Origin of the sequence: uncultured Cyclobacterium sp., from assembly GCF_963977555.1 — a bacterium.
In the GTDB taxonomy this organism is placed as follows: Bacteria; Bacteroidota; Bacteroidia; order Cytophagales; family Cyclobacteriaceae; genus Cyclobacterium.
In genome coordinates this window covers 1-49,059 of the sequence record NZ_CAXBPD010000029.1, presented here as the reverse complement: position 1 = coordinate 49,059, position 49,059 = coordinate 1, and the positions used below count along the sequence as shown (strand labels likewise).

Here is a 49,059-nt window from a genome sequence, read left to right as displayed (position 1 = left end):
ATAAAACAGTAATCTTAGAATATTAACATTTATCAAATCTAAAGGTTGGGGCTTGGGAGTTCGGGATGATCCAACTCCATTTATTTATGGGGATTTCTGTATTTGATAAAAGGGTTAGATGGAATGATGCAATAGGATTTTTCGATTATTCTCGAAATATTGCACTCGCAAGAAAACCAGGCAATTTTCAATTTCAGCATTCAATTGATTACTATTTCTGGTTTTAGCAACTAAAAGCAAGGCCAGAGAAATTATCCACCCAATTTGGACAAGATAAAAGATGTAACAAGCTACGAATATCATGAAAAGGACCTCCAATCTGTGGGAATTGAACAAGCTTCAGACTTCTCACAATATCATTGATTACATTTCTCTTGGGCATAATACTTCAAAAAACGAGGCTGAAATTGTGCGGCTTCACTTTAGGCTCCAAGGAGCTTATGATTTCAAATTTACCCAACTGAACGCTTCCTATCAACTTTCAGGCCTATACAAAAGCCGATAAAATTTTAAGAGATAAAAATGATCAGAGAGGACGAGAAATACCATCACTTTCGAATAGAAGTGCCGCCGGACTTCAAAGAAGTTTTTTCTCATTTTTATTTTGCCGAAAATACAAGTGCCGAACCTGTCACCAAAACCCTCCTCCCTTCTTTCCAAACCATTTTGGTTTTTAATTTTGGTACAAATACAATACTTTATTCACAAGTACAAACATCTATCGAAATAGCCAAACACCTTGTTTTAGGCCCTATAAAACGAGCTTTTGATTATACTTTACCTGCTAAAGCTGAAATTTTGGTTGCCAATTTCAAGGAAGATGCCTTCTACCGTTTTTTCGGAAGTGTTGCACTATCCGAAAACCACTCCCTTAATCCTGATGATCTGACAGATGGAAATTGCTTTAGCCTACTGTGGTCTGAACTTGACAAAATAAGGAATGTAAACCATCGGATAGGATACATTCTTGATTTTTGTAAGCCCTACCTGAAAGAAAGGAATGTGATTGTCCAACAATTGGCAAAAATCAAGAATGGAGCACTTCATACCATAAAAACCATTGCAAGCCAACAAAAACAAAGCGAAAGAAACATCCAACTCCAATATAAAAAACAGTTTGGGTATTCGGCTAAAGAAATGAATCGCTTTCAACGCTTTTTGAAAGCGATGGAACAACTGCAAAATATCGCTGCCAAATCGTCCAAAATCGATTGGTTTGAAATCATTGAAGAATGTGGCTTTTACGACCAAAGCCAACTTATCCATGATTTCAAACATTATATCCATCTTAGCCCCACGCAATACCTGAAGTTCCAACAAGACATTTGCACGGTAAAACCCTAGTTTCGTTTTCTTACAATTTTCTCAAACCTCCTAGCCCTACTTTTGGTTCAATAACCAAAAAAAGGACAATGAAACATTTAATAATATATGCCCACCCCAATCCTCAAAGTTTGAATGGCTATTTCAAAAACCATTTGCAAGCGTATCTGCTGAAGAATGAAAATGAAATTGTGACACGGGATTTGTACCAGATAAATTTCAATCCAGTTCTTTCCTATGAGGACATGGCTGAGCAACGGAATGGACAGGTATCCGAAGATGTGAAATTTGAACAAGAACAGATCAATTGGGCAGAATGCATTACGTTTATCCACCCAATTTGGTGGACAGGTTTACCAGCTATGCTTAAGGGATATATCGACAGGGTCTTCAGCTATGGTTTTGCCTATCGATATGATCAAGGCATACAAAAAGGGCTTCTAGTGGATAAGCAGGTAATAATTATCAATACTCAGGGTAAATCAAAAGACGAATACAAGGCCATTGGAATGGATAAAGCTATATCATTAACTTCCGATAATGGAATATATCGCTATTGCGGGCTTACTGTCAAAGCACATTTGTATTTTGAAAACGCCGATAGAATGACCAAAAAAATTGCAGAAGAAGGGCAACGGAAAATCAATGCATTGTATTCCACCAAATAGATCAAGCTCTAAAGCATTGGAATTATCTAAAAAAAATCTAAACACTTAACTCCCACATGATCCTCTTATTTTCTACTTGTCTTACTTCATGACCTCTTCCGATCCCAAAATGGCTTATGTAGCGTTGGAACGGTCAACTTTTTACGCTATATTCACCTTTCCAAACCTTCTTATTATTAGGCATTTAAAACACTTAGGAAATTAAATAATGAACGTAAATTTAAGCTATAAATTAACACTATTGGTCACCCTATTTTTGACTTTTACTTTTATTATTGGGTTCAATTTTAAGGAAAATTCAAACACGCTACCTAAACAACTCATAGAGGCTGAAGGAGAAGTTGAATTGCATGAACAGAAGCTAAGCAACTTTACCCTTGGTGATGGTGAAGAATACAAATTGGTAAATTCTTCTATTAAGCAATTTTACACCATCGCTTTTAGTGGGAATATTGTAAAATTTGACACCCTTACCATTGGTAAAGGTAGTGGCAGGTACCTGACGAGTAACCTGATCATCACTCCCGACAGTATCATAGCCAACAGGGTCACTAATGTTACCGCTAGAACCGCATTCAAGCACCAGCTAAAATTAAAAAATGACATAAGCATTGAAATTGAAAGAGGCCTGAGTTCTAGCACCGTCACAATAATCAACGAAAAGGACACTTTAACCTTCTCCTCTGATTTTATAGGAATGAACCAACCCTTTATTCATTCATCAGGCACGGTGATAAACGTGAACAGTTTTGAATTTATTTGCGAGGATTACATGTCTGATGTATTTGTTTTTGGAGACAGCTATGTGAACAGTGCCAGTTCTTCCAGGTGGCCCTATTATATCCATGATGCGGGCTATCAATTTTTATGTGATGGATTGCCAGGGGGTAAATCCAAAGATTCCTACGATTTTATCAATGCTGCTTTTTCTGTTAACAAACCAAAATATGCTGTTTGGTGCCTAGGAATGAACGACACTAGCGATACCGATAGGATCGCCAATGAGGAATGGAAAAGCTATGTAAAAAAGGTAATGGATCTCTGTGAAAAGCACAATGTAACCTTAATCCTTTCGACAGTGCCTACAGTAGAAATTAAAAACAATAGAGGCAAGAATGATTTTGTAAGGGCATCAGGATATCGATACATCGATTTTGATGAAGCTGTATCCGATGGTGAAGGAAACTGGAAAGCAGGCATGCTGGCAAAGGATGGTGTGCACCCAGCAGAAATTGGCGCAAAAGCCATGGCAGATAGGTTTATATCAGACTTTCCAGAAATCAAGGATTACATAAGGTAATGTACTCCTCCGGTATCAAATATTATTGGAAATAAAAAACAGGAAACAATGGGAAATAAATACCTTTTTCATTTATTCTTATTAGTCTTCACTTCAATTACGATTGCCCATGGTCAAAGGATAGCTGAGGAGAAATATGTCAGCATAGGTGGGATTGAACAATGGGTTACGATAAAAGGAGAGGATGCCAGTAAGCCAATAGTTCTTTTTATTCACGGAGGTCCTGGAAGCACGCAAAGTCAATTTGAACAAAATATGTATGCCAATTGGACTAAGGATTTTATTCTGGTCCATTGGGACCAAAGAGGCGCAGGGAGAACTTACGGCCGAAACGCACCGAAAGAACTTGATGAAGCATTTTTAATCAATCATCCCTTGTCAGTGGAAACAATGACCAATGATGGAATAGCACTCACTCAATACCTTCTAAATCACCTAAACAAGAAGAAAGTAATCCTTATTGGCTCTTCGTGGGGATCGGTTTTGGCTACAAAAATGGCTTTGAATAAACCAGCCCTATTCCACGCTTATGTAGGGCATGCCCAAATCGTTAATTTTTCAAAAAATATTCAGGATGCTTACGAAACTGTTTTTGAATTGGCCAGAGATCATAAGGACAAAGAGACTAAAGAAATGCTGGATTTATTTGGAAGACCACCTTATGAGGAGGCCAAAAATTATGGCAAACTCCTGAGAATTATAAAAAAATACGAGGCAGAAAGGGAAACCCCAGCCCCTGCTTCTTGGTTTCAATTGGCATCAGGATATGACAATGAAAAAGACAGCGAAGACCGTTTTAATGGAGATGATTATTCCTTTGTCAACCTCGTTGGGCAAGAAAGTTTAGGCATAATTTCTATGGTTTCTGGCATTGATTTTGGCGAAGATGCTTTGCACTTTAAATTACCCATCCTTTTGATTCAAGGAGAGGGAGATATATTGACATCCATGAAGTTAAACAAGGCCTATTTTGATAAAATATCTGCGCCAAATAAAGCCTACTTTCTTTTACCAAATGCTGCCCATGGTTTTAACCAATCTGTAATAGACAAGCAGTACGAGGTTATAACAAAGTACTTATCCATTGAATAATGGAAAGGCAATGAAAAGTTCAAGTTCGAAAACACTCTGAACTAACTAAATACCACCTTGAGGTATTTATTGAAATTAACCAGATACTAATCAAAAGAAAAAATGGGGAAATATCTAGAGCCTACAACAGAAACTGGAATCCGCTTTTACAAAAATTTTAATGACAAAGGAAAAGTGGTAATGATGAACCTGCTGAAGTTTAAAGCAGTGGCTGACTACACCAATCTGGAAGTTTTGAAAACTAGCGATCCGATTTCAGGAGCGCAAGCCTATCAACGCTATATGGACAAGACCCTTCCCCATTTGGAAAAGGCTGGAAGTCGCATTCTCTTTTATGGAGAATGCAATAATTTTATAATTGGACCGGAAGCTGAGAAGTGGGGCGCCATTTTATTGGTTGAACACCAATCAGCTAGCGCTTTCATATCCTTTTCTCAAAAGAAAGAATTTTTGAAATATGCAGGACACAGGACTGCTGCATTGGAAGATTCGAGATTACTTCCTATTTCCGAAAAAGAGAAATACACCTAAACTAATCCACTTTCTATCCCTATTAAGCTTTTACAAAAGTTATATAGTACTTACTTGAGCTTGACGAATACACTGCCCACTTGGGCAAAACTCATTATTCTTGTTGAAATCCCTCTGTCCTCTTCCCTACCTTAGATTTGAACTACTCTCTATTCATGCCCTTTCCAGGCTGGACAATTGATTGCCAATGCAAAAACCTAAGAATCAATTTAAAACCCTAATTCATACAAATCACCCTTGATACAAGTTCCCAGATCTTGAGCGGAGCTGAAGGGGTAGGTATTGCGTATTCGTTACCCTTTGGCTTCGGCTCCGCTCAGCCGCTGGGCTTGCAATTTGATTTAAACCTCTCATAAAAAATCCCCTGTATTTAATGAATTAGGAAAATATTTAAAATAAAATGAACGTTCATTCATTATTTTCCGTTGAGTAAGTATTCCAACAAGGTAAAAATGAACGGTAGTATTAAAATTAGGAATAAAAGAGAGGCATTGGTAAAAGCGACAATTCAACTTGTCAACAACAATGGTTTTCATGCTACGCCAATGTCGAAGATTGCAAAGATGGCTGGAGTATCCCCTGGGACAATTTACCTATACTTTGAAAACAAACAGGACTTAGTAAATCAGGTATACATTGAGGTCAAGGCTTCCTTCACGCAATTTGCTTTTAAAGATTATAAGGAGGACGCTTCAATAGCAATTGGCTTTGAAAAAATATGGAAGAACATAGCCAAGTTCAAGCTGAATGAAATAGAAGAGTCCCTGTTTTTATCTCAATGTGACAATACCCCGATGATCGATGAGCCCAGCAGAAAGGAAGGATTGAAGCATTTAAGCCCCCTGCTGAAGCTTTGGGGACGGGGACAAGCAGAAGGAGTCATAAAACAAGTTTCTCCTTATTTGCTTTATGCATTTAGCATCTACCCGATTTCCTTTCTATTACAACAACGGGATCGGTTAGAAATCAAGCCGAAAAACATTAACGAAGCCTATGAAATGGCTTGGAACAGTATTAAAATTTAAATAAAAAAACATGACTACTACAAAAACGATTAATTTAAAAAGCAGACCACATGGAGCTCCTGCCTTATCAGATTTTGAATTTACTACTTCTGAAAACCCAGACTTGCAAGATGGAGAAGTTTTGTTAGCTACAAAATATGTTTCTGTAGACCCTTATTTAAGGGGAAGGATGAGTGATGCCCCATCATACATCCCTCCTTTCAAACTTAATGAACCAATTTCTTCAGGGATAATTGCTGAAGTTTTGGAATCAAAAAGTACAAAATTCACCAAAGGAGACAATGTAATTGGTTCCTTACAATGGAAGGAAACACAGGTAGCCAAAGAAGATGCACTTAGACAGGTTGACCCTGAAAAGGCACCCCTTTCTGCCTACTTGGGAATCATTGGCATGACTGGACTTACTGCTTTTCTTGGATTGAGAGAGATAGGTAAACCCAAAAAAGGTGAAACTCTTCTCGTATCTGGAGCAGCCGGAGCAGTAGGATCTGTAGTAGGCCAAATTGGTAAAATACTAGGGCTACGTGTAGTGGGAATAGCTGGTACTGATGAAAAAGTGAAAATGCTTACTTCTGAATTCGGATTTGATGAAGGTATCAATTATAACACCACTGAAAACATGGTGGAGGCAATAAAAAGTGCTTGTCCTGATGGTGTTGATGTTTATTTTGACAATGTCGGTGGTGAGATATCAGATGCAGTTCTGCTCAATATCAATAAGTTCTCGAGAACTATAATCTGTGGCGCGATATCTGTTTATAATAAAACTGAGAAGCCTAAAAGCTTAAGCGTGCAACCTTTCCTAGTAAAGAAAAGTGCTTTAATGCAGGGATTCGTCGTTTCTGATTATGCAGACAAACATGTTGAAGGTGGCCAGCAGTTGGCAGAATGGTTGCAACAAGGAAAATTGCACGCAACTGAAACAATCCAAGAAGGATTTGACAACATACCACAGGCCTTTTTAGACCTTTTCGAAGGAAAAAACAAAGGAAAAATGATAGTGAAAATTTAGGCTATAAAGCAATAATCAAAACGTAACCACTTGTTTCCGATGATTTTATAGTATCGTATTGCTATAAAAATCATCGGTTTCAAGAATGATAAGTATACAATTCCCTTGACACAAGCTTCAGTAGCTTTTTTAGAAAGCCTGAAGTACAGTAGGGGAGCAATTAAAAACGAAAAAAATGAAAGTATTATTTGTATTGACTTCCCATGACAAATTGGGAAAAACTGGAGAAAAAACTGGTTTTTGGATTGAAGAATTCGCAGCTCCTTTTTATTTACTTAAAGACAATGGCATTTCAATTACCTTGGCTTCCCCTAAAGGCGGACAACCTCCTATAGACCCCAAGAGCGAGGAACCTGACTTCCAAACTGAATCGACAAAAAGGTTCAATGAAGATAAAGAAACAAAAGCTATCCTGTCCTCCACTGTGAAATTAGACAAGGTAAATCAAGGAGATTATGATGCGGTGTTCTTTCCAGGTGGTCACGGGCCCTTATGGGACTTAGCAGAAGACAAAAACGCAATCACCCTGATAGAAGATTTTATAAAAAACAACAAACCTGTAGCTGCTGTATGCCATGCGCCAGCCATTTTTAAACACACAAAAAATGCAGACGGCACACCTTTAGTTAGCGGTAAAAAAGTAACTGGTTTCACCAATGGCGAAGAAGAAGGTGTTCAATTAACGGACATTGTGCCTTTCTTGGTAGAAGACATGTTAAAAGCAAATGGTGGAGTCTATTCCAAAGGCGATGACTGGGCCTCCTATGCAGTGGAAGATGGCTTATTGATCACTGGTCAAAATCCGGCTTCTTCGGAATTGGCCGCTGAACTTTTATTAAAAAGACTAAGTTAATAAAGCTTAGGAATAGAAAGGAAAGCCTTAGGATTATACCTATGGCCTTCCTTTTTCATTGTTTCTTTTCATTCTCAAGCGATGGCGAAATATTAATTAAATTGCCTTAATCAAACCCTAAATATTATTTAAATGTTTAGACACCAAGGCAAAAGCAGAACCTTCAAGCACAATTTGCAAATTGCTACTTTTTTGTCTTTTGTAGCTGGCATTGTTAATGTTACCGGATTTTTATCCATAAAGCAGTTGACCACAAATGTGACTGGTCACTTTGCCTTGTTTATAAATGACCTATCCAATTTTGAATTTTGGAAGGGTACCATCTATTTCCTTTATATTTTTGCCTTCCTCTTCGGTTCCTTTTTATCAAGCTTTTTAATTGAAAATTATAGGGGAAACAAAAAATTGAATGTCTTTGTATTGCCCACAATAATCGAATGCATTATTTTATTATCCATTGCCTTGATGAGTAATTTTGTGGTTATAACTCACCCAGATGTAATTGCCTGCTTGCTTCTTTTTGCAATGGGTATACAAAACTCATTTGTTACCAAAATTTCAAATGCCGTTGTAAGAACCACCCATTTGACCGGGCTTTTTACGGATCTAGGCATAGAATTGTCCCAATTGTTATTTCCAAAACAACACCCCAACAGAGAAAAGATTAAAGCCACGATTAAACTCCGTATTTTCATTATACTTTTCTTTTTTGCTGGTGGACTTATAGGAGGATTTCTTTACTCAAGAATTGGTCTTGAATTAAACACTTTAATTTTTGGTGCAATAATTTTATTAAGTGGTCTATTTTACGATGATTTTAGGTACCGCGTTATTAAAACAAAGAGAAAATATAACCAGAAAAAAATCAATAATTTAGTTACCTAATTTTGCACCTCCCACCTTCAATCTACAGCCATGAAACTAGAAAATAAAGTAATCATAATAACAGGATCATCCAGAGGAATTGGAAAAGAAATCGCGCTACTTTTAGCTGAAAATGGCGCAAAAGTTATCGTAAATTCTTCCAATAGCATGCCTGAAGCACAAAAAGTAGTTGACACGATAGTTAAAAACGGTGGTCAGGCTTTAGCCATTAAAGCAGATGTAAGCAAAAAAGAAGAAGTCACTCAGTTATTTAACGAAACGATAAAAGCTTTCGGAAAGGTGGATGTGCTGGTAAACAATGCAGGTGTTATGATCACAAAAAAACTAAAAGACTTTACACAGGAGGACTTTAGTTGGCAATTTGATATCAATGTTAGGGGCGTTTTCAATACCTTGCAAGAGGCTGACAGCAAACTCGCAGACAATGGAAAAATAATCAACTTCTCTTCCAGTACTGTGAAATTGATGTTCCCCACTTATGCGCTGTATTCGGCCTCTAAAGCTGCCGTGGAACAGATGACTAGGGTTTTCTCCAAAGAGATAGGTCGAGGAATATCCGTAAATGCAATAGCTCCTGGGCCAACAGAAACTGAGTTGTTTTTAAAAGGCAAAACTCCTGAAATTATAGAAAAGCTAAGCGCCATGAATGCCTTTAACAGATTGGCAACACCAATGGACATTGCCAAAGTCGTGTTGTTTATGGCAAGCGATGACTCAAAATGGGTGTCCGGACAAGTATTAGGCGCAAATGGTGCAATGATATAACCCTAACAATTAATAGATACAAAATGAAACTAAATTTAATTGCGCTGACAATAATAAACGCTTTTCTCATTTCTTGCAATGGGAAAGAACAATCCACTGAAATTGAAACCTCTTTTCAAAACAAGGGCCATGAGCTGGTTTATGAAATGGTGCAAAGAGTGGGTGATTACAATACCCTTGCGAACCACAAAGATGTTGTATATTCTTATAAATACCAGACCCCTGATGGAAAAGCGGATATCTCCACAGAAAAGTATGTCTTCGATGGAGAACTCTCCTATGGGGCATATCAGCCTCACGAGCGAACTTTAGCCAATCTTGAAGGGCCGATTGAGCAGGGTTATGATGGCAAAGAGTATTGGCTAAAGCACAAAGGAAAAATCATCACAGACACGACCTCATTGAAAAGAGTCGCTTTCAACAGGCCTACCAATTTCTATTGGTTTACCATGTTTCAGAAATTATTGGATCCTGGTCTTAATTATGAATACATCGGAGAAAAAACGGTAAATGACAATGCCTATGACATTGTCAAAATCACTTTTGAATCAGCAGAAGACAGGGCCACTGATATTTATCAAATATACATCAACAAAGACACAAAGTTGGTAGACCAGTTTCTTTTTACGGTAGTAGATGCAGGAGTAATAGATACGCCAATGTTAATGGAGCTCGAATACGAGCAAATAGAAGATTTACTCATACCGACCAAGCGACGCTACAAAAAATCCACTTGGGAAGCAGAAGTATCCGATGAACCTTGGATAACGGTAGACTGGTCCAATATAAAATTCAACAATGATCTAAGCAGGGAGCTTTTTAAGAAATAGTATTTAGAACCTAAGTTTTTAAGGGCCTATTAAGTATGACAATTACTAAATAGGCTTTTTTTTCGATTCGTCCATGAAAGCAGAAGGCAAGACTATTTTTAGTTGGGAATGTTTCCAGATCAATTTTCCGTAACCCGCATCACTCCCTTCATCATTCTCCAATGCCCTGGAAAGGAACAAATAAATGGATAATCACCTGGCTTGTCAGGGGCAGTAAAGTCCAGTTGAAACACCTGATTGGAGTTAATTAAAGGGGTAAAAAACAATACTTCCTTCAAATCCGGCACAAAGTTCTTTTCATACCCATCTTCCAAACTGGCCATATTGTCTGCAGCTGTTCCCACTTTTTCAGACGTTCCCGGTTCAAGGATCAAAACGTTGTGTGGCATTTGATCTTTGTTATCAAAAAGGATGGAAACCGTTTTTCCTGCTGTCACTTCAAAGCTCTCTTTATCAAAAAGCATTTTCCCTGGAAGTGTCCTTAGGTTAATTACAATTTCACCTTTTTTATTATCAGCAGTCTTTTGTAAAACCCGTGATTCCTCTCCTGGATACAAGAGGTCCAAATGACTTTGTTTAAAGTTCGTTACTGCGGTCACTCCTTCCAAATCTTGAAAGTCCTGCTCTGAAAGTGCTGCCACTCCATATTGTGGGTACTTGGGGTCGTCCGTAATAAAACCAGGCACTTTCAATTCTGCTTTAGAAGCCAAAGGCCTGAGTAATCTTGCCGCTTTTTCAGGTTCATCCGCTAAAAAAGTTATGTCTCTCCTGAACATTTCCATCCATACTGGTTTCAGGTGCTTAAAAGATTCCTTCAAAGCATAATCCAAGTAATCATCCGTTGGTAAAGCTGAAACCTCCAATAAGGTATTCACCGTGGCCTCATTTTCAAAATGGCTCAATGCTATAACAGCTTCCAAACGAACGCGAGGGGAAGTATCTTTGGATAGAATTTTAAATTTTCGTTGCACATCATCAACTTCATCCTTCCAATAATGCAAGACCCTGGTTGCAGCCGCTCTTATTGGGGCTTCAGGGCTATCCAATAATTCCTCTAATAAGGAGAGGTTAGAGCGGTTAAATTGCTGATAAACCCATAAGGCTTCCATTCTCAAATGTTCCGAATTTGGATCTTTTTGATCCAATTGATCAACCCAAGTTTTAAGTACAGGAAAAACCTGCTCCCATTCATATTCCCTCAGCTGCGTTCTGGCCCTATACCTTTCCCTGTCCTCATATACCTTAAGCTGATCGAGTAGTCCACTGACATCCAATTTCGTCATGTCTATTGGCTTTAGGGTATCCTTGTCTTTGTGGCTAATTCTCCAAATTCTGCCTTTGCTGGAATCCCTTAAAGAATCACGGAAATTTTGCTCCCCGTGTTGGACAATGGCATCGTACCAATCCACCACATACAATGCGCCATCGGGACCGAATTTCAAATCAACAGGGCGAAAATTTGGATCCTTGGACTGGAGAAGTGGAATCGTTTCATCTGCTTGAAAGCCACTACCCTCCTCCCTAACTACATGCTGTTTCACTCCTTGAAAACCTATAAAGGTGTTGAACAAAACATTACCTTGGGCATTTTCAGGAAATGCGCTGCTCGATATGATTTCTATCCCACAGGTTTTGGGTTTTATTGGGGAATTCAGAAAGTCTTTCATCACCATGTGCTTTTTGGGATATTCAATGTCCACGGTAAGTGGTGGAGCAAAATAATTCATCCCTGTAGAAACATCTGCCACTAGGTGTGTTCCATCACGCATAAATACATTGCCCCAGGGATTGGCATAAGGATAAGAGATATTGGGCTCCAACTTCATGGTATAAGGTTCATACCTCCAGGTAGTCCCATAAGCACCCCTTCGCGGACCATAGGGCGTTTCAATTTGCGAGTGCAAGAAAGTACCCATATGGAAATACAATGCTCCGTCCTGCCCCCAGGTGAAAGCACTTAAGCTATGATGGGAATCTTCTGTCCCCAAACCACTAAATAATATCTTTCTGGAATCAGCTTTTCCATCACCATTCGTATCCATCAAATGGACCAAATCAGGTGCCTGGGTCACATACACTCCCCCATCACCCAGTTCAAATCCCAGTGGTAGGTACAGACTGTCTGCAAAAATGGAATGTTTGTCGGCTTTGCCATCCTGATTGGTGTCTTCAAGAATTATGAGTTTATCCAAAGGCATATCCCCAGGCGTGTATTGTGGATAAGAAGGCATACTGGACACCCACATTCTCCCTTTTGGGTCAAAAGTTATTGCAACGGCATTGGCGATGGGGAAATCCAGTTCAGAAGCAAACAGTTCAATTTCATACCCTTCTTGAAGCACAAACTGGGACTTGGCTTTTTCAAGTTCTTCCTGAGTAGTCGGCTGAGATTCTGGCTTTTTCATGCCCTGATTAAAGCTTATTATTCTTTTGGCCTTCTCGATATCTGCCAGGGAATTGGCTGCACTTCCATTCCATACCACACTGTCCAGTCGCTCAATAATGGTATCAATCAACTTGTTTTCCTCCTTCAATTTCTCTCCTCCTGACCAATCCTTTCGGCGACCATAGATGTATTCACCATTTTGCGCCTTAAAACGGTAAAAAAAATGTTGGTTTTTCTTGGCTACTGCTTCCCTAAGAAATTCAAAAGAAGGATCATTTTCCCAAGAAGCAACTGGAAAGCCCAATGCTTTAGCCATGAACTCACTAACCATTAAATACCCTTTGTCGGTAAGGTGAATTCCATTGGATGTTAGTGGCGCTGATGCACCCATCCAGTCCTTAGTAGGACGATACAAATCAATAAAAGGAATGTTTAAACTTGCTGCAACCTTTCGCATCTCTTTCGTGTACATGGAGAGGTTTTGATTGTTTAGCGTGGGGTCGGGTAAAAAGCCTCCTTTATCTTCCTGAGCAATGGGTGAAACCAATACAATTTGAGGGCTATTTTTACCATTGAATTGCTGTTGCTGTAAGTGGGAAAGAAAATCTTGTAGGTCTTTGCTGAAATCGGACAGGCCTTCTTGCCCTTTGAAAGCTTCATTTAAACCAAAACAGGCAAAAATCAAATCTGCTTCCTGCTGTTGTAGGTGATCATCTAATGTGCCAAAACCTAAAGACCTGGGCCTAAGGTTCACTTCATCGGCATTCCAGGCCAGGTTCCTTACTTTAAGGTTTCTGTCTGGAAAACTCTTGTACAAAAGCGTTTCAAAATAATTGTTGTTCTGAAGCCTGTCAGCAAAGGTGTTTCCTATAAAAACGATATTGCTATTGTCTTTAGGATCGAAATGGTACACCAGCTCTTTGCTTTCGCAAGCAAATAAAACAGAAATGGCCAAGGTTGAAATAGCCAAAAGGAACCGTGATTTAAGAGGTTTAATTGGGTTTACATTAATCATTGGATGTTGTTTAAAACCTAGCAGTGTTCAATCCCATGCTGTAGATTGGGTTTTTCATGTGAATAATTCATTCAATGAACAAAACCTAAAACCTCCAAAATTTAATGTTTTTATCCTAGTAAACCGCTCCGTTCATAACCTATTGCCGATTTATTTCATTTGATGAAGCAGGATTTGAAAATTGCTCAAAACTACAAGACGTCAGGATAGCTAGTGATTTGCCTTTTCAATATGCACTTCAAGTAGCTTTTTAAGTTTCTCTTTTCTGTCATGGTATAAGGGGACTTTAGCGAGGTTAATCATCTCACCCGGATCTTTTTCAAGATCAATCAACAGCTCATCTCCATTGTCATAGAGCGTGTATTTTAGGTTATTACCCCTTATCATAAAACCCAATTCATTTTCCATAAACAAGTATTCCCTTGGACTGTAATTGAATTTTTGGCCATTTATTAAGGCCGCAAATGAAACACCCGGCAGATTTTCAGGAGTGGAAATCCCCGCCAAGTCACAGAGTGTAGGGAATAGGTCTAAGCCATTGGAAATAATGTTTTCATTATCCAATGAATTAGCATTGACCATGTCTCTGTACCAAACAACCAAGGGGATATTTGAAGACTCCTCATAAAAGACTGTTTTGTGTTCCAACCTATGGGAAGCACTCATTTCACCATGATCTGAGGTAAAAACCACGATGGTGTTTTCTGCAAATTCAGACGATTCCAAAGCATCCAATACCGTCCCTATCTGTACATCTACGTTTTCGGTCAATCTATGGTAGGCATACCTGTGCATGCGCCAATCTCTTTCCGTCCAGTTTTCCCGCGCATCAATAGTAAAAGAATGCAGTGCTTTCAAATCATATATGGCGGATGGTTCGGGTGAAGTTGGTTCAAAATTAGCCGGCAGAGGAGGCACATATTTGGCTATAAAATCATTTTCGCTAATTGAATCTGGAATCGAAATGGCTTCCAATAAAGGCACCGGAACATCAGCAGGAGGTCTGTTGTTCGGAGGGAATTGTCTGATGGCCTCGTAACAGATGTCATGAGGATTGATAAAATTCAAAGCCATCATGAAAGGTTTATCTGAATTTCTATCTAGCAATAAAGCTGCACTTTCTTTTGCCAAATCGTCTCTTTCATCCTTAGAGATAAAGGTATTAAAGCCATAAATGGACACCTCATTTTTTGCCCCGGGTAGGTGAGATTTGCCACCATAGAAAGTTTCATAGCCAGCCTTTGCAAAAGTGTGGCCCATTGCATTGGGAATTATTCTCTGAAGTGTGGGAATATCTAGTTTACTCCCATTGTGCCGCATGTCAATTGCAGTTGGATAATGTCCAGTAAAAATACTAAACCTGGAAGGAGAACAAACCGGGTTGGTTACGTAGGCTTTTTCAAACCGCATGCCTTTCATGGCCAGTTTATCCATATTTGGCGTTTCCAACCACTCATTGCCAGCAGCACTCATCATCTTGGCATTTTGCTGGTCCGTAATGATAATCAGAATGTTTGGCTTTTTGTTTTGAGCCAGCAAAGGGGTGTTGATCAAACACAGAACAAGCAATACTATACTTTTTTTCATATGCGATTATACTTAATAAAATGCTAGCCTTAGAAGAAAAATCGGAAATTAATCTTCAAATGGCAAGAAAACACTATCAAAGACTCAAATCCTTACCTACAAAAACCCCTCCTTCTAATTTTAGAATTAGTATTGCTATTAATAAACGGGCTACAGGCCGTTCCTATTGAGGGAGTTAGATGAAGCTTGGATATAATGTATTCCAAACTCGATCGATTAAATCCCCCAATATCAATAACTCCATCTATAGCTGGGAGGGGGTCGAAAGAAATAGGATATTTAAGGGCTTTGGCCCAAAATTCCCAAAAGAAGATTAAAATAGAGCAATTAATCCATAAACCAAGATTAATACAATATGCTATAGGCACCCAACCACTTCAAATTTTTGCTTAAGTAAAAAATCAATGACCTAAAAAATGTAAGATCAATATTACTGACCTCAAAAAAAGGGACCGCTTTATAAACCGCCCCTTTTATCAAAAAATTATCACCCTAAATAATACCTTTTCCTTTTTCAATACCTATCTCCATCGAGTTTCCTTAAAAAAAACAGCCTCCTCTCGGACATACTTTCCTTGATTCCCCAATGAATCACTTATTTCAAAAGATAAATCATAGAAATAGGTCGGCTTTCCGGAAATTCTTGCACTATAAATCCCATCTCCTTTTACAGCATCTTGTCCTAAACCATCATCTTTTAATTCGATGGAAAAAGTAGAAGGTACCAAGTCCCAGTTAACATGTTTCAAAGTTGACTTTTCCTCATTAGGAGATAAAGTAAGCATGACTTTATTCACTGATGTACCATCATAAATTCTTGCTTCTATCAATTCATCGTTTAGCACCTGAACCCATTGCACCACCGGGGCAGTCTTGTCTTCACCTTTCACGGTTATATTAATTTTACCTTTGTGAATGATATGCTGCCCACTTATATCCCCCGGTGTCCAGTATTCCACATAAAAAGGAATCTTCTCACCTTCTGGAATTTCTCCGCTTAACACCGGCATTGTGTATTTTACTGTCCCTCCAATATGGTCATATTCTTGCCAAGGATCGGCAATCCGAATGCTCACATTATCTGGATTGATGTATTCATTGATAGTATAAGCATCTGTTCGCAAATACTTCCCCTGTTCTTTGGCCAGTATAACAATGGTTTCTCCGGGATTTGCAATACCATCTCCATTTCCGGCACCCACAACCATAGTCACCGAGTCCACTGCTTCTTTCACGATGGTGAATTCTTTTCCATCAGCTATCACAAAATCGGTAATTTCATCTACTGGATCTTTGAATAGTATCTCAAACTCCTCCTTCCATGTATTGCCTTTGTCATCAGCATAATCAGCTTGAAACTTCGCAATATCATAACCCATTCGATTGTTTCTGACCTTAAAGATTCCATTTACTTTTTCTTCTTCTTGGGGTTCCAAGTCCTTAATCTTGCCTTGACCGGACACTATATCTAGCCCCTCACTTATGGGATTTATTTCTGCTATGACATTTTCAGCTGTTGCAAATCCTTTGTTCAGCACATTCATAGAGAATTCTACTACTTGGCCACTTTCTGCCCAGTCCATATTCTCTATTTTGATATTGGACATCGAAAGGTTTGGCATGCTAGGAGAAAGGCCGATCCCAATCTGATGTTCACTCCCATTTAAAGTCAATTTCAACCTGCCTGAAGCATCGCTTTTTATGACATATTGTTCACTTTCCATCGTGCGGACATCTATGTCAGTCACTTTATATTCAGTATTCTTTTTATAAATTGGAGCAGTTAAAACCTGCACCTTTACATTGGGCATCAATTCACCCTCGTGCAGAAAATTTCGGACAGCTAGGTAGAAACCAGCTTTATTGACATCTCTTAAAATGGTGTAGCCGGAGCGATTTCTAGATGTTTCTATCTTATAATCCCATATTTCAAAATAGGGATAGATATCTATATAATCCCATTTCTCAGGTAATGGCAAAGGAGATTCAAAAGCATCTTTCAGAAAATGAAACATATCCCCCATCCCACAGGTCACATGTGAGGCTTCATACTGCTTGAACTGATAATGGGGAACGGCATTCAACAAATAACGATTCATGTCTTCATGATAAAACCGCAACCGATCACTGTCTCCATTGTGCATCCGCAAACTGATCGTTTTGAAGTTATCATACATATCGCTATGCGCATACCTCACTGGAAAATCAAGAAGGCCTGCTGAAAATTCAGTTGACCCACAAAAATTCCCTGCAGCACTTACCCAATCGGGTAATTTTGCTGCTAGCCAAAAAGTCATAAAGCCCCCCATCGAGAGTCCCGATACCGCCCTGTGGGTTCTATCGGGAACTGTACGGTAATGACTGTCAATGTATCCAATAAGCTCCTTGAAATATTCAGGAAATTGACGAAAGGTAGAAACAAGGCTTACATTGTAAGGGCTTAAATTAATAGGTTCAACCTTGAACTGATTCAAACCATCCACCTTTAATACAATGACATCATTTTCGGAAACAAATTTCTCAATATTGTCTCCATCATTCTCATCCCCAAAATCATAATTTGAATAGCCTTCGCCCATTGAACCAAAATACCGCTGTGCCCAACCATGAAAAAAATAAATCACAGGATAATTTTTTTCAGTGGTTTCACGGTAGTTTGGTGGCAAAAAAATGCGATAGCTTCTATTGCTTGAGAATGCCTTGCTATAGTGATAACTGTCAATTACTTCCACGCCGGAATCCAGAACATCACCCTGACTTTGTGACCATCCTATATTGGATTGCATCAAGAGTATTCCAATTACTAATACTTTTAGTAGCTTCATAGATTATTTGTTTGGATAAACCAAAAAAATCGATTTATTTCAATTGCTTGAAATGCTTGATTAGCTCGGCCGTGATCTTATCCGAAGCATCTTTTTGAACCCTATTGGTTGTTAGCCAAGACTCATAACCACCCAATTTATGTTGAGCAGGAGTTGGTAAATAACCGTAAGAACCATTGGCCAATTCTATGGTAAAGGTATTTTTAAAGGGACTTTGCTCCTTGATATCCAATCCAATTTGGGTAAAAACCTCAAAGGGAATGGAAGCGATTCCAATATCGTTGATGGCAAAAGATTGCAGAACGATTTGTACAGAATCAGGGTAGGATGATTCCATATTAAAGACACGACTAGCATAGGTTTTTTCCAATCTATGAAACATAGGCTCTGAACCATTATAATCTCTAACCAGGGCTATATTTTTAAGAATTTCAGGAGAGGCCCGTCTCACAGTAAGGGTCATTTCTGAAAGCGCTGAGCCTAGTTTAACTTCTGACTGAAAATCCAACTCTTTGTATTTTTGATGTACTTTATCGGCAACATCATTGGCTACATAATGCATCTTTTCATAAGGAGGTAACGATTCCCCACGAGGTTTGGAATAGTCGTTGTTATTGACATCTCCTGATGTACCGTTGGTCATGATCCCTACAAAAGCCGGAATACCAGACCCTGTTTCCAATAGTTCACCCACTCGATTCCCAAAAGCAGCAAAGTAATCTGCGGAAATATGCCCTTTAGGCACTCCACCCACATAATGTAATGAATAGTTGGCCAACAAGGCTATGGGAGTACCTTCCTGAGATTCTACTGCAATAAATGCCACCTCAGGATCTACCGGACCTGCAGGCCGAAGTAAAGCATTGCTATGTCCAGGGTTCATTTTAGCTATTTCCAATTGTCCCAGGGGATTCAGCACTGAATCCTTCATGATCCACCTTCTATTAAATACATGCTCCGGAACATCTACACTTCCGAAGGCAATTTTTGCTAACGCTTTGTTTTCTCTGGCAATCTTTACTCCATCTACCATTCTTTTGACAACAAAGTTCTGGTATTCATCAAGAGCAACTCCTATTTCGGGAGATATGCTTTTTAACCCTTCTCCATTAAGGCTTATCCCTGAATGGGTATGTGTTGAGGCCATCATTACATCTTTTGTCGGAATATTTAAATCTCGATCTAGCATTGCTTTAGCAGCATCAAAAACCTCCCGATTAATATGAACATTATCCACAATCACAAATACCAATTCCTTCACACCATCATCCAGGACAAGGGTTCTAACACTTAGAGGGTCATGAATATAGGTTGCAGGAGGAGAGTTGTAATTCCCAACAATAGGATGTCCCAGATGCGGAGTAATATCAGTAATTGAAGCTCCGGCTTTAAATTGCTGGGCCAAGACTTCATTATTTTGGGCAAAAAACAGCATGCTTAATAGAAGCAATCCTCCCGTTATTTTTTTTATTACTTTCATAATCAATTTTCTTTAAGGTATAATATTGCAATCAGGTTTTTGGTCTAGCAGGTAATTTTTTAAGGCGCTTTTCGATTGCTCAAGTCCATCGGCAAACAGTCCCGAAACTGCACAAGCACCTTGTTTGCTTAAATGGGTATTGTCTTCCATTCCTTCCGGCAACTTCTCAAAAACCCCCGGATCTATATGTAAAAACCATTCCTTGGACTCTTCAGGCCCTAATTGATTTAAATAATCCGTGGTCATTTGATTTAAATCTATCATTGGAACACCTGCTTCTTTAGCCGCTTCGCGAGAGGCCAATACATAGTCACCGTGCGTATCTACGAGCTGATCTTCTGCATTAAATTTCCTGCGCGCTATAGAGGTAGCTATAACAGGAAAAGCACCATGCTCTTCCGCTTCCTTTGCATACCGAATTAAGTTGTCTTTAAACGCTCCAAAAGCTTCAGTATATCTTGTGGTATCTTCTTCTTTTTCATCATTGTGTCCAAATTGGATGATAACAAAATCCCCTTCCTGAATCTCCTCCAATACTTTATCCCAATAACCTTGAGCCCTAAAATTCTTGGAACTTCTGCCACTTACCGCCATATTTCTTACTTCCGCATTGTCATTCAAGTATGCCGAAAGCGCCATGGCCCATCCTCTTCTCGGAAAATCGGGGCCTCCATAGCTCTCCTCCATCTTTTTTAGGTCATAATGACTCATTGTGGAGTCTCCAATACAAAAAACCTTAACCTCTTTTTGGACACAACTGCCTAAAAAGAGAATCAGGCCGTAAAACAGGGCTTTAATTGGTAGAAATTTCAAAAGAGTAATCCGGGCCAATAAGCCCGGATTTTCTCTATTTTTCATTTGATCCATATATCGAATTTACTGTGTCAAAAAAATTGAATTTATTCTCCCGTGTAGAAACAAATCTTACCAACCTGGATTTTGATCCAGGTTAGGATTTAATGTCAATTCTGTTTGAGGAACACTTTCAAGATAATTCCTATTGGGATTAAAATTATAGCCGTTTGGCAATTCAATTTGCAATGGATCAACGAGTCCATTTTCGTCCAATATTGGATTTTCAGTTGGGAATTCTGCGCTATTAAAAGGATATCCTTTAGGGCGCATGTTTAAAAACAACTCATGTGCAGCCCAACGCTTCCAGTCCTGCTCTCTTAAAACCTCAAATGCCAATTCTACCCTTCTTTCCCTCCTAATCTCGTACAGTGCATCAGAAACTGGATAACCATAATCTACTTTATTAGGATCGGCATCTTGAGGCAAAACCTCAAATTGAGGCATTCCTACTCTGGCACGTAATAAGTTCAATTGATCATAAGCAACAGTTCCATTCAATTCTACCAGGGCCTCAGCATAGTTCAACAAAACTTCTCCATACCTAAATATAATCCGACCAGCATCATTTGCATTGGCATAACCTAACTCTTGATAAGGATTGGTGTATTTTTTGATTTGAAATCCAGTAGGGTTGTTTTCACGGCTTCCTGCAAATAGAGGTGGAGAATTAAACACTACATTGGATGGGTAATGTTGTACATCTCCAGGTATCCATATGCTTTGTCTTAATCTTAAATCCACATCACTGGCAAGCATCTCCAGGAAATCATTGCCTTTTACACTTTGAGAAATGGCCATATAATCCATTGGTTTTCCGTCTTTTCCTAAATGGGACGTTACATAGGACCAGGTTGCACCAAGTTCCGAAGGGGTAGTAGTGCCATAATAGTTTTGATTATGACCAATAAATTCACCCACATTGTATGCCCTATACAATAATACCTCATCTATGCCTCCCATGTCTCCAGTACCAAATAAGTCATAATAATCTTCCTCAGGATTACCAGTAGAATAGATCCCTACACTGTAATCTCCATTTATCAATTCGCTTCCTGCATCCACAGATGCTTGAAAATATTTATCTGGATCAGCTCCTGCTGTACCAAACTCATCACCGCTGTGGTACTTCTGCCAAGTCCCTTCAAACAAGGCTACTCTAGATTTAAAAGCCAAGGCTACTTCTTTATTTATCGAATTATTACCCCAAGGGGCTTCCGCTTTAGTTTCTAAATTAATTACCGCTTTATCCAACAAATTCAAAATAGAATCCACAACCACTATTCGAGAATCACGCGGTTTAATCAACTCAGCTTCATCATCAGGAGTCAAAGCATGTGTATACCAGGGTACGTCCCCATAGGTTTGGACTAAATCGAAATATATCCAAGCTTTAAAAAACTGGGCTTCACCAAGGTACTGCTTCCACGAGCTGTAGGCATCTTCACATTTGCTGTAATTGTCTAAAAAGATATTTATACTTCTTACCGGCGCGAAGCCACTCTGCCAAGAACCAGTAGACAAAGTCGTTTCACCATTCAATTTAGAATTTGCAGTTCTATAAGTTATATTATTAGCTGCATCCTCGCGTCCCACAGTCGACATGCTGTTTTCATGATAAGGCAGGCTCTCGTAAAACTTAGCGGTATAATTTTTGAGATCTACTGTTGACTTCCAGTATTCATCAATTCCAATTTGATCCAGAGGGGGCTTGTCTAGAAAATCTGTACAAGACCAACCTGAAAAAAATGTCAAAATATAGATTATTTTTAATGTATTTTTCATTTTAAATAAGTTTTGTAGAGAGGAGATTAAAAGGTAACGTTCAAGCCCATAGAATAAATGCGATCCGCTCTGTAGTCTTTTCCAGTGCTGTCACGATATCCTCCAGAAGGCAAGGTTGGGTCCATACCTATGGGCAAATGGCTTAACGTTATGAGATTAGATCCTGAGAGGTAAACCCTTACTTTACTCAATCCAAATCTACTAATTACAGCATCATTAATACTGTATCCCAACTGAACATCTTGCAATCTTAAATAGGCGAAATTACCTAAATAACGAGAATTATAGGTTTGATTTTTAACATTAGAGGCATTGTCCTCATAAGGGCGTGGATAGAATGCATCAGTATTTATATTCGCATCTCCTTCATATAAACCTACATATTTAGTACCTGGAGTATCTCTGTAATAATCCAAGTGATCCCACTTTGGTTGAGACCAATTTGCTCGTCGAAATCCATAATAGGCATAATCATTATAATTCATGCCTTTATCACGTTTGGCAGTACCTTTCCACAACATGGAAAAGTCAAAGCCTTTATAATTGGCTCCAAAATTAACCCCAAATTGATAATGTGCACTGGAGTTACCAAGAAGCATTAAATCCCCATGGTCATCGATAGTATTTTGACCATTGTTTATTACTCCATCACCATTAAGATCATCATATTTTACATCTCCAGGATTCCATAAATTATAAATAAAAGATTGGTCAGCATGATTGTCAATCTCTTGTTGAGACTGGAACAATCCATTGGAAGACCATCCCCAGATATCACCTACTTCTTGACCAACAAGCCAGGATCCTAAATAACCAGTGGGATTGTTATATTCTGTTACAACCGCCTTGGCATCATAGAGGTTAAAACCAACAAAATAACTTAAGTCAGAATTAACAACTTCCTTCCATTTTACAGACAATTCCCAACCTCTGGTTCTCAAGGCAGAATTATTAGAGCGTGGAACAGATGCTCCGAGTACCCCTGGCAAAGTCTCAGATGGGCCGATCATATCAGTAGTATTTCGCTCAAACCAATCAAAATTAACTCCAAGTTTGTTAGCAAGAAATTCCATGTCTATACCAATATTAGTAGTGGCAGCTTTCTCCCAAGTCAATGAAGGACTTACCAAAGAAGGCGTCAACGTGTATCCAACCTGTCCAGTTTGATTGTAACCAGGAAGCCAGTTAAGCAGGTTTTTAGAAAGTTGAATCAACGCCAAATCCTGGTAAGCAGATACATTTTGATTCCCTAGCTGACCCCATGACCCCCTAATTTTTAAAGTGTTGATAAAGCCTGATGATTGCGTCCAAAAGTCTTCATTACTCACAACCCAGCCGGCTGAAAATGAAGGGAAGAAACCCCATCGTTTACCTTCCAAAAACCTAGATGTTCCATCATATCTCACATTGGATTCTACAAGGTATTTTTCTTTATAGTTATAGGTTAAACGACCAAAATAACCTTCAGTAGCCCATTGACTTAATCCTTCATTGAGTGATGGATCACCTGTAGCGGTATTTAAAGAAATAATATCAGGTACAATTAAATTTCTAGCCTGACCTGTCAAGGAACGGTATTTGGCTGATTCATATTGTCCTCCTGCCATCACCATGAAATTATGGGATTCATTGAGACTCCACTCATAAGAAGAGAATATATTAGAACTCCAGTAATAATCACTTGCATGGTATTCATTGACCTGACTCGCTACCCAAGAACTGGTTTGTTCTCCGGTAAGCCAATTTTTTTCGCCAAATTCTCTACCATCATGCAGCCCATAAAAATCAGTGGATTGATAGGCAAAATCGGCATTAATTTTCCATCCTTTTAATGGTCTCAATTCCGTGCCTATGATTTGCCAATTTTCTGTAGTCTCATCATTACTCGCTCCAGCTTCAAAAAAGCTTTTCACGCTGCTCTGAACTTGATTCCCGAAACTATCGAACACTGCTTGCTTTGGTGCTGTGTTGTAAATAATGTGCAGAAGGGCATTGTACGAATCAATAGATTCAGGTCTTGCCCCAGTAGGGAAATGACGGTTGTTTTTCGTTAAACGCGTTTCAAATCTTAAATCCCACCAATCAGTCAGCGCAGTCTTAACTTTAGCAGTCAGATTATAACGCTTGTTATAATCATCAGCCCATGTAAAGGAACTTGCCTGATTTGTAAAACCTGCTGATAGGTAATAGGAAGTTTTATCAGATCCGCCCTGTACCGAGAAGTTATGAGATTGTCCCATATTAGGCCCAGTAGCCAGGTCCCAAAAATCATTGTTGGCATGACCGTCACCATTTCCACCGTGCCACCCTCCTCCAGGAGCAGGAAAAGCGGACCAGTTGGTCACATCACCAGCAGGAAAATCTGCAGGAAATTGTGCGCGTATAAAATCATAATCCCCTTCTTGATAGGCGATAACCCTGTCAATGGTTTCCTCACTAAACTTTAAGGAAGAGCCTTTGTTTAATGCTGCCTCGTTGAGTACACGAGAGTAGGTGTAGGAATCTAAAGTTCCTGGCAACTTAGCAGGTGTTACCAAATTCATACTTCCTGAATAGTTAACCCTTATCTTTGAATTCTTCTTACCAGATTTTGTTGTGATAAGCACCACACCATAGGGAGCTCTTGCACCATATATAGCGGATGCCGCAGCATCTTTTAATACAGATATAGATTCTATATCTTCTGGATTAAGGGAGTTCATGTCTCCAGGAAAGCCATCGATCAGTATGTATGGCGCTCCTCCATTCAGAGATCCAATTCCACGAATATCTATAGAGGCTTTTGCGCCTGGCTGGTATCCGTTGTCATCAAAACCAAAGTTCAACCCTGGCGTTGTTCCAACCAATAACTGGGAAACATTTGCCGCATGTCGGTCTTCTAACATGTCACTGGAAATTACATCCACCGATCCAGTCAAATTAACCTTCTTCTGCGTACCATATCCAACAACCACAAATTCATCCAATGAAGACATTTCTTCATTTAAACTTACGTCTAGGACGCTTCTATCGCCAACTGCAATCTGTTGTGTTTCAAAGCCTATAAATGAGAATACCAAAGTAGCACCCTCAGGTACTAAAAGTGAATATTTGCCATCAATATCTGTAGCAGTACCTATAGATGTTCCCTGAACAGAAACGGTTGCTCCAGGAATAGGCTCACCATTGGAATCTGAGACGATTCCACGAATGGTAATATCGACTTCAACCTTTTTTTCTTCACTATTTCTTTTGGCCACCTTGACGCTAATTCTATTGTCTACTTGCTTGAAAGAAAGTGTGTGGCTTGCAGCTAGTGACAACAACACATTTTCTAAGCTTTGGTGTTCTACCTGTAGGTTTACAGGAAGTGATGCATCTACCAATTCCTGATCATAGATAAAGAAAAAAGATGTTTCATTTTTTATCCTGTTAAAGGACTCTGTCAAGGACGCATCTTTGAGGTCTAAACTCAAATAAACTTCGCTAATATTCAGAGAACTTTGCCCCTTGGTTGGAGACGCGTACATCAGGTTTAGACACAACAGCTGCAGAAAGAAGCCGTATAGGTAATATTTCCCCACCATACTAAGTACATGTAATGATTTTTTCATAACTTTGAAAGTTTTATTGTGATTGATGGCATTAAAACTACAGTAGGAAGGTAGCCTGAGAACTTCCCTTCTTTCTGGCATTGGCCGATGAATTATCATTCATCGGCTTTTTACTTTATCTTCATAGGCTATTCACTTGCTTTAAATTGAATTAACACGGTTTTATTTTTCATCGAGAAATCGAAATTATAGGCATAGCCCAAACTCTCAAGAACATCTTTGAGGTAGGTGTTTTTTTTAAACTCACCAGAAATTCGCAGGTTATTGGAAGACATGTTTTTAACTTTAATTTCAGCAGCATACCAACGCTCCAGAACCTGAACAACTTCTTGAAAAGGAATCTTTTCAAAAACCAATACCCCTTCCTTCCAATTGAATGCTTTATCAATGTCAAACTTGCTTTTAATTAAGTTGTTATCGGTACCAATTACAGCTTCTTCACCGGGAATTAAATCAACTGATTGGCCTTCTTCAGCTAAATTTGATACCCTGACCTTGCCTGTAGCCAACTGCACCTGAATGCAATTTTCTTTATAAGAATTAATGTTGAAAGAGGTACCTAAGGCAGTAGTGATTATATCCCCGCTATGAACCCGAAAGGGCAGTAAACTATCAGAAGCCACTTCAAAAAAGGCTTCCCCTGTTAAATATATTTCCCGATGGCTCTGTCCAAATTCCCGTTTGAAACGCAACTCACTTTCTGCATTTAACACCACATTACTACCGTCGGAAAGCATTAAAGTAGATTTTTGTCCTTTAGGGTTGGTTTTAATTACCCATTCGTCAAATTGCGTTTCCTGCGCAATTGGTTTATTGTACTCTACTGATAAAAAGGCGTAAACCAAAACCAAAGAAAATACAGCAAGTATGGACCCTCCCAGAAATAGTCTTATTTTATTTTCAAGTCTACCACTATTAGAGGTGTATACATAACGGTTGGAATTTATCTTTTTTTCGTCAAGAGCTATAATCTTGTCTTTGATCGCTATGAAGGTTTTTTTCTTCCTACTTTCCTTCCATTTCAAAGCGGAAGCATCCATTTCCAGAAGAATGGTCCTTGCTTGACCCAATAACTCAACCTGAGTAGGGTTGGCATTTACCCACTCCTGCCAAAATTTTGCTTGTTCAGCATCATTATTAAGCACCCATTCCTTAAAGGATTTATCTTCTAAAAAATCTTCTATTTTTTCGTAGGACTTCATTTATCAAACATCTATAAATATAAGAGGGAGATTACTGGCCAATCTCACCATCCAATTGATGTTTTTTTAAATAAAATATTTAATTTTTATAATTGGCAGATGAAAAATTAGGCATCTACATTGATAAAACCGAACAAAACTACAGCCTTAGCTGTAAAATCGGACGAAGTAAGGAATTGCTTCATGGACTTAAGTCCTTTTAAAACTAAGTTGTAGAGTGAAGGAACTTTTATCCCCATCAACTCTGAAATCTCATCATAAGACAAGTTTTGCAAGTACTTGAGATAGATCGCTTCCTTTTGTCTATTGGATAAATTGTCTAAAGCGGAAGTAATCTTTCTGCTTGACATATGTGTAATTTGGTTTTCAATCAATATCTCTTGAAATGAATTCTGCCAAGCTACGCTTGAATGATAATCTTCCAGCATCTCATGTTTCTGATTTTCTTTTAGTCTTCTGAGCAGTTCTCTCCTGAAAGATGAAAATAAATAAAACCTGATGGAAGAGTGGATATGCAAGCTGGATTTTATCTCCCAAAGGTGTACGAATATGTCCTGAATAACATCCTCAATAAGCTCACAATCTGTAGTGAATTTCTGCCCGTATTTAAAAATACTATCAGAGTAAGAAGTGAAAACATATGCATATGCTTCTTGATCGGCAGATTGAATCAAACCCCACAATTCATAAGAACTCAGTTGTTCGTACTTCATAATAATTTGGATGTTAGGGTTTAAAACACTTAAAAATGTGGATAAAAAATTAAACTTCCAAATATCAAAATAAATTACCTCCAAATACTGGCTATTTCAAATACCCTTAAAAATAAAAAATAGGGCATATTTTAAGTGGATTGGAATGATTTATTAGTTAAAAAGGCCTTCAAGGTTTGGTTGTTTTATAATTTTCAATTATAACTTGAAATGAGAACAACTATTAGCCGCCAATACTAAAAAAAGACCCTCTCACCATCCAACTATGGCATAAAATTTTCCAAACCTCCAAAAAACCACCCCAGAAAACAAGTAGCAATAGGCGGACATTATCTTATTAATAGCTCCTAAAAAAAAGAAGCCCTTTCTATTAGAAGATTTGATCAAATAAGAGAAAGGGACTTCAAAGGCCAATGCAAACCCGACTGTTAAATTTGAGCTTGATAATCCAATCGTCCTATATTAAATTAAACAATTGTAAGTTTCATCTGGATTCATCAAATGTCCCCATCCATAAATCTCTTCATTTTCAATTCCCTTAATTGGTTGCAAATAGCCACTTTCTACAAGTGCGCCTACATGAAAATATACCGCATCTACATCTGAGGGTTCATTTCCAGGGAAATGACTAAAACCTCCGTCCTCTTTTTGACACTTTAGTATCCATTCATTCGCTTTTCGATAAGCCTGCTTTATTTCCCTTTTCCGATTCGCAACTCCGCCGACCTGCTTAAGAACAAACAAGGCATCATAAACTGCGTGAACATCCCAGTCTGGTTGATGGAGTGACCAAGAACCATCTTCTTTTTGGTCTTTTAGTACCCTTTTCACCATTTCTTCCGCTAAAGGTGTTTCCTCACCAATTAATCGATAATAATGAGCTGCATGAAAAGTGGAGGCCACGTGATCCCCAATATACCCATCTTCTGTTTGGTTATCCATTAAATACCCTCTCATTTTCTCATCGATATTCGATGGCATTTCCGACCTCCATGCACTGTAAAATAATGCAAAAAAGCTGGTCGTGTATAGCGGTAAGTCTTGAAACCTGTTCCCTTCAAAGAAATAGGTAATAACTGGAGTCGGATCATATTTTGGCTCAATTCCTAATATTTTTAATGCCGCAACACTTTGTACGGTATTGTATAATTTGGCAAGCGGCAATTCCATGTCTCCTTCCCCTGTAGGTGCATAAAATGCACCATCTTCTTTTTGACAGGAAAGGAAAAAGTCTATGGTTTCTTGCTCATAGGGCAATTCCCAGCCAAAGGTTTTATGAATGACAACTGCATAGGTAGGGGCTGCAATGCCAGAAAACTTTGTATCTGAATTACCTGCATAATCATTGGCTTTTCCTGGTCTAAAAGTGCCATCTTTATTAGCAACTTTTTGAAAAAATGAGCGAACCCCATCAAGCACCTTCTTTTGATTGTCGATCATCAAAAAGTCAAAATCGCCCATAGCTACTCCTCCAGTTACTACGGGTAATAATTGCAATACTTTTCTTCGGCTAAAATTCATATTTAATGTTTTAAAAATTTTGAATTTGATTCATTCTCAACCGCGTAGAATTTTTTTCTACCGCTAACAGATTGAAGGCGAAATATGCAATCTTTCCCTCAAATTTGAACACTAATTCAGCATATTTTAAAACAAAAAAAAGATGCCATCTCCCAACAGAGATGACATCCAAACACTCAAACCCAACTAATAACCTAAACTACGCTAAGAAAAGTGATGCAATTCCTAATACTTGATCTTTGTTCAGAGGCTCATCCCATCCTTCTGTAACTGCTGCAGAATCAATACCTGTCAGTTGAGTAACATCCACACCGCCATGGCTTACATTATCTTCGCCGGCATAAATCGCCTGAGTTGCAGCAGGTAATGTACCGATTGACGCCTCAGTTATCCAGCCCTTAATGCTGTCATGCCCTTTCTTGGTACGAAGTCTTCTCACCATCGAAGCGTGTCTGGCTTCTACAGAATGAATTGAAAGTGCAGCAGTCAATACCACATCATTTTCCATTACGTTGCCTGCTTGACCTTTATACGCCCTTACTCCAGTATCCTCAAAGGCTTGAGACAATGCCAGAAAAGTAGGGTAATCGGTAAAAGGGGAGAAATTTCCACCGGCAGTAAAGTCAAATCCTGGTTCCATTACAGGGGTTCCACCCAAAACATTCCCAACTACCTCCGTTAAAAAGTTAACGTGAGCCAACTCATGATCTCTGATTTTTTCAAAAATCGCCATATCTGCTCCTTCTATCACACCTGCGTCTAAGCCCATTTGATAGTACCTGTACTCCAGGTGCTCCAAAGTCAATGCATAATTCAACACACCAATGAGACTTTCAGTATCTGCTTTAGCTACTTTTGGCAAAGCGGACAAAATTCCTAGTGGAACCGCTGCCATAGCCATTTTTTTGCTCATGTCACCAAATTTGTGAAAAGCCTCTCTTCTAGAAAAAAACAATTCTTTTTGATCCGAATTTTGAGTATCCGGACACATTTTATCTAATAATTTTAATAAGTTCATGTCTATTTTAGTTTAGGTTAAATATTAGCTTGGCAATTGGCTGAAGTCAATTGGCGTGGTCACATAGGTGCTCGCTGCAGAAAGAACTTCTGAGAAGCTAAGTGTGCGCTCAAGACCATTGGAATCAATCAAATCATCCCCAGCAAAATCTACGGAACCTGGATTCAATAAATCCCTGATTGCTGCAGCATGTCTTGCTTCAACTGAAACAATCTTCCCCGCAATCAATAAATAGCCAGCATCCTGAATAAATTTTCCTGCGCCGTTATAGGCAGCTACACCTAAATCTTCGAAAGTTTTAGCCGCACTCAAAACAGACATTCTGTTATTAAAGTCAATTGCGCTAAAGTCTACTTCCAAATCTGCAATTGCAGAATTTCCTAATGCTGCTTTAAAAAATTCCTTGTGAGCTCTTTCATGTTTTTCAAGGTCCTCCATGATTTGCTTTTCTTCCGAACTGGCATTGGCAAAATAATCACCTTGTAATACTGTTGCGTAAAAAGCTGCTTCAAGTTGCTCAAGTGCATAGGCATAATTTAATATACCAATGTCACCAGACCCCAACATTACGCCTTCTTTCATTGGCGGCATATAATCATCTTCATCATTACATCCGACCATAAACAATCCAGCCGCGGCAATGGACAAAGAACCTTTTTGAAGGAACTTCCTACGATTGGCGTCTTTCACCAGTCCCTGCGGTTTAATCAAATCATTTTTCATTTTCTTAAAGTTTAGGTAAATAATTCGGTTTCGATTTCATCATAAATTGTCAATCGAATCGATGATTGATTTGTATGACTTATTTGATAAGAGTTACGAACCAAATGATGCCTTTGGATTTAGCAGGAGCTAAACTTTTTTATAAAAAATGGTTAGAAAGGGATAATTAACTATAAAAACCCTATTAAATCACGTTTAACAGGGTTTTTATCAAGCATTAAAATTTAAAAAAAAATCTTTTAAGCCCTAAAAGGTAGGGACAATTCACGTATTTTTAACTTAAAGGATCTTCACATCAAAGGCTAAATTTTATGGTTTTGATGAATGAGGAGCTATTCATAGCCATGGTAAAGGTACAAGGCCCCATACGTCCAATTTGGACCTACCATACCTGGATAATTAATTCTATCCATCATCAAAGCCACATAGCGGAATGGATATCCTTCAGGCAATTGTACCACATTTGGCCAAACTCTTGTTCCTGAAACCGCATCCCAAGGCGGTAGGTCCATTTTCAATGTTCCTACTTCCTCCAAGTCCGGGTAAGTATAAATAAAAATATCTCTCTCCGAACTCCCAGAAAAACTATACAAGCGCCCCCCTATTTTCTGAATGGATGTTCCTGTGGAATCATGAGCAACTGGTCCAGCGATCTTTACATACCCTTTGTTCCAATGATCAGACTCCATAACTATTGCTTTGTAACCACCTTCATTAACACAGGTCAAAATTCTCCATTTACCCACCTCACTGTCATAAAGAATATGTGGATCCTCCACATCCCCCACTACTCCGAAAGGAACTGCTTCCATCACCGAAAAACCAAACCTTGGATCTTTTTTACTTTTTACAGCCAGCAATTGCTTTTCTTCTTTTTCAATATTGGCGTAAGCACTAAAACCTGTAGTGATCCCTTTCCAACTATTATCCTTGCGGTCAAAAAAGATATGCGAGGCAACCTCATTTCTTAAAAGCCCATCCTGGCGATCAAAAAGAATGACCCCTTCTAGTTTAATATCGAAAACAGAAGGGTTCACACTGAACACTCCCTGAATATGATGTGGCAAGGCACGCCCTCTTATAGACATGGTGTACCACAAGCGCCCTTGATCCAAGAGCGGAGAACCATCCTCATAAGTGATTGCACGAATATCGGCCAAGCCCACTCCCGCCGTAAGCCCCATCAGTACCCTATCTATTTTAATTTCCCCTGAGCCAAGACCAATATATAGGTGTGATTGAAAAGAATGCAGGTATTCTTTTTTACGCAAATCTATTAAAGTATTGAAATCAGACTGGCCTATAACCTGTGGCAATCCCTCGTCTTTTAAATATAGCACCAAACCACTTCCCAGCATTTGCAGGTAAAGCGTTCCATTTAAGGAGGTATTTTCAGATAGGTTAACAGCGATGGATTCTTCAGTGCTCATACCGTCCTTGTCGGTAAAGTGTAGCCTTGCATCCTCCAGTTTTTGCGCGTTGAACTGCACCTTAATGGTTAATTTTTCTTTGGTATTGGTTCCGGAAAATGAAAAACCAATTGCTCCTTTACCAATACATGAGGCCAAATCAATTGAATAGGTAGCTACAGGATTAAAGCCACCAAACCAGATGTCTGTTTCCGTTTTTGCTTGAGATTGAACGACCAATTGACTGGCATTTATGGTAACATTTGAACTATCCCTTAGCAGGTGGCTAATTGGGTGCATGACAGAAAAACCTGTGATTTTTTCTGGCCAAATACCCGCGATAGGTATGGTCTGGTCCTCATCAAAAACCAACCTTTTGGAAGCTTGCCGGGTAAATTTTATTTGGTCAGGGCTGGTTTGTGCCTGAAGAGGAATTCCACATAGGCTCATCCATAGCATATGGAAACATACGAATTTAAACAATCTCATGGGCTATTAAATAAATTGGGTTACCGTTTTAAAACTTTTTAAGCATCACTTTTGACTTTGAACCTCAAAACCGTTTTTAATTTTTCGACTGGCACTTTTCTAAAATCGCTAAGGTATATTTCTTTATGGGTTTTCGAAAGTCTTTCCAAACCCGCTTCGTTCGCATAAGCATCCATTTTCGCAAAAGATGCCGCCTCATTGTCATAACTGCCTACATGCAACATCTGTATACAAGGACCTTCTTCAATAAGTTCAAACCTAGCACGCTCTAGTAAAGGCTGAGGCTTTTTCTTTTTTGTCACCGCCAATATCTCCTCATAAAAGGACTTTTGCACAAAATTGGGTTGACGGATCATTATGGCATATACCAAATCATTTTTATTGATGCTTCCATCAAACTTGGCCTTGGCCGTAGCGTTAATGTCCCAATCCCCTTCCAGTGGGTAAACGGTATAATCTTGATAGGCTTCCGGTGGATCACCGACCTTTTTGAGGGTCATTTTGATGGCATAAGACAGGGTATAGAGAACAGTAATACAATCCGAAAAATGCCTGCTATTTGGGTTTCCTTCACCAGAAATGCTGATAAACTTAAAGGCCGGGACTTTTATTTGTGACGGCTTGGCTTTGGGTAAATAAAGCTCTTTTTCGGATTTCCTCCATTCATATTTCATGGTGCATTTAGGTTGATTTTGCAAGAAACGATTTGATTCAGCCAGTCATTTTTGATTAAACCTTAATTTCGTTCAATTTACCCATTCCCCGATGAAAAGGAAAAATATTTATTCCTGATAAAAGGGAGGACACAATTCGGAATTTAATGCAGCAGTCACAAATAGTTATAAAAAACCCTCCCTCATTTTTTGAGCAAAAAAAAGAAGCCATTATAGCATTTCGCTACCATGGCTTCTTTTCAATTACCAATTAATAATCAAATGTATTCAATGGTTGAAGTCTTCATTAATCCAACACGGTCACCAAATCCGCTTTGCTTTTTCTTACTTTCTTAAGGTTTACCAACCAATCTTTTTCGCTGTCTCTATAGCCTAACGGAAGGACAACACAACTTCTAAGTCCTTTTTCTTTCAACCCTAAAATTTCATCAAGGGCATTAGGATCAAAACCTTCCATTGGCGTGCTGTCTACCCCTTCAAATGCAGCAGCGCTAATCGCCTGTGAAAAGGCAATATAGGCTTGCTTGGCAGCATGGTTAAAATTCTCATCAGCCGGCCTTTTCGGATAAGTAGCCAGCAGTTGCTTTCTGTAGTTTTCCCAACCTTCATTGGTAAAGCCTCTTTCCTCATTGGTGAGGTCAAACATTTTATTGATTCGCTCCTCAGTATAGGTATCCCATGCTGCAAAAACCAACAAATGAGAACAATCGGTAATTACTGACTGATTCCAAGCAATAGGTTTAATTTGTTCTTTAATTTCCTGGTTGGTGATCACTATCACTTCAAATGGTTGTAAACCACTCGAGGTCGGTGCTAGTGATATTGCTTCTATTATATTGTCCACCTTCTCCTGCGGTATTTTCTCGCCATTCATGGCTTTAGCCGCATATCTCCAATTCAATTTATCAATTAATTCCATTTTACTAATTCTATTTATTTTCGTTTTGATCGTTGTTTTTTGAAAGGATTTTCATCCAGTTATTTAACATTGTCCTCAGTCCAGCGATTTCATCTATTTCAATGCCTTCTGCGGATAAATTTTCAAGCATTTTTTCAGGGATAGGCAAGGCTTTAGTTTTCAATTTTACTCCTTCCTCAGTTAAGGATACAATAACACTTCTTTCATCTGCCTTTGACCGTAGCCGTGTGATTAGCCCCATTGCTTCAATTCGTTTAAGAAGCGGAGAAAGGGTATTGGTATCCAATAATAATTTCTCTTTGATCTGATTTACACTTATCCCATCAGCCTCCCATAGTACCATCAACACCAGGTATTGTGGGTAAGTCAGGCCCAGTTTGCTTAAAAAAGGCTTGTAAGCCTTTGTTATCAGCCGTGAGACAGAATAAAAAGGAAAACAGATTTGATTCTTTAACTCTAAATGTGAAGCGTCCATCAATTCTTAGTTTTTTTTGATCGATAATCAGCCCATGCTCCTGATGACCAAAGGGCCCATACAATAAGTACTGGCTGGAAGAAAAGACGAATTAAACGTGCCCTATCAGAATCCAAGGCCCCGAAAGCATCTTTTCCGTCAAGGTATTGGGCCACATTCCCTGGGAAAACCAAGAGAAAAAATGTAGCAAGCGCCCATCCAAAGTTCACCCGCTGTCTTTTCCAAAAGGCCAATCCAAGCCCGAGTGCAATTTCTACATAGCCTGAAAGCACTACAACCAAATCCTTGCTGAAAGGCAGCCAATCTGGAACCTGCGCCTGAAAATCAATTCTATTAAAAGTCAAATGACTAATTCCAGCATAAACCATAAATGCCGACAGTATTAGCCTGAAAATATTTTGTATCAATGAGGTCTGATTTTTCATTTGTATATTTTTAATCTTGCACGTTTATATCGTAAACGATACAATAATACAAAAGGTTTCTTAGGTCTAGTTTATTTATGAAATATCAGTTGTTTTGGAGAAAAACCACCGCTTAATGACCAAGCAATTCAGCTTGAAGTGTTGCTACGTCTGCGATCATTTGATTGATCGCAGTTTTATTAAGTCCATTGTATATGCCCCTAATATGCCGCTTACCATCAATCAGTAAAATATTTTCGGTGTGCAAAAAATCTTCAGGTCCTTTTTCTAAACCCATATCTTCTTCCACAAAAAATTGATTTCTACCTAAATCATATATAACCTCCCTATTTCCAGTAAGTAAATACCAATCTTCACTCGGAATCCCATTTTTATCTGCATATTCCTTCAATTCTGGAACACCATCCATTTCAGGCGTTACAGAATAGGAAAGTAACTGCAACTGCTTTTTTTCTCTCAATTGCTTTTGAACCAAATCCATATTGGCCATCATTTTGGGACAAATCCCAGGGCAGGTGGTAAAGAAAAAATTCACGATACTGATTTTATTGTCAAATACTTCTTCCGTGATGGCATCGCCCAACTGGTTGACCACAGAGAATTTGGGGATATGATGAAAATTTTTGGGCACTTCTTCCCTGCTGGAAAACCACTGAGGGGTGAATGTCGCTTCTTCGTAATATGGTAAGGTCTCAATGGTGGATTGATCTACATTATTATCCTTACTAGCTTCGCAAGCTGTAGCCATTAAAACGATCAATACAATTGTTAATTTATTCATCTATCGCAATATTTTCATCTACCAATTCGTAACACAAACTCGCTCTTTTTAAACCATAGATACGGCCATCCTTGGCTTCATAATTCACGAAAAGTTTCCCATTTTCTCTCCATGCCTGCTGCAGTCCCTCCTCCTTACCCTCAACAATATGAAGCACTTTAAAGAGTTGCCCGCTGATGTACCATTGTTTTTGTACCCCATGGACCACACCGCGATGAAAATTAGCCATAGACCTTTGTTTTCCATTAGACCACCAAGATTTAACCACGCCATTCAGTTTGTTCGCTTCATAGTTGGCTTCAAAACTCAATAGGCCATTTTCGAACCATCGCTGCAGCACCCCATCTCTTTTGCCATTTAAATAAGTAATTACTTCTGACACTACTCCATTTGGATAGGTGGCTATACCTGCCCCAGTAAATGGTTTTTCCATATAATAAACCATCCCTCGATTGGGATTTAGTACAAGCTCCTCCACTGAAACCGCCTTATTCACTAATTTAACTGGTTTTAAAGTATTATCACCAGACATTCCTACCGGAGTATAAAACCCTAGATTTAGCAAGGAGAACCAGAATATTTGTTTAACGAATAGCATTCGGACTGCCTTGATAATTCCCTGGAAAAAGGATATAATACTTATTTAAGTACAACTCATTTTGGATATGATAGTGGTATTCCTCCTCTTCATTGTACTTGGTGATGGATGTATGTCCACCCGAATCATCAAGATCATTGGGATAAGCTCCTATACTCACACATTTCCTGCCGTACAAAAAGAATCCATCTGAAATAATTCCGATTAGATTATCGTCATTATCTGAAAAAGCAAGAGGTTCCAAATGGTAGTGATAGCTTTGAGGGCCTGTATGTGCCCCGTTATAATCTAGGGAAGGGGCGGCATCATCCAAAGGTACACTTGGCCCCTCTTCGTCATTGTAAATCATGGATCCGCTAACAGCGATCCCTATAGGGCCTAAACCTGTAGATGATGTAGAAGATGCTTTCTCAGGAATAGCTGGAACAATAAGTGTATAAGCCCCATTAAAATCATCGATATTACCTGGAGCCATTTGCCCAAAAGAAGTGAAGGTAGGATTTACGAACAAGGGATGGTTAAAGGTGGCTGCTTGAGTTACAAGAACACTTCCTCTGGGGTCTATTGCCACTCGCTTGGTAGTATTGGACCAATAAGGCGAAGGATGATTGGGGAGCCCATTGGATTCTATAATAATTTCATCTCCTTCTAAAATTATAGTGGTATTGACTTCATCAAAGGCCCTAAAAGCGGCAGGTAATTCAGTTAGCATTTTGGTTGAAATCACTGCTTTGTTATCGCAAGAACAAGACATTAAAACGATGCTTAGGACTGCGATCTTACTAAAAACAATTTTCTTCATGACTATAGTAATATTTATTGCTATAGACGTGAGATGGTGATCAATCCCTCGGTATTGGTGGCATATTTCCTCTTTCTCCTAGCAAAACCTGCTGCACTTCGCTGATAATCTCATTGAATGCCTCCTTTTGTTCTTCTTTGCAAAGGTTTTTTAGCTCCTCAAAATGAGCATAGGTCATGTCAATTTTTTCTGCTTCTTTAAGCGCAACAGCATTTAATTTTTCTGCTCTAGCCACTTCATCCACCACTGGCATTTTCAAAAACTCAAAATATTCTTTTACCAACTCTTTTTGTTGCTCCTCTATCATTGCCATTCCCTTCTGGTGGTTCTCAGCTGATATAAAAAAGCTTTTCTTTTGGGATTCAGAAAGATTAAGTTCATTACTAATTTTAAACATTAAAGCACCCTTTTCTTGAGGTCTTGAAAAAGGTGGCCTGGGATGGTTTAACATCACAAAGGCAAGTACTCCGTTGATAATCAACAGACAAAAAAAACCAATTTTAAATATCTTATTTTTCATCAGTCATAAATATTATAATTTGTAATCAAACCAGTGTAGGCAGATTCTACTTGTTCGGTACTTTCTTGGTAAGTAAAGTAATTGTTCAACACAAAAACATTTGCACAAACAAGTAGTAGCATAACCGCCGCCACAGCCATCCACTGCCTAGGGTTCTTGGCCATTTTACTCCTTTTTTGATCAGCCAATTTCTTCTTGATAGCTAACAAGCTATCCTTGGGTGGATGAACCTCTTCCATCCCTTGCAGGCTATCCATGATTTTGTTTTTCCAGGCTTCCATATTTTCTTAGACGTAATGTATCATTTTTTCCCTCTCTCAGGATAAAATTTTTCAAGCTTTATTCTCATTGTAGCCTTTGCTCTCTGCAATAGGGACTCTACAGACTTCCTACTGACCTTCATGATGTCTGCTACCTCTTGTTGTGGCAAGCCATCTATCTGGGTAAGGATAAATACAGTTTTTTGGTTTTCCGTCAGTTCATCCATTACACGAAACAATAGCTTCGCATCTTCGGAGTTTTCCATCTTTACTCCCGGATGGACAAAATCTATGGGTTCTATTAGAATTTCACCAGAGTCCTTACTAAACAGGGAGGAGAAAATACCTTTTCGTTTTAGACTGTTCTTTTTGCGAAGAAAGTCGAGACTCTTATTAATGGTAATCCTATAAATCCAAGTACTGACAGAAGAATCGTTCTTGAATTTTGAGGCAGAATTATATAAAGTAATAAAAACATCCTGAAGTAGTTCTTCAGCATCTTCCTCATTTTTTGTATAACTGAGCGACGTTGAATAAACCTTTGCTGCATATTTATTGTAGAAATAGTCAAGTGGCTTTTCATTGCCATTTGCCATTTCCATAAGAAATTGGGCTTCATCATTTATCTGTCGCACATTTGTCATTCAGGCTTAATCTATACTATAATTTTTATAACCATATTTTTTATAAAAAGGCAAAAAATCACCAAGCTAAACTTCAAGTATTGTTTTGAGGTGTTTTTGGTTTTGAAGCCTTGGATCTTTGGATTTAATGTATACTGGTCTGTTTTCGACAACTTCTGCACACCTTTCCAAAGTTTCCCTTTCAAGCCTAGCCATGGCCTCTTGGGTATAAAAGGTAAGATGGGGAAATAAAATCACATTATCCAATTCATAAAGTTCTTTCAAAGGATGGGATTCTTGATTTAGAGGTTCCTTACTGTACACGTCTAAACCTGCGCCTGCGATCTGTCCATTGATCAGACTTTCCACTAAAGCCACTTCATCTATCAAGGCTCCACGCGCAGAATTGACAATAATCGCTGATTTTTTCAATACAGCCAATTCTTCCTTACCAATTATATGCTTGGTTTCATCATTTAACACCGCATGCAAGGAAATAAAATCACTTTGTTCGAGCAGAGAATGCAGTGATTCAATTTTTACAATTCCGTTTTTTGATAAATGTTCCTCTGATTTATAGGGATCATATCCAATTACCTTTGCCCTGAAGCCCAAACCAGCCATTTTTGCCATACTACTTCCTATCCTACCACAGCCAATTATTCCCAGTGTTTTCCCTGCTATGTCCTGAGACATCCATTGTTGAGTAGGCCAGGCCCAGGAGAACTTTTTCATTGTGTTTTGGATGGTTGGCATTTTCTTGACCAACGCCAGAAGCATCGCAAAGGCACCTTCCGCGACCGTCTCTTCTGCGTATTCGGGAATATTTACAACCACTATTCCCTTTTTATTGGCCGCAGCAATGTCTATGGCATCTATCCCTACACCGTATTTGATTATGGCTTTAAGCTGTCTAGTACCATTTATTACCTTAGCGCTAATTGTGGTGTAACACATCAATAAAATATCGCATGTTTCTATTTCATTGCAAAGGGTTTCCTCAGACACCGTTTCTGGAAGTAAAACCAACTCATGCCCCTGCTCTCTTAGTACCTGATCTACCATGGGAAGCTCAAGTTCCATGTCCGTTCTGACTATTTTCATCTATTAGGTATCTTCAGTAATTAGAATTTACTTCTTTAAAATTGACTAAGGGAAAATTGCTTCAGATTTAACTTTCTTTAATATCATTGTTCAGATCATAAGTTAAAATTTGCAAGCCTTCATGGAAGGATTCTATTGAAACAAGTTTCAGTTTTGCTTGGGTCTTTGACCCGCCAAAAAGTGTTTGCCCTTGCCCTAGAATTATGGGGTTGACTTTTAATTTGACCTGGTTTATTAAACCATTGTCAAGGAGCCATCCAGCGAACCGCCCGCCTCCGCATAAATAAACATCAGTATCGGAATTACTGATGACATCTTTTACGTTTTTAATTTCCAATTGTGACAGGTGAACATTTGGCGCCAAAGTAGAGATTTGTAGATTATTGGAGAAGATGTAATGTTCCATATGCGGATAAGGCGCCTGTCCAGGTTTTAAGCCATACTTGTATCCAAACTCGTAGGTTTTCCTGCCCATAATTACCGTGTTGAATTTCATCAAATCCTCCTGGTATTTGGCTACCCCTTCCCCTTCACTTAGAAACATACCAATGTCCTCATTTGGGCCAGAAATGAAACCATCTATAGACATGGCTACATAATAGATTAGTTTTTTCATGATAATAGTTTTAAGTTAACAGATAAGCCAGCCATCAAATTTAAAGCATATATTGATTTCGCATAAAACCTAAAACCCGAAATTCGCAATCGTCCTTCTATTTCGGAATGGAATTAGAAAATAGGAAGCCTTTGCTTAAAAATCAATTCAACATTTATAGCACCCTGACTTTATACAATTTCATATCATTCACCACTAATGTATCCTTAGGGTTGGAGAAATAAATATGGTGTGTCCACCAACTTATCTCTCCTTTGGTATAAACTAGCGCTTCTGTTTCAGCATTATAATTCACTGATTTTACATGCCCTATTCCCTCAAGGGGCTCAAAGGGCGTAAAAAGGGAAGTAGAAATATCAAATTGCCACACACTGTTGGTTGTTGTCAAAAGCAATCGTCGATCACTTGTAAGAAAAAGGTCATGACCACTTTCATCAGGAATCTCCCATTCGTTCACTTTGGCTAACTTGGGTTGCGCGCTCTCCCAATCACTTAGCTTGTATTCCCTTAACTGATCAAATCCCAGAGCAAACAAACTGTTCTTCTCTTCGTCCCAAACCGCACCATGCCCAGAATAGAGGCTATCTGAAAAAAGTATTTCATCTGGCTGGTCGACATCGTAAAGTCGGATTGCATTCCCATTTTCGGCAGTGGAAAGCGCTACTACTATCCTTCCTCCGGGAAGAAATTCCGCAGAATGGGCATTGGGAACCCGTGCGTAAAAGACAGTTTTTTTATCCTTACGGTTTACCAAGGCAACTCCTCCACTCGAAGAAGTTATTAAAAATTGGTTCTCTCCCACAGGCTTGCAATCATCAGTACTATTAAAATACGCGTGGAATTCCTCGGGTAAACCCTCAGAAATAGAAGCTGACCATTCCCAAACCTTGACAAGACTATCCTCGTACGATTTTACCCTATCGAAAATGACTACGTTCTCATCCCCACATGCGATAATCTCTAGTGGGTCTTGGTCTAAAGCACTTACGTTCTTTTCAGTACACGAAGAGAACCACAAAATCAAAAATAGTAAAGAAAGTAACCTCATGGTAAAGTTGATTTTTAAATTTAAGCCAAAGCTTCTCTTAAAGTTAATATAAAGTCAATCAAAGGATTGATTAGATTCCCCTCAAATTATCTTTTCACCAATAATACCAACCAAAAACCCTATTATGGCACCCAAGGAAGAAAGATAATTGTTTTTTAGCTTACTTTCAGGAATGATGTCTTGAATCAACAAATATAAAATCCCTCCACTTGCGAAAACCATTAAGTAGGCAGTTAAATCTGGATAATCACTTAAATAAAAATGCCCTATCAAGGCGCCTATCATACCAGAGAAACTCAGGAAAAAGAAAATGAAAAGGGTTTTACGAATAGTAAAACCACTCTGAACCAACTCCCTGAAGGAATTAAATGCTTCAGGAAGATTTTGCAAACCTATAATGACGGCCAATAGTGTTGCCATTTTTGGATTAATTGCAAAAGTGGCACCTAAGGCAATGGATTCAGGGACAAAATCCATCATCATCGCCAATAATGTGGCAACTTGCCCACCTTTTTTCGCCAAATACCAATCAATAAACATAAATAAAATCGCTCCAATTAGGAAGGTGCCTACCAATGGAAATAATTCCAGTTTCTCCATTCCCTGTGGCACCAAGACCAATGCCAGGGCTGACAAGATAATCCCTGCACCAAAAGACATCAGTGCATGTATAATCTCATATTTGATTGCCTTTTCTTTGATATGGTGATTAAAATAATTGGCCAATAAACCACCAATAAAAACGGTAATTCCTGAAAAGCCTGAGAAGAGAATGATTTTAATTAACATATAACAAAGTTAGCTTATCCTTAGAATTTCAATAGCAAGCAGAAAAAGGGGGCAAAAGAGGTTCCGGATTAGAAATATATCAAGGTAAGGACACATTGCATGACTGAGAAATGGTTTTTAACTGGTCCATAATAACTGGATGAACTGGTATCCCTTCGTTGATTCTAATAGAATAGGCTTCTCGCTCAGGATCCCCGGGCACAAGTACTTTGGCATCTACGTTAGCAGCTACTGCATTCCTCATGGTAACAATCCAATGATCCATACTTTTTTTGAAGTCTGCCAAATCCCTAAATCCTTCTATGTCCCAGGCGGTAAAAAAGTGACCGATTCCTTTCCCTACCTGTATTTCAGGCATAGTAGAGTGGATTGCAAAAGGAGTGGCAAATGGCCCCCAATTGGCACCACTCAAGACTGAAGTGAGAATATCAACGGCCCCTGCCAAACAATAACCTTTGTGACCAGAGCCCTCTTTAGTGCTTCCTAAGGGCAACAAAGCCCCACCATTGATCATTTCCTCAGGACTGCTTGTAGGTAGGCCATTTTTATCAAGACACCAACCTATGGGTACATTTTTACCTTCCCTTTGAGCAATCTCAACCTTTCCATAGGCAACGGTGCTACTTGCGAAATCGATGACTACTTCTGGCTCATGCAGTGATGGAAATGCAAGTGCAATGGGATTTGTTCCAAGCATTTTTTCCCTTCCATTAAATGGGGCTACTCCTTTAGTGGTATTGGTCATGGATAAGCCGATAAAATCTTCCTTTACAGCCATAAGCGGATAATAACCTGCAGCTCCATAATGGTTGGTATTGCAAACAGCAATGGAACCTGAACCATGTTGATGGGTTTTTTCTATTGCAATGTCCATGCACTTGGGTCCAACTACCAAGCCCAAACCGTTGTCACCATCAATTGTGGCTACCGCATGTTTTTCTCTAAGCACCTTTAGTTTTGGTCTTGGGTTCACTCTGCCAGCCTTAAGCAAATCAAAATACGTTTTAAGTCTGGCGATGCCATGTGAATCTATACCATGTTCATCACTATAGGCCAGGACATCGGCAGCCAAAGCAGCCTCGTCATCAGGAACTCCCAAGGATTTAAAAACGCTTGTGGTAAATGTTCTAAGGGCCAAGTGATGGATATGGGTATACGCGCTGGACATAGTTTATTGGTTAAAGATGGGCCAGAATACCTTTAAAATAAAATTTCGGCAGGACAAAACAAAAACATCCGGCTAACCTAATGGCTAGCCGGATGCACAATTTTGTATCTAAATATTGGTTGAATGATCCCCCATTAAGGTAATGGTTTAATCATGATGTCTTTATAATAAATCAAACTTTTCGGATCATGGGCTTGAAGGGCAATTGTTCCGTGGCTTAATTTTTTTCCACTGTCACCAATTTCTCCTCTATCTGTTTTCTCATTGAATTCATTGACTACTTTACCGTTTATTTTAACGGTGATGTTATCCCCTTGAACAATGATGTGCTGCGTATACCATTCGTTATCCTTCACATAAGTCTCCTTTACATCCTTGAAGCTATAGACACTTCCAGTTTTTCTCCAGTCTCCTTGGGTTTGGTTTACTTGGATTTCATAACCTTTACTTGGCCATCCATCTTCTTCAAATTCGGAGTGTATAAAAATTCCTGAATTGGCTCCAGGCATGGTTTTCACCTGCATTTTTAACTCAAAGTTCTTGAAATCATGTTTTTTATATTTTCCTGTATAAAACATGTGGGACCTAGGGCCTTCCACTTTCACCACTCCATCTTCAATACTAAATGAATCAGGGTTTTCGCTAAAAGACCAACCTTTAAAAGACTTGCCATTAAAAAGCTCCTTCCAGCCTTTATCTGCTTTCTGGGCAGAAACATTTAAGGAGATAAATGCACATATAACAATTGCTATGATTCTTTTCATTAGGTATATTTTGGTATATTATTATTTAAGCGTTCAAATTAATACTTTCTTAGGGATATTTCAAGTAGAAAAAGTGAAACGCAATTCATTTTTTTTCAACTAAATTATTCCAAACAATTTGATAGCAGAATGGAAAATAAGGAAATATAAAAGACAATTTTCTTTCTTTCATCACCTCTTTTAAAATTAAATTAACTTAGAAAGTAATTACATAACAGTATCCTCAAAAATAAAATTTTTGATTTCAGATTACTCACTGTAATTTAGGGAAATTTTTAAAGTAATGTTTTATGAGCCAGGTAGAAAAAACCAGTTATTCCAAGGATGAGCTTTTGGAATTTGAATTGCTTATTAATGAAAAACTGACAATCGCAAAAGATGAATTGAATCAGCTAAAGCGCTCACTCAGCAAACAAAATGACGGAGGGACTGAAAACACAGCCTCCACTTCAAAATTGCTGGAAGATGGGGCAGACACACTGGAAAGAGAAAATTTAAGCCAATTGGCTGCCAGGCAGCAGAAATTCATAATAAATCTTGAAAATGCATTGAGGAGAATAAAAAATGGCACTTACGGCGTTTGTGTAGATACTGGTAAAATTATCAGCAAAGAGAGATTGAGGGCTGTCCCTCACACCATGCACAGTATAGAAGCAAAGCTAGGTAAAAAATAACAGTGGATTATTTACCGCGCCATATAGAAGCCCTCGTATTCTGTTCTGGGGAACCTCTGGGAATAGTAGAAATCCAGAAATGTCTTGCAGAAATGTTTGAGACTGAAATTCCTATGGCTCATCTTGAAGAAGCTTTAGAAGTGTTGACTAGAAAATACACCTCAGCCGATTATTCTTTCAGTTTGGAAAAAATCGCTGGGGGCTATCAATTTTTAACCAAGCCTGCCTACCTAAGTAGTGTAGCCATCCTTCAAAAACACCAGTCTCAAAAACGACTTTCCAATGCCCAATTGGAAACCCTCGCCATCATTGCCTACCGCCAACCGATAACAAAATCGGAAATGGAACAAATCAGAGGAGTTAATTGTGATTACTCTGTTCAAAAACTCCTAGAAAAATCTTTGGTCGCCATTAAAGGTAAATCTGAAGGACTGGGAAGACCCATAATTTATGGCACCAGCCCCAAATTCATGGAATATTTTGGCATCAATGACTTAAGTGAGCTTCCACAGCCTAAAGATTTCAAGGCTGAAGACAACGAAATAGGAAATCAAACCGATTGATTTTAAATTTCTATGTTATTTATCACATAAATAACACTAAATTTGCACCCGCTTTAAAAAGGGGCAATTCACCTTATAATTAGGCGTTTACATTCTATTATTTTTAATACAGCAGAGATGCTGCAAGATTATGAAAAAATTCAATAATAAAACCGGGGATTCTTCAAAGAAATCCTGGGGAGACCAAAAGGAATCAGGCAAACGTAGCTCCTATTCTAAGAAAAAGGACAGTACTGACAAGGTTCCTGAAGAGAAAAGTGAATACAAAGGTAGGGGACGAAACCAGAAGCCTATGTTTGGTAAAGCCGAAGACAGGGACAGGAAGAAAAAACCTTTTAAAAAGCCATTCTCTCCTCTTAAGAGTGGTAAAAATAAAACAGACGAGCAACAACCTGTATACAACCTAAAAAGCATCCAAAAAACCTCCCAAACGGATGCGGATGAAATTAGACTTAACAAATTTATCGCCAATGCTGGCATTTGCTCTCGAAGAGATGCGGATAAACTCATTGAAAAGGGTGAGATTTCTGTAAATGGGAGTATCGTAAAAGAAATGGGCTACAAGGTCCTTCGAAAAGACCGGGTAGAATACAAAGGGAAATCTATCCGTCCTGAAAAGCCCGTTTATATATTACTTAACAAGCCAAAGGATTTTATAACCACAACTGATGATCCGTTTGAGCGAAAAACGGTTATGCACCTGGTCGAAAATGCTTGTGAAGAGCGTCTTTTTCCAGTAGGAAGGTTGGACAGAAACACCACAGGTTTATTACTTTTCACCAATGATGGAGAGCTTTCTGCTAAACTTACTCATCCTTCTTATGAGATCAAGAAAATATACCAGGTAACGCTCGACAAACCTATAGGTAAAAATGATGTGGATGCTATATTGGAAGGCGTAACACTGGAGGATGGTCTCACTGAAGTGGATGACCTTCAGGTGCTATCTAAAGACAGAATGATTTTAGGTATTGAAATTCATTCGGGGAAAAACAGAATCGTTCGAAGAATTTTCGCTCATTTTGGTTATGAGGTAAATGCACTGGACAGGGTGACTTTTGCCGGGCTAAGCAAAAAAGACATACCACGAGGGAAATACCGATTCTTGGACGAGAAAGAGGTAATTAATCTCAAGTTTTTAAACAAAAGGAAAAGTAAAAAGCGACCTATATAGGTCGCTTTTTTGTTTCTAGCACGGATTTGGCTATATTATTTTAAAATAAATCCAAGCAATATGAAAGCCATCTGGAAAGGAAAAATTCTCGCTGAGTCCAATGAGACTGTTTTTTTAGAAAACAATCACTATTTCCCTAATGAATCCTTAAATAGGGAATTTTTCGAAATATCTCAAACTACTTCTGATTGTCCTTGGAAGGGAAGGGCCAATTATTTTCACATTCGCATAGGTGAGGATACCAACCGCGATGCGGCATGGCATTACCCCGCTCCAAAGGAAGCTGCCAAAGAAATCAAAGATTACGTAGCTTTTTGGAAAGGAATAGAGATTAAAGAATAGAGAGCTATGAAGAAGTACAATGCGATCATTATCGGTGCCGGCCAATCGGGAATGCCACTAGCGAAAAAAATAAGTGCAAAAGGCTTGTCTGTAGCGCTCATTGAGAAAAGGGTCATTGGAGGCACATGTATAAATGACGGCTGTTCCCCTACCAAAACCATGGTGGCCTCTGCAAGAGTGGCCCATCTGGTGGGCAGGGCTGAAGACTTTGGTGTCAATGTAAAAAGTTTCTCTATTGATCAAAAAGTCATCAAAGCCCGTAAAGACCACATTGTTACTACCTTTAGGGGAGGGGCTGAGAAAAGCCTTAAAAAAGCAGAAAACGTAGACATCATCTTAGGAAAAGCAACCGTTCTTTCCTCCAACAAAGTAAGCATTGACCGCGAAGGTGCGGAGGTTCTTGAAATTTCTGGCGAAAAAATATTCCTCAACACGGGGTCTTCTCCTTTTGTCCCGGAGATTGATGGTTTGAAAGAAACCCCTTACTTGACGAGCAGCAGCATCATGGAGCTCGAAGAAACGCCTGAACATCTGATTATCTTAGGTGCAGGATATATAGGCCTTGAATTTGGGCAGATGTTCAACAGGTTTGGGAGTAAGGTCACCATTATCGACAAAGCTTCTAGGCTTGTACCCAAAGAGGACAAGGATGTTTGTGAGGAAGTTTCAAAAATATTTAATGAAGAGGGCATTGAAACAATTTTAGAAGCTGCTGTTACAAGGGTAAACTATGAAAACAAGCAATTTAAAATTTATCTGGAAGACAATACAGGGCCAAAAATGGTTGAGGGCAGCCACTTACTGGTAGCTACAGGAAGGAAACCCAACAGCAAAGACTTAGGTCTTGAAGCCATAGGTGTTAACCTAACCAAGAAGGGTCATATAGCGGTGAATGAGACTTTTGAAACAAGCGTTCCAAACATCTATGCCCTAGGAGATGCGGCAGGTTCACCCCCTTTTACCCATATGGCTTATAATGATGCTCACATTGCTTTTAGGAGCATTTATGAAGGGGATAAAGAAATATCATCAAATTACAGGCTGCTTCCCTACTGTGTATTCATCGATCCTCAATTGGCAAGGATTGGACTTAATGAGCAAGAAGCCAAAGAAAAAGGCATCTCCTATAAGGTAGGTAAATTTTTTATGAAGCATGCCGGTAGGGCACTGGAAACCGATGAAACGAATGGTTTTTTTAAGGTAATAGTGGATCCGGAGAGCAAGCAGATTTTAGGTGCTACTATATTAAGCCTGGATGGAGGCGAGGTGATGGCGGTGCTTCAGATGGCCATGGTGGGGAAGTTAACTTATGATAAAATACAAAACCTGCCTATAGCGCATCCTACATTGGCAGAAAGCCTGAATAATTTAATGATGCAAATTGAGTGAATTCCATTAACAACTAATTGTTTTAATGATGGTTGTGTAATACCCCCCTTCAAGGTGGCTAGGGAAAGAGGATTTTCAGAAACCCCAAAGGGGTGCCAAGATTATAGCAAAATGGTACCTGAAAAATAAATGAATCCCGTAGGGATGGTATTATAAATTTAGCCAATCCAGCAAAAAATAAAATAAAATAAGTGGCAGGTATAATTTTACCCTTTGATGGCTTTAATGCTGTCACCCCTTTGGGGTTTTGAATTTGATGCGATTTTTAAATCTATAATCCTGTCATCCCTTTGGGATTCGATTTTGTAAATTTGTGTTAGTACTTCCTATGAATAAAATTTAAAACGGTAAACTTTTTTCAGGACGGGTCAGTTTTATACTGTAAACCTATACCAGTACATAAATAATAATATGTACTTAGGGTCTGCTGAAAAACTCAGACAATCTAATCTATAAAAACCCAGTCCAG

46 protein-coding genes are annotated in these 49,059 nt (G+C 38.8%); 17 read left to right on the top strand and 29 right to left on the bottom strand.

Going from position 1 to position 49,059, the window contains the following annotated elements; translation table 11 throughout:
* The first annotated feature begins 301 nt into the window (after nt 1–301).
* The 12 genes from AAC073_RS23780 (at nt 302) to AAC073_RS23725 (ending at nt 10,284) form a co-directional block, all read left to right on the top strand.
* Nucleotides 302–505, top strand: a complete 204-nt coding sequence (locus AAC073_RS23780) for a hypothetical protein (RefSeq protein WP_339926285.1) — start codon at nt 302–304, stop codon at nt 503–505.
* 17 nt (nt 506–522) lie between these two features.
* On the top strand, nt 523–1,344 hold the full coding sequence (locus AAC073_RS23775; RefSeq protein WP_339926284.1) for an AraC family transcriptional regulator: 822 nt from the start codon (nt 523–525) through the stop codon (nt 1,342–1,344).
* 68 nt (nt 1,345–1,412) lie between these two features.
* Nucleotides 1,413–1,991, top strand: coding sequence for an NAD(P)H-dependent oxidoreductase (locus AAC073_RS23770; RefSeq protein WP_339926283.1), 579 nt, complete (start codon nt 1,413–1,415; stop codon nt 1,989–1,991).
* 208 nt (nt 1,992–2,199) lie between these two features.
* A complete protein-coding gene (locus tag AAC073_RS23765) occupies nt 2,200–3,291 on the top strand; it encodes a hypothetical protein (protein WP_339926282.1) in 1,092 nt (363 codons plus the stop codon).
* 48 nt (nt 3,292–3,339) lie between these two features.
* On the top strand, nt 3,340–4,383 hold the full coding sequence (locus AAC073_RS23760; RefSeq protein WP_339926281.1) for an alpha/beta hydrolase: 1,044 nt from the start codon (nt 3,340–3,342) through the stop codon (nt 4,381–4,383).
* Nucleotides 4,384–4,485: 102 nt separating this feature from the next.
* Nucleotides 4,486–4,914 carry a DUF1330 domain-containing protein gene (locus tag AAC073_RS23755; RefSeq protein ID WP_339926280.1) on the top strand — a complete coding sequence of 143 codons (429 nt, stop codon included), beginning with the start codon at nt 4,486–4,488 and terminating at the stop codon, nt 4,912–4,914.
* A gap of 452 nt (nt 4,915–5,366) precedes the next feature.
* On the top strand, nt 5,367–5,939 hold the full coding sequence (locus tag AAC073_RS23750; RefSeq protein WP_339926279.1) for a TetR/AcrR family transcriptional regulator: 573 nt from the start codon (nt 5,367–5,369) through the stop codon (nt 5,937–5,939).
* Between the two features lie 10 nt (nt 5,940–5,949).
* Nucleotides 5,950–6,951, top strand: coding sequence for an NADP-dependent oxidoreductase (locus tag AAC073_RS23745; protein ID WP_339926278.1), 1,002 nt, complete (start codon nt 5,950–5,952; stop codon nt 6,949–6,951).
* 175 nt (nt 6,952–7,126) lie between these two features.
* On the top strand, nt 7,127–7,804 hold the full coding sequence (locus AAC073_RS23740; protein ID WP_339926277.1) for a type 1 glutamine amidotransferase domain-containing protein: 678 nt from the start codon (nt 7,127–7,129) through the stop codon (nt 7,802–7,804).
* A 132-nt stretch (nt 7,805–7,936) separates the two neighbouring features.
* The gene (locus tag AAC073_RS23735; protein ID WP_339926276.1) at nt 7,937–8,689 is read left to right on the top strand and encodes a YoaK family protein; all 753 of its coding nucleotides are present in this window, start codon (nt 7,937–7,939) and stop codon (nt 8,687–8,689) included.
* Nucleotides 8,690–8,719: 30 nt separating this feature from the next.
* Nucleotides 8,720–9,454, top strand: a complete 735-nt coding sequence (locus tag AAC073_RS23730) for an SDR family oxidoreductase (protein ID WP_339926275.1) — start codon at nt 8,720–8,722, stop codon at nt 9,452–9,454.
* Nucleotides 9,455–9,477: 23 nt separating this feature from the next.
* Complete coding sequence (locus AAC073_RS23725; RefSeq protein WP_339926274.1) at nt 9,478–10,284, top strand: DUF6503 family protein; 807 nt, start codon at nt 9,478–9,480, stop codon at nt 10,282–10,284.
* 119 nt (nt 10,285–10,403) lie between these two features.
* Here the strand turns inward: AAC073_RS23725 and AAC073_RS23720 are convergent, their stop codons facing one another.
* The 29 genes from AAC073_RS23720 to AAC073_RS23580 form a co-directional block, all read right to left on the bottom strand.
* A complete protein-coding gene (locus tag AAC073_RS23720) occupies nt 10,404–13,685 on the bottom strand; it encodes a PVC-type heme-binding CxxCH protein (RefSeq protein ID WP_339926273.1) in 3,282 nt (1,093 codons plus the stop codon).
* A gap of 210 nt (nt 13,686–13,895) precedes the next feature.
* Nucleotides 13,896–15,272: a sulfatase-like hydrolase/transferase gene (locus AAC073_RS23715; protein WP_339926272.1), complete on the bottom strand. Its 1,377-nt coding sequence runs from the start codon at nt 15,270–15,272 to the stop codon at nt 13,896–13,898.
* A 521-nt stretch (nt 15,273–15,793) separates the two neighbouring features.
* Nucleotides 15,794–18,097 (bottom strand): alpha/beta hydrolase-fold protein, encoded by a 2,304-nt coding sequence (locus AAC073_RS23710; protein WP_339926271.1) that lies wholly within the window; start codon nt 18,095–18,097, stop codon nt 15,794–15,796.
* Between the two features lie 34 nt (nt 18,098–18,131).
* Nucleotides 18,132–19,577: a hypothetical protein gene (locus AAC073_RS23705; protein WP_339926270.1), complete on the bottom strand. Its 1,446-nt coding sequence runs from the start codon at nt 19,575–19,577 to the stop codon at nt 18,132–18,134.
* Between the two features lie 12 nt (nt 19,578–19,589).
* Nucleotides 19,590–20,435 carry a rhamnogalacturonan acetylesterase gene (locus AAC073_RS23700; RefSeq protein ID WP_339926269.1) on the bottom strand — a complete coding sequence of 282 codons (846 nt, stop codon included), beginning with the start codon at nt 20,433–20,435 and terminating at the stop codon, nt 19,590–19,592.
* A 66-nt stretch (nt 20,436–20,501) separates the two neighbouring features.
* On the bottom strand, nt 20,502–22,214 hold the full coding sequence (locus AAC073_RS23695; RefSeq protein ID WP_339926268.1) for a RagB/SusD family nutrient uptake outer membrane protein: 1,713 nt from the start codon (nt 22,212–22,214) through the stop codon (nt 20,502–20,504).
* A gap of 26 nt (nt 22,215–22,240) precedes the next feature.
* On the bottom strand, nt 22,241–25,807 hold the full coding sequence (locus AAC073_RS23690) for a TonB-dependent receptor (RefSeq protein ID WP_339926267.1): 3,567 nt from the start codon (nt 25,805–25,807) through the stop codon (nt 22,241–22,243).
* A gap of 128 nt (nt 25,808–25,935) precedes the next feature.
* Entirely contained in the window at nt 25,936–27,009 is a 1,074-nt protein-coding gene (locus AAC073_RS23685) for a FecR domain-containing protein (protein ID WP_339926266.1), read from the bottom strand.
* Between the two features lie 107 nt (nt 27,010–27,116).
* On the bottom strand, nt 27,117–27,722 hold the full coding sequence (locus AAC073_RS23680; RefSeq protein ID WP_339926265.1) for a sigma-70 family RNA polymerase sigma factor: 606 nt from the start codon (nt 27,720–27,722) through the stop codon (nt 27,117–27,119).
* 462 nt (nt 27,723–28,184) lie between these two features.
* On the bottom strand, nt 28,185–29,243 hold the full coding sequence (locus AAC073_RS23675) for a prenyltransferase/squalene oxidase repeat-containing protein (RefSeq protein WP_339926264.1): 1,059 nt from the start codon (nt 29,241–29,243) through the stop codon (nt 28,185–28,187).
* 199 nt (nt 29,244–29,442) lie between these two features.
* Nucleotides 29,443–30,261 carry a ferritin-like domain-containing protein gene (locus tag AAC073_RS23670; protein WP_339926263.1) on the bottom strand — a complete coding sequence of 273 codons (819 nt, stop codon included), beginning with the start codon at nt 30,259–30,261 and terminating at the stop codon, nt 29,443–29,445.
* A 24-nt stretch (nt 30,262–30,285) separates the two neighbouring features.
* A complete protein-coding gene (locus AAC073_RS23665; protein WP_339926262.1) occupies nt 30,286–30,984 on the bottom strand; it encodes a ferritin-like domain-containing protein in 699 nt (232 codons plus the stop codon).
* Nucleotides 30,985–31,316: 332 nt separating this feature from the next.
* Nucleotides 31,317–32,882 (bottom strand): hypothetical protein, encoded by a 1,566-nt coding sequence (locus tag AAC073_RS23660; protein ID WP_339926261.1) that lies wholly within the window; start codon nt 32,880–32,882, stop codon nt 31,317–31,319.
* 38 nt (nt 32,883–32,920) lie between these two features.
* Nucleotides 32,921–33,556: a GyrI-like domain-containing protein gene (locus tag AAC073_RS23655; protein WP_339926260.1), complete on the bottom strand. Its 636-nt coding sequence runs from the start codon at nt 33,554–33,556 to the stop codon at nt 32,921–32,923.
* 286 nt (nt 33,557–33,842) lie between these two features.
* Nucleotides 33,843–34,475, bottom strand: a complete 633-nt coding sequence (locus AAC073_RS23650) for an NAD(P)H-dependent oxidoreductase (RefSeq protein WP_339926259.1) — start codon at nt 34,473–34,475, stop codon at nt 33,843–33,845.
* A 10-nt stretch (nt 34,476–34,485) separates the two neighbouring features.
* A complete protein-coding gene (locus AAC073_RS23645; RefSeq protein WP_339926258.1) occupies nt 34,486–34,950 on the bottom strand; it encodes a MarR family transcriptional regulator in 465 nt (154 codons plus the stop codon).
* Nucleotides 34,950–35,375: a hypothetical protein gene (locus AAC073_RS23640; protein WP_339926257.1), complete on the bottom strand. Its 426-nt coding sequence runs from the start codon at nt 35,373–35,375 to the stop codon at nt 34,950–34,952. The genes AAC073_RS23645 and AAC073_RS23640 overlap by 1 nt, the downstream gene beginning before the upstream one ends.
* Nucleotides 35,376–35,487: 112 nt before the next feature.
* Entirely contained in the window at nt 35,488–36,156 is a 669-nt protein-coding gene (locus AAC073_RS23635) for an SCO family protein (RefSeq protein ID WP_339926256.1), read from the bottom strand.
* Nucleotides 36,149–36,688, bottom strand: coding sequence for a toxin-antitoxin system YwqK family antitoxin (locus tag AAC073_RS23630; protein ID WP_339926255.1), 540 nt, complete (start codon nt 36,686–36,688; stop codon nt 36,149–36,151). The genes AAC073_RS23635 and AAC073_RS23630 overlap by 8 nt, the downstream gene beginning before the upstream one ends.
* A 52-nt stretch (nt 36,689–36,740) precedes the next feature.
* Nucleotides 36,741–37,556 carry a YHYH protein gene (locus AAC073_RS23625; RefSeq protein WP_339926254.1) on the bottom strand — a complete coding sequence of 272 codons (816 nt, stop codon included), beginning with the start codon at nt 37,554–37,556 and terminating at the stop codon, nt 36,741–36,743.
* A 40-nt stretch (nt 37,557–37,596) separates the two neighbouring features.
* Nucleotides 37,597–38,076: a hypothetical protein gene (locus AAC073_RS23620; protein ID WP_339926253.1), complete on the bottom strand. Its 480-nt coding sequence runs from the start codon at nt 38,074–38,076 to the stop codon at nt 37,597–37,599.
* Nucleotides 38,076–38,357, bottom strand: a complete 282-nt coding sequence (locus AAC073_RS23615; protein ID WP_339926252.1) for a hypothetical protein — start codon at nt 38,355–38,357, stop codon at nt 38,076–38,078. Before AAC073_RS23615 ends, AAC073_RS23620 begins: the two co-directional genes overlap by 1 nt.
* A gap of 20 nt (nt 38,358–38,377) precedes the next feature.
* Nucleotides 38,378–38,980 (bottom strand): RNA polymerase sigma factor, encoded by a 603-nt coding sequence (locus tag AAC073_RS23610; RefSeq protein WP_339926251.1) that lies wholly within the window; start codon nt 38,978–38,980, stop codon nt 38,378–38,380.
* 66 nt (nt 38,981–39,046) lie between these two features.
* Complete coding sequence (locus AAC073_RS23605) at nt 39,047–40,063, bottom strand: C-terminal binding protein (protein ID WP_339926250.1); 1,017 nt, start codon at nt 40,061–40,063, stop codon at nt 39,047–39,049.
* Nucleotides 40,064–40,130: 67 nt separating this feature from the next.
* Nucleotides 40,131–40,679 carry a dihydrofolate reductase family protein gene (locus tag AAC073_RS23600; protein ID WP_339926249.1) on the bottom strand — a complete coding sequence of 183 codons (549 nt, stop codon included), beginning with the start codon at nt 40,677–40,679 and terminating at the stop codon, nt 40,131–40,133.
* Nucleotides 40,680–40,833: 154 nt separating this feature from the next.
* Nucleotides 40,834–41,727: a DUF6528 family protein gene (locus tag AAC073_RS23595; RefSeq protein WP_339926248.1), complete on the bottom strand. Its 894-nt coding sequence runs from the start codon at nt 41,725–41,727 to the stop codon at nt 40,834–40,836.
* Nucleotides 41,728–41,808: 81 nt separating this feature from the next.
* On the bottom strand, nt 41,809–42,516 hold the full coding sequence (locus AAC073_RS23590) for a ZIP family metal transporter (RefSeq protein WP_339926247.1): 708 nt from the start codon (nt 42,514–42,516) through the stop codon (nt 41,809–41,811).
* Between the two features lie 79 nt (nt 42,517–42,595).
* On the bottom strand, nt 42,596–43,684 hold the full coding sequence (locus AAC073_RS23585) for an Ldh family oxidoreductase (RefSeq protein ID WP_339926246.1): 1,089 nt from the start codon (nt 43,682–43,684) through the stop codon (nt 42,596–42,598).
* 134 nt (nt 43,685–43,818) lie between these two features.
* Nucleotides 43,819–44,448: a DUF1080 domain-containing protein gene (locus tag AAC073_RS23580; RefSeq protein ID WP_339926245.1), complete on the bottom strand. Its 630-nt coding sequence runs from the start codon at nt 44,446–44,448 to the stop codon at nt 43,819–43,821.
* Between the two features lie 290 nt (nt 44,449–44,738).
* On the opposite strand from AAC073_RS23580, the gene AAC073_RS23575 reads away from it, so the two are divergent.
* The 5 genes from AAC073_RS23575 to lpdA all read left to right on the top strand — a co-directional run bounded on the left by AAC073_RS23575 (nt 44,739) and on the right by lpdA (nt 48,590).
* On the top strand, nt 44,739–45,122 hold the full coding sequence (locus AAC073_RS23575) for a TraR/DksA C4-type zinc finger protein (RefSeq protein WP_339926244.1): 384 nt from the start codon (nt 44,739–44,741) through the stop codon (nt 45,120–45,122).
* A gap of 2 nt (nt 45,123–45,124) precedes the next feature.
* Nucleotides 45,125–45,685 carry an SMC-Scp complex subunit ScpB gene (gene scpB, locus AAC073_RS23570; RefSeq protein ID WP_339926243.1) on the top strand — a complete coding sequence of 187 codons (561 nt, stop codon included), beginning with the start codon at nt 45,125–45,127 and terminating at the stop codon, nt 45,683–45,685.
* A 130-nt stretch (nt 45,686–45,815) separates the two neighbouring features.
* Nucleotides 45,816–46,859 carry a pseudouridine synthase gene (locus AAC073_RS23565; RefSeq protein ID WP_339926242.1) on the top strand — a complete coding sequence of 348 codons (1,044 nt, stop codon included), beginning with the start codon at nt 45,816–45,818 and terminating at the stop codon, nt 46,857–46,859.
* A 60-nt stretch (nt 46,860–46,919) separates the two neighbouring features.
* Entirely contained in the window at nt 46,920–47,201 is a 282-nt protein-coding gene (locus tag AAC073_RS23560; RefSeq protein WP_339926241.1) for a DUF427 domain-containing protein, read from the top strand.
* Between the two features lie 6 nt (nt 47,202–47,207).
* Nucleotides 47,208–48,590, top strand: coding sequence for a dihydrolipoyl dehydrogenase (gene lpdA / locus AAC073_RS23555; protein WP_339926240.1), 1,383 nt, complete (start codon nt 47,208–47,210; stop codon nt 48,588–48,590).
* The last annotated feature ends 469 nt before the right edge of the window (nt 48,591–49,059 follow it).

What these genes read in the sequence shown, in the direction of transcription:
- AAC073_RS23655 (WP_339926260.1), bottom strand. Translation starts at nt 33,556, where the DNA reads ATGAAATATGAATGGAGGAAATCCGAAAAAGAGCTTTATTTACCCAAA.
- AAC073_RS23565 (WP_339926242.1), top strand. Translation starts at nt 45,816, where the DNA reads ATGAAAAAATTCAATAATAAAACCGGGGATTCTTCAAAGAAATCCTGG.
- AAC073_RS23720 (WP_339926273.1), bottom strand. Translation starts at nt 13,685, where the DNA reads ATGATTAATGTAAACCCAATTAAACCTCTTAAATCACGGTTCCTTTTG.
- AAC073_RS23760 (WP_339926281.1), top strand. Translation starts at nt 3,340, where the DNA reads ATGGGAAATAAATACCTTTTTCATTTATTCTTATTAGTCTTCACTTCA.
- AAC073_RS23755 (WP_339926280.1), top strand. Translation starts at nt 4,486, where the DNA reads ATGGGGAAATATCTAGAGCCTACAACAGAAACTGGAATCCGCTTTTAC.
- AAC073_RS23770 (WP_339926283.1), top strand. Translation starts at nt 1,413, where the DNA reads ATGAAACATTTAATAATATATGCCCACCCCAATCCTCAAAGTTTGAAT.
- AAC073_RS23725 (WP_339926274.1), top strand. Translation starts at nt 9,478, where the DNA reads ATGAAACTAAATTTAATTGCGCTGACAATAATAAACGCTTTTCTCATT.
- AAC073_RS23560 (WP_339926241.1), top strand. Translation starts at nt 46,920, where the DNA reads ATGAAAGCCATCTGGAAAGGAAAAATTCTCGCTGAGTCCAATGAGACT.
- AAC073_RS23650 (WP_339926259.1), bottom strand. Translation starts at nt 34,475, where the DNA reads ATGGAATTAATTGATAAATTGAATTGGAGATATGCGGCTAAAGCCATG.
- AAC073_RS23690 (WP_339926267.1), bottom strand. Translation starts at nt 25,807, where the DNA reads ATGAAAAAATCATTACATGTACTTAGTATGGTGGGGAAATATTACCTA.
- AAC073_RS23595 (WP_339926248.1), bottom strand. Translation starts at nt 41,727, where the DNA reads ATGAGGTTACTTTCTTTACTATTTTTGATTTTGTGGTTCTCTTCGTGT.
- AAC073_RS23610 (WP_339926251.1), bottom strand. Translation starts at nt 38,980, where the DNA reads ATGACAAATGTGCGACAGATAAATGATGAAGCCCAATTTCTTATGGAA.
- AAC073_RS23645 (WP_339926258.1), bottom strand. Translation starts at nt 34,950, where the DNA reads ATGGACGCTTCACATTTAGAGTTAAAGAATCAAATCTGTTTTCCTTTT.
- AAC073_RS23735 (WP_339926276.1), top strand. Translation starts at nt 7,937, where the DNA reads ATGTTTAGACACCAAGGCAAAAGCAGAACCTTCAAGCACAATTTGCAA.
- AAC073_RS23705 (WP_339926270.1), bottom strand. Translation starts at nt 19,577, where the DNA reads ATGAAAGTAATAAAAAAAATAACGGGAGGATTGCTTCTATTAAGCATG.
- AAC073_RS23715 (WP_339926272.1), bottom strand. Translation starts at nt 15,272, where the DNA reads ATGAAAAAAAGTATAGTATTGCTTGTTCTGTGTTTGATCAACACCCCT.
- AAC073_RS23620 (WP_339926253.1), bottom strand. Translation starts at nt 38,076, where the DNA reads ATGAAAAATAAGATATTTAAAATTGGTTTTTTTTGTCTGTTGATTATC.
- AAC073_RS23740 (WP_339926277.1), top strand. Translation starts at nt 7,127, where the DNA reads ATGAAAGTATTATTTGTATTGACTTCCCATGACAAATTGGGAAAAACT.
- AAC073_RS23685 (WP_339926266.1), bottom strand. Translation starts at nt 27,009, where the DNA reads ATGAAGTCCTACGAAAAAATAGAAGATTTTTTAGAAGATAAATCCTTT.
- AAC073_RS23680 (WP_339926265.1), bottom strand. Translation starts at nt 27,722, where the DNA reads ATGAAGTACGAACAACTGAGTTCTTATGAATTGTGGGGTTTGATTCAA.
- AAC073_RS23700 (WP_339926269.1), bottom strand. Translation starts at nt 20,435, where the DNA reads ATGAAAAATAGAGAAAATCCGGGCTTATTGGCCCGGATTACTCTTTTG.
- AAC073_RS23745 (WP_339926278.1), top strand. Translation starts at nt 5,950, where the DNA reads ATGACTACTACAAAAACGATTAATTTAAAAAGCAGACCACATGGAGCT.
- lpdA (WP_339926240.1), top strand. Translation starts at nt 47,208, where the DNA reads ATGAAGAAGTACAATGCGATCATTATCGGTGCCGGCCAATCGGGAATG.
- AAC073_RS23615 (WP_339926252.1), bottom strand. Translation starts at nt 38,357, where the DNA reads ATGGAAGCCTGGAAAAACAAAATCATGGATAGCCTGCAAGGGATGGAA.
- AAC073_RS23775 (WP_339926284.1), top strand. Translation starts at nt 523, where the DNA reads ATGATCAGAGAGGACGAGAAATACCATCACTTTCGAATAGAAGTGCCG.
- AAC073_RS23670 (WP_339926263.1), bottom strand. Translation starts at nt 30,261, where the DNA reads ATGAACTTATTAAAATTATTAGATAAAATGTGTCCGGATACTCAAAAT.
- AAC073_RS23640 (WP_339926257.1), bottom strand. Translation starts at nt 35,375, where the DNA reads ATGAAAAATCAGACCTCATTGATACAAAATATTTTCAGGCTAATACTG.
- AAC073_RS23750 (WP_339926279.1), top strand. Translation starts at nt 5,367, where the DNA reads ATGAACGGTAGTATTAAAATTAGGAATAAAAGAGAGGCATTGGTAAAA.
- AAC073_RS23660 (WP_339926261.1), bottom strand. Translation starts at nt 32,882, where the DNA reads ATGAGATTGTTTAAATTCGTATGTTTCCATATGCTATGGATGAGCCTA.
- AAC073_RS23580 (WP_339926245.1), bottom strand. Translation starts at nt 44,448, where the DNA reads ATGAAAAGAATCATAGCAATTGTTATATGTGCATTTATCTCCTTAAAT.
- AAC073_RS23710 (WP_339926271.1), bottom strand. Translation starts at nt 18,097, where the DNA reads ATGAAGCTACTAAAAGTATTAGTAATTGGAATACTCTTGATGCAATCC.
- AAC073_RS23630 (WP_339926255.1), bottom strand. Translation starts at nt 36,688, where the DNA reads ATGTCTGGTGATAATACTTTAAAACCAGTTAAATTAGTGAATAAGGCG.
- AAC073_RS23600 (WP_339926249.1), bottom strand. Translation starts at nt 40,679, where the DNA reads ATGAAAAAACTAATCTATTATGTAGCCATGTCTATAGATGGTTTCATT.
- AAC073_RS23635 (WP_339926256.1), bottom strand. Translation starts at nt 36,156, where the DNA reads ATGAATAAATTAACAATTGTATTGATCGTTTTAATGGCTACAGCTTGC.
- AAC073_RS23605 (WP_339926250.1), bottom strand. Translation starts at nt 40,063, where the DNA reads ATGAAAATAGTCAGAACGGACATGGAACTTGAGCTTCCCATGGTAGAT.
- AAC073_RS23590 (WP_339926247.1), bottom strand. Translation starts at nt 42,516, where the DNA reads ATGTTAATTAAAATCATTCTCTTCTCAGGCTTTTCAGGAATTACCGTT.
- AAC073_RS23575 (WP_339926244.1), top strand. Translation starts at nt 44,739, where the DNA reads ATGAGCCAGGTAGAAAAAACCAGTTATTCCAAGGATGAGCTTTTGGAA.
- AAC073_RS23780 (WP_339926285.1), top strand. Translation starts at nt 302, where the DNA reads ATGAAAAGGACCTCCAATCTGTGGGAATTGAACAAGCTTCAGACTTCT.
- AAC073_RS23730 (WP_339926275.1), top strand. Translation starts at nt 8,720, where the DNA reads ATGAAACTAGAAAATAAAGTAATCATAATAACAGGATCATCCAGAGGA.
- AAC073_RS23625 (WP_339926254.1), bottom strand. Translation starts at nt 37,556, where the DNA reads ATGAAGAAAATTGTTTTTAGTAAGATCGCAGTCCTAAGCATCGTTTTA.
- AAC073_RS23695 (WP_339926268.1), bottom strand. Translation starts at nt 22,214, where the DNA reads ATGAAAAATACATTAAAAATAATCTATATTTTGACATTTTTTTCAGGT.
- AAC073_RS23675 (WP_339926264.1), bottom strand. Translation starts at nt 29,243, where the DNA reads ATGAATTTTAGCCGAAGAAAAGTATTGCAATTATTACCCGTAGTAACT.
- AAC073_RS23765 (WP_339926282.1), top strand. Translation starts at nt 2,200, where the DNA reads ATGAACGTAAATTTAAGCTATAAATTAACACTATTGGTCACCCTATTT.
- AAC073_RS23665 (WP_339926262.1), bottom strand. Translation starts at nt 30,984, where the DNA reads ATGAAAAATGATTTGATTAAACCGCAGGGACTGGTGAAAGACGCCAAT.
- AAC073_RS23585 (WP_339926246.1), bottom strand. Translation starts at nt 43,684, where the DNA reads ATGTCCAGCGCGTATACCCATATCCATCACTTGGCCCTTAGAACATTT.